50 protein-coding genes and 1 tRNA gene (1 of these 51 running past the window's edge) are annotated in these 56,768 nt (G+C 69.2%); 11 read left to right on the top strand and 40 right to left on the bottom strand.

Annotated elements, in window-relative coordinates:
* Both dxs and WCD84_RS08135 read left to right on the top strand, forming a co-directional pair.
* A protein-coding gene (gene dxs / locus WCD84_RS08140; RefSeq protein ID WP_343281036.1) for a 1-deoxy-D-xylulose-5-phosphate synthase crosses the window boundary here: on the top strand, positions 1-157 show its end. 1,760 nt of this gene lie to the left of the window's left edge; 157 of the gene's 1,917 nt are visible here — the last part of the coding sequence; its start codon lies beyond the left edge, outside the window; its stop codon occupies positions 155-157.
* Between the two features lie 70 nt (positions 158-227).
* Positions 228-1,331 (top strand): sensor domain-containing diguanylate cyclase, encoded by a 1,104-nt coding sequence (locus tag WCD84_RS08135; RefSeq protein WP_343281035.1) that lies wholly within the window; start codon positions 228-230, stop codon positions 1,329-1,331.
* Positions 1,332-1,345: 14 nt separating this feature from the next.
* Here WCD84_RS08135 and WCD84_RS08130 read toward each other — a convergent pair whose 3' ends face one another.
* The 21 genes from WCD84_RS08130 to WCD84_RS08030 all read right to left on the bottom strand — a co-directional run bounded on the left by WCD84_RS08130 (position 1,346) and on the right by WCD84_RS08030 (position 20,512).
* Positions 1,346-2,440, bottom strand: coding sequence for a TraB/GumN family protein (locus WCD84_RS08130; RefSeq protein WP_343278613.1), 1,095 nt, complete (start codon positions 2,438-2,440; stop codon positions 1,346-1,348).
* Between the two features lie 107 nt (positions 2,441-2,547).
* Positions 2,548-2,624, bottom strand: a tRNA-Pro gene (locus tag WCD84_RS08125).
* 66 nt (positions 2,625-2,690) lie between these two features.
* Positions 2,691-3,047, bottom strand: coding sequence for a MerR family transcriptional regulator (locus tag WCD84_RS08120; protein ID WP_343254937.1), 357 nt, complete (start codon positions 3,045-3,047; stop codon positions 2,691-2,693).
* Entirely contained in the window at positions 3,040-3,342 is a 303-nt protein-coding gene (locus WCD84_RS08115; protein ID WP_343254938.1) for an integration host factor subunit alpha, read from the bottom strand. The genes WCD84_RS08120 and WCD84_RS08115 overlap by 8 nt, the downstream gene beginning before the upstream one ends.
* A 13-nt stretch (positions 3,343-3,355) precedes the next feature.
* Positions 3,356-5,731, bottom strand: a complete 2,376-nt coding sequence (gene pheT, locus WCD84_RS08110; RefSeq protein ID WP_343281034.1) for a phenylalanine--tRNA ligase subunit beta — start codon at positions 5,729-5,731, stop codon at positions 3,356-3,358.
* Positions 5,732-5,780: 49 nt separating this feature from the next.
* Positions 5,781-6,836, bottom strand: coding sequence for a phenylalanine--tRNA ligase subunit alpha (pheS, locus tag WCD84_RS08105; RefSeq protein ID WP_343254940.1), 1,056 nt, complete (start codon positions 6,834-6,836; stop codon positions 5,781-5,783).
* A 144-nt stretch (positions 6,837-6,980) separates the two neighbouring features.
* Positions 6,981-7,340: a 50S ribosomal protein L20 gene (rplT, locus tag WCD84_RS08100; RefSeq protein WP_343254941.1), complete on the bottom strand. Its 360-nt coding sequence runs from the start codon at positions 7,338-7,340 to the stop codon at positions 6,981-6,983.
* 13 nt (positions 7,341-7,353) lie between these two features.
* The gene (rpmI, locus tag WCD84_RS08095; RefSeq protein WP_055249161.1) at positions 7,354-7,551 is read right to left on the bottom strand and encodes a 50S ribosomal protein L35; all 198 of its coding nucleotides are present in this window, start codon (positions 7,549-7,551) and stop codon (positions 7,354-7,356) included.
* Positions 7,552-7,792: 241 nt separating this feature from the next.
* On the bottom strand, positions 7,793-8,314 hold the full coding sequence (gene infC / locus WCD84_RS08090; protein ID WP_343254984.1) for a translation initiation factor IF-3: 522 nt from the start codon (positions 8,312-8,314) through the stop codon (positions 7,793-7,795).
* A gap of 93 nt (positions 8,315-8,407) precedes the next feature.
* The gene (thrS, locus tag WCD84_RS08085; protein ID WP_343281033.1) at positions 8,408-10,312 is read right to left on the bottom strand and encodes a threonine--tRNA ligase; all 1,905 of its coding nucleotides are present in this window, start codon (positions 10,310-10,312) and stop codon (positions 8,408-8,410) included.
* A gap of 228 nt (positions 10,313-10,540) precedes the next feature.
* Positions 10,541-11,548 (bottom strand): type IV secretion system protein, encoded by a 1,008-nt coding sequence (locus tag WCD84_RS08080; protein WP_343281032.1) that lies wholly within the window; start codon positions 11,546-11,548, stop codon positions 10,541-10,543.
* A 9-nt stretch (positions 11,549-11,557) separates the two neighbouring features.
* Positions 11,558-12,295 (bottom strand): hypothetical protein, encoded by a 738-nt coding sequence (locus WCD84_RS08075; protein WP_343281031.1) that lies wholly within the window; start codon positions 12,293-12,295, stop codon positions 11,558-11,560.
* A gap of 43 nt (positions 12,296-12,338) precedes the next feature.
* Entirely contained in the window at positions 12,339-14,765 is a 2,427-nt protein-coding gene (locus WCD84_RS08070; protein WP_343281030.1) for a VirB4 family type IV secretion/conjugal transfer ATPase, read from the bottom strand.
* Positions 14,762-15,067: a type IV secretion system protein VirB3 gene (locus tag WCD84_RS08065; protein ID WP_343281029.1), complete on the bottom strand. Its 306-nt coding sequence runs from the start codon at positions 15,065-15,067 to the stop codon at positions 14,762-14,764. Before WCD84_RS08065 ends, WCD84_RS08070 begins: the two co-directional genes overlap by 4 nt.
* Positions 15,060-15,446: a TrbC/VirB2 family protein gene (locus WCD84_RS08060; RefSeq protein ID WP_343281028.1), complete on the bottom strand. Its 387-nt coding sequence runs from the start codon at positions 15,444-15,446 to the stop codon at positions 15,060-15,062. The genes WCD84_RS08065 and WCD84_RS08060 overlap by 8 nt, the downstream gene beginning before the upstream one ends.
* 48 nt (positions 15,447-15,494) lie before the next feature.
* The gene (locus WCD84_RS08055; protein WP_343281049.1) at positions 15,495-16,235 is read right to left on the bottom strand and encodes a lytic transglycosylase domain-containing protein; all 741 of its coding nucleotides are present in this window, start codon (positions 16,233-16,235) and stop codon (positions 15,495-15,497) included.
* 8 nt (positions 16,236-16,243) lie between these two features.
* Positions 16,244-17,311: a P-type DNA transfer ATPase VirB11 gene (virB11, locus tag WCD84_RS08050; protein ID WP_449280085.1), complete on the bottom strand. Its 1,068-nt coding sequence runs from the start codon at positions 17,309-17,311 to the stop codon at positions 16,244-16,246.
* Positions 17,311-18,453: a TrbI/VirB10 family protein gene (locus tag WCD84_RS08045; protein WP_343281027.1), complete on the bottom strand. Its 1,143-nt coding sequence runs from the start codon at positions 18,451-18,453 to the stop codon at positions 17,311-17,313. Before WCD84_RS08045 ends, virB11 begins: the two co-directional genes overlap by 1 nt.
* Entirely contained in the window at positions 18,450-19,223 is a 774-nt protein-coding gene (locus tag WCD84_RS08040) for a TrbG/VirB9 family P-type conjugative transfer protein (protein WP_343281026.1), read from the bottom strand. The genes WCD84_RS08045 and WCD84_RS08040 overlap by 4 nt, the downstream gene beginning before the upstream one ends.
* Positions 19,220-20,062 carry a virB8 family protein gene (locus tag WCD84_RS08035; protein WP_343254951.1) on the bottom strand — a complete coding sequence of 281 codons (843 nt, stop codon included), beginning with the start codon at positions 20,060-20,062 and terminating at the stop codon, positions 19,220-19,222. Before WCD84_RS08035 ends, WCD84_RS08040 begins: the two co-directional genes overlap by 4 nt.
* A 45-nt stretch (positions 20,063-20,107) precedes the next feature.
* Positions 20,108-20,512, bottom strand: a complete 405-nt coding sequence (locus WCD84_RS08030; RefSeq protein WP_343281025.1) for a hypothetical protein — start codon at positions 20,510-20,512, stop codon at positions 20,108-20,110.
* 287 nt (positions 20,513-20,799) lie between these two features.
* Between WCD84_RS08030 and WCD84_RS08025 the strand changes: the two genes are divergently transcribed.
* The 3 genes from WCD84_RS08025 to WCD84_RS08015 all read left to right on the top strand — a co-directional run bounded on the left by WCD84_RS08025 (position 20,800) and on the right by WCD84_RS08015 (position 24,257).
* Positions 20,800-22,113, top strand: a complete 1,314-nt coding sequence (locus WCD84_RS08025; protein ID WP_343281024.1) for an alkaline phosphatase family protein — start codon at positions 20,800-20,802, stop codon at positions 22,111-22,113.
* Between the two features lie 90 nt (positions 22,114-22,203).
* Complete coding sequence (locus WCD84_RS08020) at positions 22,204-23,760, top strand: DNA-3-methyladenine glycosylase 2 family protein (protein WP_343281023.1); 1,557 nt, start codon at positions 22,204-22,206, stop codon at positions 23,758-23,760.
* Positions 23,757-24,257 carry a methylated-DNA--[protein]-cysteine S-methyltransferase gene (locus WCD84_RS08015; protein ID WP_343281048.1) on the top strand — a complete coding sequence of 167 codons (501 nt, stop codon included), beginning with the start codon at positions 23,757-23,759 and terminating at the stop codon, positions 24,255-24,257. Before WCD84_RS08020 ends, WCD84_RS08015 begins: the two co-directional genes overlap by 4 nt.
* 265 nt (positions 24,258-24,522) lie before the next feature.
* Here WCD84_RS08015 and WCD84_RS08010 read toward each other — a convergent pair whose 3' ends face one another.
* From WCD84_RS08010 to WCD84_RS07995, 4 genes are all read right to left on the bottom strand, one after another.
* Entirely contained in the window at positions 24,523-26,184 is a 1,662-nt protein-coding gene (locus tag WCD84_RS08010) for a serine hydrolase (protein ID WP_343281022.1), read from the bottom strand.
* 68 nt (positions 26,185-26,252) lie between these two features.
* A complete protein-coding gene (locus WCD84_RS08005; RefSeq protein WP_343254957.1) occupies positions 26,253-26,777 on the bottom strand; it encodes a hypothetical protein in 525 nt (174 codons plus the stop codon).
* Between the two features lie 65 nt (positions 26,778-26,842).
* Positions 26,843-27,313, bottom strand: coding sequence for an RNA polymerase sigma factor (locus WCD84_RS08000; protein WP_343254958.1), 471 nt, complete (start codon positions 27,311-27,313; stop codon positions 26,843-26,845).
* Between the two features lie 150 nt (positions 27,314-27,463).
* Positions 27,464-29,590 (bottom strand): N-acetylmuramoyl-L-alanine amidase, encoded by a 2,127-nt coding sequence (locus WCD84_RS07995; RefSeq protein ID WP_343281021.1) that lies wholly within the window; start codon positions 29,588-29,590, stop codon positions 27,464-27,466.
* Between the two features lie 221 nt (positions 29,591-29,811).
* Between WCD84_RS07995 and WCD84_RS07990 the strand changes: the two genes are divergently transcribed.
* Positions 29,812-30,732: a hypothetical protein gene (locus WCD84_RS07990; protein ID WP_343281020.1), complete on the top strand. Its 921-nt coding sequence runs from the start codon at positions 29,812-29,814 to the stop codon at positions 30,730-30,732.
* Positions 30,733-30,813: 81 nt separating this feature from the next.
* Here the strand turns inward: WCD84_RS07990 and WCD84_RS07985 are convergent, their stop codons facing one another.
* Positions 30,814-32,124 carry a formimidoylglutamate deiminase gene (locus tag WCD84_RS07985; protein ID WP_343281019.1) on the bottom strand — a complete coding sequence of 437 codons (1,311 nt, stop codon included), beginning with the start codon at positions 32,122-32,124 and terminating at the stop codon, positions 30,814-30,816.
* Positions 32,125-32,230: 106 nt separating this feature from the next.
* On the opposite strand from WCD84_RS07985, the gene hutI reads away from it, so the two are divergent.
* Both hutI and WCD84_RS07975 read left to right on the top strand, forming a co-directional pair.
* Positions 32,231-33,544, top strand: a complete 1,314-nt coding sequence (gene hutI, locus WCD84_RS07980) for an imidazolonepropionase (protein WP_343281047.1) — start codon at positions 32,231-32,233, stop codon at positions 33,542-33,544.
* Between the two features lie 212 nt (positions 33,545-33,756).
* A complete protein-coding gene (locus WCD84_RS07975) occupies positions 33,757-34,977 on the top strand; it encodes a dipeptidase (RefSeq protein WP_343281018.1) in 1,221 nt (406 codons plus the stop codon).
* A gap of 77 nt (positions 34,978-35,054) precedes the next feature.
* Here the strand turns inward: WCD84_RS07975 and WCD84_RS07970 are convergent, their stop codons facing one another.
* On the bottom strand, positions 35,055-35,246 hold the full coding sequence (locus WCD84_RS07970; RefSeq protein WP_343254964.1) for a 30S ribosomal protein THX: 192 nt from the start codon (positions 35,244-35,246) through the stop codon (positions 35,055-35,057).
* Positions 35,247-35,322: 76 nt separating this feature from the next.
* Entirely contained in the window at positions 35,323-35,727 is a 405-nt protein-coding gene (locus WCD84_RS07965) for a MerC domain-containing protein (RefSeq protein WP_343281017.1), read from the bottom strand.
* A 70-nt stretch (positions 35,728-35,797) separates the two neighbouring features.
* On the opposite strand from WCD84_RS07965, the gene WCD84_RS07960 reads away from it, so the two are divergent.
* Positions 35,798-38,041 carry a TonB-dependent receptor gene (locus WCD84_RS07960; RefSeq protein WP_343281016.1) on the top strand — a complete coding sequence of 748 codons (2,244 nt, stop codon included), beginning with the start codon at positions 35,798-35,800 and terminating at the stop codon, positions 38,039-38,041.
* 54 nt (positions 38,042-38,095) lie between these two features.
* On the opposite strand, the gene WCD84_RS07955 is transcribed toward WCD84_RS07960, so the two are convergent.
* Entirely contained in the window at positions 38,096-38,584 is a 489-nt protein-coding gene (locus tag WCD84_RS07955; protein ID WP_343254967.1) for a transcriptional repressor, read from the bottom strand.
* A gap of 249 nt (positions 38,585-38,833) precedes the next feature.
* Entirely contained in the window at positions 38,834-40,237 is a 1,404-nt protein-coding gene (gene gltX, locus WCD84_RS07950) for a glutamate--tRNA ligase (RefSeq protein WP_343281015.1), read from the bottom strand.
* A 160-nt stretch (positions 40,238-40,397) separates the two neighbouring features.
* Here gltX and lpxH point away from each other — a divergent pair, with 160 nt between their 5' ends.
* Positions 40,398-41,129, top strand: a complete 732-nt coding sequence (gene lpxH, locus WCD84_RS07945; protein WP_343281014.1) for a UDP-2,3-diacylglucosamine diphosphatase — start codon at positions 40,398-40,400, stop codon at positions 41,127-41,129.
* Between the two features lie 22 nt (positions 41,130-41,151).
* Here lpxH and WCD84_RS07940 read toward each other — a convergent pair whose 3' ends face one another.
* The 10 genes from WCD84_RS07940 to WCD84_RS07895 all read right to left on the bottom strand — a co-directional run bounded on the left by WCD84_RS07940 (position 41,152) and on the right by WCD84_RS07895 (position 55,553).
* The gene (locus WCD84_RS07940) at positions 41,152-43,221 is read right to left on the bottom strand and encodes a TonB-dependent receptor plug domain-containing protein (protein WP_343281013.1); all 2,070 of its coding nucleotides are present in this window, start codon (positions 43,219-43,221) and stop codon (positions 41,152-41,154) included.
* A gap of 310 nt (positions 43,222-43,531) precedes the next feature.
* Positions 43,532-45,082 carry a M23/M56 family metallopeptidase gene (locus WCD84_RS07935; RefSeq protein ID WP_343281012.1) on the bottom strand — a complete coding sequence of 517 codons (1,551 nt, stop codon included), beginning with the start codon at positions 45,080-45,082 and terminating at the stop codon, positions 43,532-43,534.
* The gene (locus WCD84_RS07930; RefSeq protein WP_343281011.1) at positions 45,079-45,456 is read right to left on the bottom strand and encodes a BlaI/MecI/CopY family transcriptional regulator; all 378 of its coding nucleotides are present in this window, start codon (positions 45,454-45,456) and stop codon (positions 45,079-45,081) included. Before WCD84_RS07930 ends, WCD84_RS07935 begins: the two co-directional genes overlap by 4 nt.
* Positions 45,457-45,670: 214 nt before the next feature.
* Positions 45,671-46,513: a ferritin-like domain-containing protein gene (locus WCD84_RS07925; protein ID WP_343281010.1), complete on the bottom strand. Its 843-nt coding sequence runs from the start codon at positions 46,511-46,513 to the stop codon at positions 45,671-45,673.
* Positions 46,514-46,515: 2 nt separating this feature from the next.
* Entirely contained in the window at positions 46,516-47,988 is a 1,473-nt protein-coding gene (gene purF / locus WCD84_RS07920; protein WP_343281009.1) for an amidophosphoribosyltransferase, read from the bottom strand.
* Positions 47,989-48,069: 81 nt separating this feature from the next.
* Positions 48,070-49,167 carry an SPOR domain-containing protein gene (locus WCD84_RS07915; protein WP_343281008.1) on the bottom strand — a complete coding sequence of 366 codons (1,098 nt, stop codon included), beginning with the start codon at positions 49,165-49,167 and terminating at the stop codon, positions 48,070-48,072.
* Between the two features lie 29 nt (positions 49,168-49,196).
* The gene (gene folC, locus WCD84_RS07910) at positions 49,197-50,498 is read right to left on the bottom strand and encodes a bifunctional tetrahydrofolate synthase/dihydrofolate synthase (protein WP_343281007.1); all 1,302 of its coding nucleotides are present in this window, start codon (positions 50,496-50,498) and stop codon (positions 49,197-49,199) included.
* Between the two features lie 3 nt (positions 50,499-50,501).
* The gene (locus tag WCD84_RS07905) at positions 50,502-51,146 is read right to left on the bottom strand and encodes a histidine phosphatase family protein (RefSeq protein ID WP_343281006.1); all 645 of its coding nucleotides are present in this window, start codon (positions 51,144-51,146) and stop codon (positions 50,502-50,504) included.
* Complete coding sequence (locus WCD84_RS07900; RefSeq protein WP_343281005.1) at positions 51,143-53,314, bottom strand: S46 family peptidase; 2,172 nt, start codon at positions 53,312-53,314, stop codon at positions 51,143-51,145. Before WCD84_RS07900 ends, WCD84_RS07905 begins: the two co-directional genes overlap by 4 nt.
* Positions 53,315-53,351: 37 nt before the next feature.
* Positions 53,352-55,553 (bottom strand): S46 family peptidase, encoded by a 2,202-nt coding sequence (locus tag WCD84_RS07895; protein ID WP_343281004.1) that lies wholly within the window; start codon positions 55,551-55,553, stop codon positions 53,352-53,354.
* Between the two features lie 160 nt (positions 55,554-55,713).
* On the opposite strand from WCD84_RS07895, the gene tdh reads away from it, so the two are divergent.
* Positions 55,714-56,745 carry an L-threonine 3-dehydrogenase gene (tdh, locus tag WCD84_RS07890; protein ID WP_343278674.1) on the top strand — a complete coding sequence of 344 codons (1,032 nt, stop codon included), beginning with the start codon at positions 55,714-55,716 and terminating at the stop codon, positions 56,743-56,745.
* Positions 56,746-56,768 lie beyond the last annotated feature (23 nt).

The following is a 56,768-nucleotide window of genomic DNA, read 5'->3' as shown; positions in this document are numbered from 1 at the left end:
CCTGGGCCTGCCGGATGCCTTCCAGCACCACGCCAGTCGCGATGACCTGCTGGCCGAAGCCGGCATCGACGCCGCGGGCATCCGCGCCGCGGTGCTGAAGCGCTGGCCGCAAATCGGCCAGGCCGAGGCCGGCGCCGCGCGCAGCGCCAACGGCTGAACGCAAGCTCCAAGGCCTATACTCCGGGCAGCAAGCGCGTCGAAGCGGGCGGTCGACCGGGGGAGGGCCAATGGTTACGGGACCAGCGAGCGGAGAGGTCGAGCGCGCATCGGTGTTCAGCTCGCCTCGCGCACGCGCGGCGCTGCCCAGGCGCGTCTACCGCTATCGCATGCTGGGCATGGGCCTGGGCGCCGTGGCGATGGCGATGGTGCTGTGGGAACTCCAGGCAGGACCCGCACGCTGGGGGCTGTGCGCGCTCACCGGCCTGGCCTGGCCGCACCTCGCCTATCTGCTGGCCAAGCGCAGCGCCGACCCCTTCGTGGCCGAGCAGCGCAACCTGCTGGTGGATTCCGCGATCGCCGCACTGTGGGTGCCGCTGATGCATTTCAACCTGCTGCCAAGCGTGCTGCTGGTTGCGCTGTCGGCGGCGGACAAGGTCAATTCCGACGTGCCCGGCATCTTCCGGCGCACACTGCCGATCTCCCTTGCCGCGCTGCTGCTGGGCGGCCTGGCGACCGGCTTCGCCTTCGAGCCGGCGTCCAGCACCGCGGTGATCCTCGCCTGCCTGCCCATGTTGTTGATCCACACCGGCATGGTCAGCCTCGGCCGGCAACACCTGGTGCGCAAGATCCTGCAGAAGAACCGGGAACTCGACGTGCTCGGTCGCGTCGACCGGGTCACCGGGCTGGCACTGCGCGGGCATTGGGAGCGCGACGCCGCGGCCGCGCTGCATGACGTCCACGCCCACGCCCGGCCCGCGGCCCTGCTGCTGATCGACGTCGACGGCTTCAAGCGCGTCAACGACGACAGCGGCCACGTCGCCGGCGATGCCCTGCTGCGCGCGGCCGGCGCCGCGCTGCGCACGCTGCTGCGCCCCGGCGACATCGCCGGCCGCTATGGCGGCGACGAATTCGCGGTGGTCTGCCCTGCGACCGGTCTGGACGAGGCCGCGCGGCTGGCAGAAACCTACCGCGCCGCCGTCGAACGCATCGCGCTGGCCGAAGCGCCCGGCCACGTGTATTCCGTGAGCATCGGCATCGCGCAGGCGCGCGCGAACCACTCGCGCATCGAGCACTGGATCGCCGCCGCCGATGCGGCGCTGTACGAGGCCAAGCGCGGCGGTCGCAACCGCTTGGTGCTGGCGCCCGGCGAGGCCGAGGACGCGAACGGCTGAGCCCGCCCGCGCCGCTACGGCGCTTCGATGACGTAGCCGCGCGCCGCGAGCTTCTCCAGCATGCCGTCGGCCTTGAGCAGGTAGTGCATCGGCAACATCGCAAAGCTCGAGTCGTGCTCGGCCAGCGCCCGGTCCACGTTGTCCAGCCAGGCCTCGCCGGCTCGCCGCGGCATGTCGGCGACGCCCAGCCGCTGCGCCAGCGCGCTGCCGGTCAGCGCCTCCTGACAGCTCACATAGTGGTTCTCGTAGGGCAGCGCACGCAGCCCATCGATGTCGCCGACAGCCCAGGCATTGGCGCGGGCGCGCATGTTGTCGAGATCGGTCTCGATCCGGTCCATGGTGCCGGCGAAGCACTCGCGGTCGGCAAGGTCACTCTCGTTCAACTCCTTGAGCACGGCCTTGGGATCCTGCACCGTCAGCTGCACCGTGGTCTCGACCAGCGGAACATCGCCGGCCTTGCGCGCCCTGCGGACCACCGGGGCCACAATGCCGCCCGTGCGCAGTCCCGACTTGTCCAGCGCCGCCTCGTACAGCGCCTGCGCCGCCAGCAGCGGGCGGCGCTTCTCGACGCCGCGGTCGCGGCCCATGTAGCGCGCCTTCAGCACCTGCCAGCGCGCGTACTCCGACGGCGACACCACTTCGCTGAGCGGCCGCTTGCCCGGGTTGTTGCGGGCGCGCAGCATCGCCGGCAGCAGCGCCATGCCACGGAAGAGGCCGACATCGGCATCGACCGCGATCGACGGCGCGCCGATGACCACCTGCGAGCCGGCAATGACGGCTTCGACCTTGCCGGAGCTCCACTCCATCCGCCGTGGCAGCGGCGACACCGTGCCCAGGATATGCAGCACGTGGTCACCGCTGCGAACCGTCCACATGCCCGGACCCGGCTGCGCGCCGGAGACGACCATGGTGTCGAGGTCGACGACGTCGTCGTCGGCGGCAGTCCCGGCCTGATCCACGCCCGCCGGGGTGGCGATGGGGTCCATCGCCTGCGGCGGCGCGATGCTGGTGACCGGCTCCCTGTCCTGGGCTTGCGCCCGTGCACCCACCGCGGCCATGGCGATGGACATCGCCAGGACGACCAGGATCCCTGTCTGCTTCCCACGCATGCCGCTCTCTCCCTGTTGGCGTTGACGCGGTTGGAACATGGCGCGCACGGAAGGTTCCCGGATCCGGAAAGCACGAAGCCCGCGCGAGGCGGGCTTCGTACTCGAGATGGTCGGGGTAGCCGGATTCGAACCGACGACCACTTGTCCCCCAGACAAGTGCGCTACCAGGCTGCGCTATACCCCGGTCGGAGAATTATAGCCGCCGCGGCGCCGCGATGGGAGCCGCCGGGCATCGAAACTTCGGATGTGCTCAGCGCCGCAGCAGCTGCAGCACGTCCTCCAGCTCCATCCGCACCTGGCGGATGATCTGGCTGCTGAGCGCGGACTCCTGCTTTGCATCGTCGCCCTCGAGCCGCAGGCGCGCGCCACCGATGGTGTAGCCCTGCTCGTACAGCAGGCCGCGGATCTGGCGGACCATCAGCACGTCGTGGCGCTGGTAGTAGCGGCGGTTGCCGCGGCGCTTGACCGGGCTGAGGCTGGGGAACTCCGTTTCCCAGTAGCGCAGCACGTGCGGCTTGACGTCGCAGAGCTCGCTGACCTCGCCGATGGTGAAGTAGCGCTTGGCCGGGATCGGCGGCAGTTCGCGATTGCTGCCCGGATCAAGCATGGCTGCCTCCAGCGTAGGCCTCGACCCGCTCCTTGAGCTTCTGGCCGGGGCGGAAGGTGACTACGGTGCGCGCGGAGATCGGGATCTCCTCGCCGGTCTTGGGGTTGCGGCCCGGGCGCTGGTTCTTGCGACGCAGGTCGAAGTTGCCGAAGCCCGAAAGCTTGACCTGGCGGCCGCCCTGCAGGGCTTCGCGCAGCGCGGTGAAGAAGGCATCGACGAATTCCTTCGCCTCGCGCTTGTTCAAACCCACTTCTTCGTAGAGCCGCTCAGCCATTTCAGCCTTCGTCAACGCCATGCCAGCCCCCTGGTCAATTCCTGATCCTTGCGCCGTGCGCCCCGGCAGCCGCAGCGGTCACCGAAGCCACCACCGCATCCACATCGCGGTCGGTCAGCGTGCGCGAATCATCCTGCAGAATCAAGCCCATGCCGACACTCCTGAATCCTGTTTCCACGCCCTTGCCGGCATAGACGTCGAACAGTTCCAGGCTACGCAGGAAGGGTCCCGCGGCGGCCACCGCGGTGGCCTGGAGCTCGCTCCAGGCGATGCCGTCGGCAACGATGAATGCAAGGTCGCGGCGCACCGAAGGGAACTTCGACAGCGCGCGCGCGCGCGGCAGCTCACGGACAAGCAGCGCGCCCAGATCGAGTTCAAACGCCACCGCCGGGTGGTCGAGGTCCAGCGCCTGCTGCAGGCGCGGATGCAGCTCGGCGATGACGCCGACCACCGCGCCATCGCGCAGCACTTCTGCCGCGCGTCCGGGATGGGCCCATGCCGGCGTTGCGGAACGGAACTCCAGCCGCGTGCCCGACAGCGTCGCCAACGCTTCCAGGTCGCCCTTGATGTCATGGAAGTCGACGCGGCGGGCGGGTACGCCCCACTGCTCGGCGGCGGCGTTGCCACTGGCGACCGCGGCGATGCGGGGGATCTCGCGCGGCGCCTCGCCGGCGGCGGTCGCGACGAACACCTTGCCCAGCTCGAACAGGCGCACGCGGTCCTGCTGGCGCGCGGCGTTCCGCGCCAAGGCATCCACCAGCCCGGGCAGCAGCCGCGGGCGCATCACTCCAAGCTCGGCGCTGAGTGGGTTGGCCAGCCTGACCAGTGGCTCATCGGCCTGCCAGCGCCCAAGCAGCGCGGCATCCACGAAGGCGTAGTTGATGGCTTCAAGGTAATCCCGGCCCGCGAGCAGCCGGCGCAGGTCGTGCTCAGGCACCCGGCCTTCCGACGCCGCCACCAGGCGCGTCGAGCCGCCGGGAAGCGTGGTCGGCACGGCATCGTAGCCGTGGATCCGTGCGAGTTCTTCGATCAGGTCTTCTTCGATCGCGAGGTCGAAGCGGCGGGTCGGAGCGGTGATCGTCCAGCCTTCGCCGGCGGCCGCCACGCCCAGCCCCAGCGCGCGCAGGATGCGCTCGACCTCGGCATCGGCGATGGCCACGCCCAGAACCCGCGCCAGGCGCGCACGGCGCAGCGTGATCGTGCCCGGACGCGGCAGCGCGTCGGCGATCACGGCTTCGCAGACCGGCCCTGGCACGCCACCGGCGATATCCAGGACCAGGCGCGTTGCGCGTTCGATCGCGGTGCGCGGCAGCTCCGGATCGACGCCGCGCTCGAAGCGGTGCCCGGCTTCGGTGTGCAGGCCAAGGCGCCGGCCACGGCCGATGATCGCGGCCGGCGCGAAGTGCGCGGCCTCGAGGAACACCGTGCGCGTGGCGTCGGTGACGCGGGTGTCGAATCCGCCCATCACGCCGGCCAGGCCCACGGGGCGGTCGGCGTCGGTGATCGCCAGGAAGCCGTCGTCGAGGGCGGCCTCGCGACCGTCGAGCAGGACCAGCGATTCGCCGGCGCGGGCGCGGCGAACGCCGACCGGACCCTTCAGCAGGGCACGGTCATAGGCGTGCATCGGCTGGCCCAGCTCCAGCATCACGTACTGGGTGATGTCGACCAGCAGCGATACCGGTCGGATGTCGCTGCGGCGCAGGCGTTCGGCCATCCACACCGGCGTGGCCCGGGTGGCGTCGATGCCTTCGATGACCCGGCCGAGGTAGCGCGGCGCATCGCCACCGGCTTCCAGCCTCAGCTCGACCGCAGCGTCGCTGGCGGCCGGCACCGCCGCGGCATCAAGCTCCACGACCGTGCCGCCACAGGCCGCGGCGACGTCATAGGCAATGCCGCGCACGCTGAAGCAATCGGCGCGGTTGGGCGTGAGCTTGAGTTCGAAACTGGCGTCAGGCAGACCCAGGAACCCGGCCAGCGGGGTGCCCACGGGGGCGTCGGCCGGAAGCTCGAGCAGGCCCGAGGCGTCGGCGTCCAGGCCCAGTTCCTTCGCCGAACACAGCATGCCGTTGGACTCCACGCCGCGAAGCTTCGCAGGCTTGATCAGCAGCTCGCCGACCTGTGTGCCCACGGTCGCCAGCGGCGCGACCAGGCCCACGCGCGCGTTGGGCGCGCCGCAGACGATCTGCAGCATGCCCACCGCGCCCGCATCGACCTGGCAGACCTGCAGGCGGTCGGCCTCGGGATGCTTTTCCGCCGACACGATGCGCGCGACCACGACACCCTGCAGCGCCTCGCCCAGCGGCGTGACGTCTTCGACCTCAAGGCCGATGGCTGTCAGGGTCTCGGCCAGCGCCTCGCGCGTGGCGTCGGTGGGGACATGCTGGCGGAGCCAGTTCTCGGAGAATTTCATCGAAGCACCCGGATGGCAGGGTCGTGGGCCTGAGGCGCGCCGCGCGCGCTCACGCGAACTGGCGCAGGAAGCGGAGGTCGTTGTCGAAGAAGCTGCGCAGGTCGTCGACGCCGTAGCGCAGCATCGCGAAGCGCTCCACGCCCATGCCGAAGGCGAAACCGGTGTAGCGCTCCGGATCGATGCCGACGTTGGCCAGCACCTTCGGATGCACCATGCCGCAGCCCAGCACCTCGAGCCAGCGCGTGCTGCCGTCAGCCTGGGTCCAGGCGATGTCGACCTCGGCCGAGGGCTCGGTGAAAGGGAAATAGCTGGGGCGGAAGCGCATCTCGAAGTCGCGCTCGAAGAACGCGCGCACGAATTCGGCCAGCGTGCCCTTGAGGTCGGCGAAGCTCGCGTGCTCGTCCACCAGCAGCCCCTCGCACTGATGGAACATCGGCGTGTGGGTCTGGTCGGAGTCACTGCGGTAGACCTTGCCCAGCGCGATCATGCGCAGCGGCGGCTGGCCGCCGCGGGCAAGCAGGTCCTGCATGTATCGCACCTGCACGCCCGAGGTGTGGGTGCGCAGCACGTGGCGCTCGCCGCTGCCGTCGCCAGCGCTGCCGTCATGGGCGCTGCCGTCATGGGCAGTGTAGAAGGTGTCGTGCATCGCCCGCGCCGGATGGTGCGGCGGGAAATTGAGGGCCTCGAAGTTGTGCCAGTCGTCCTCGATCTCGGGGCCGTCGGCAAGCTCGTAGCCCAGGCGGCCGAAGATGTCGGCAATGCGCTCCATGGTGCGGCTGACCGGGTGCAGGCCGCCGGTGGCGGCATCCCGGCCCGGCAGGGTCACGTCGATGGTCTCGTTGGCCAGGCGGGCGTCGAGCGCGGCGGCGTCGAGCGCGGACTTCCTCGCACCCAGGGCCGTGCCAAGGGCGTCACGGGCGCGGTTGATGGCCTCGCCTGCGGCCTTGCGCTGGTCGGCGGGCAGTCCGCCCAGCGACTTCAGCTGCGCGGTCACGCTGCCATTCTTGCCAAGCAGGGCCACGCGCAATGCCTCGACGGCATCCGGCGTGGCTGCGGCGGCGATATCGGCAAGCGCCTGCTCGCGGATCTGTTCGATCAGGATCATCGGGGCACCATCGAAAGCCAAAACGAAACATGGGGAAGGACTTGCGCCCTTCCCCACGTGGGAGCCGCTACAGCGGCGATGTCGTCATGCCCGGCTCGCCGCCGGAGCGGCCCCTGCAGCAGGGCGGGACGACGCCGGGCGGACTCAGGCTGCGAGCGCGCCCTTCGCCTTCTCGGCCAGCGCGGCAAAACCCGCCGCGTCGTGCACGGCGATGTCCGCCAGCACCTTGCGGTCGAGGGTGATGCCGGCCTTCAGCATGCCGTTCATGAAACGGCTGTAGCTCAGGCCATTGATGCGGGCCGCGGCGTTGATGCGGGTGATCCACAGCGAGCGGAAATTGCGCTTCTTCTGCTTGCGGCCGATGTAGGCGTACTGCAGGGCCTTGGTGACGGCCTGCTTGGCAACGCGGAACACCTTGCGGCGCGCGTTGTAGTAACCCTTGGCCTGCTTGAGGACCTTCTTGTGACGGCGGCGTGCCTGCACACCACGTTTGACTCGTGCCATTGTTCAGTCCTCCTCAGAGATACGGCAGCATGCGGTCGAGGCGACCGCTGTCGCACGCCGGGATATGGTTCGTCTGGCGGAGATTGCGCTTCCGCTTCGTCGCCTTCTTCGTGAGGATATGGCTGCGGTTGGCGTGGCCCGCCTTGTACTTGCCGGAAGCAGTCTTCCGGAAGCGCTTGGCCGCGCCCCGATGCGTCTTGATCTTGGGCATTGCGATGTCCTTGTTGGTAGCTCTTCTACTGGCCCGGGCGGTGGCTGGCGCCACGCTTTCCGTCCTGCCCTTGCCTGCTTGATGGCCCCGGGCGCCGAAGGCAGCCGAGGCGGGTCCAACCGGCCCACCCGCAATGCGGGCGAACCGAGCCGCGCATTATGCACGGAGGCGGGTCCATGTGGCAAATCACCTACCCCGCGACCACGGGGACGGGAAGGTCACGCGCCGACGGCGCGCGACATCACTTCTTCTTCGGCGCGATCATCATCACCATCTGCCGGCCCTCGAGGCGGGGCCTGGACTCGACGACGATGTCTTCACCCAGGTCGGCCTCGATGCGGGAGGCCATGCCGCGACCCAGCTCCTGGTGGCTCATCTCGCGGCCACGGAAGCGGATGTTGACCTTGATCTTGTCGCCTTCCTCGAGGAAGGCACGCATCTTGCGCAGCTTGATCTGGTAGTCGCCCTCGTCGGTCACCGGACGGAACTTGACTTCCTTGATCTCGACCTGGCGGGTCTTCTTCTTGGCTTCGTTCGCCTTTTTCTGCGCTTCGAACCTGAACTTGCCGAAGTCCATGATCTTGCAGACCGGCGGATCGGCGTTGGGCTGGATCTCGACGAGGTCCAGGCCCTCTTCAACGGCCATGGCGAGGGCTTCGTCGCGCGAAAGCACGCCGATCATCTCGCCATCCGAGCCGATCACGCGTACGCGGGGTACGCGGATGTCGAGGTTCCTGCGATTCTGCTTGTCCGGGGTACTGATATTGCGATCTCCGTGGGTGGCACTTCTGGCAAGGCCCCGTGCTCCGGGACCCACTGTGCCCGCCACATGGGCAGGCACCGGGCTACATGATACTCAGGGACCCTGCTCCGCGTGCATCCTGGCCGTGAAATCGGCCAGCGGCATCGAACCCAGGTCCTCCCCTGCACGCGTGCGGACGGCGACTGCGCCCTGTTCCTTTTCGCGGTCCCCCACCACGAGCAGGTACGGCACGCGCTGCAGCGTGTGCTCGCGGATCTTATAGCCGATCTTCTCGTTCCGCAAATCCGATTCCACCCGGACGCCTTGATCTGCAAGGGTTTTCCGGACCTCGTCGGCCCAGTCGCCCTGGGCGTCGGTAATGTTCATCACCACCGCCTGGACCGGGGCCAGCCAGGCCGGGAAGGCCCCGGCGTGGTTCTCGATCAGGATGCCGATGAAGCGCTCCATCGAGCCCACGATGGCGCGATGCAGCATGACCGGCGTGCGCTTCTGGCTGGCCTCGTCCACGTATTCGGCGCCAAGGCGGCCCGGCATCATGAAGTCGACCTGCATGGTGCCCAGCTGCCAGGTGCGGCCGATGGCGTCCTTCAGGTGGTACTCGATCTTCGGACCGTAGAAGGCACCCTCGCCCGGCAGCTCCTCCCACTCCACGCCTGCGGCAGAGAGTGCATTGCGCAGCGCGGCCTCGGCCTTGTCCCAGGTGGCGTCGTCGCCCAGGCGCGACTCGGGCCGCAGGGCCAGTTTCACCTGCACTTCCGTGAAGCCGAAGTCCCGGTAGACCTTCATCGCCTGGGCGTGGAAGTCGGTGACCTCGGACTCGATCTGCGATTCGGTGCAGAACACGTGGCCGTCGTCCTGGGTGAAGCCGCGCACGCGCAGGATGCCGTGCAGCGCGCCCGAGGGCTCGTTGCGGTGGCAGCTGCCGAACTCGCCGTAGCGGATCGGCAGGTCGCGGTAGCTGTGCAGGCCCTGGTTGAACACCTGCACGTGGCCGGGGCAGTTCATGGGCTTCAGCGCGTAGGTCCGCTTCTCGGACTCGGTGAAGAACATGTTTTCCTTGTAGTTGTCCCAGTGGCCGGACTTCTGCCACAGGCTCACGTCCAGGATCTGCGGGCAGCGCACCTCGCCGTAGCCGCTCGTGCGGTACACGCCGCGCATGTACTGCTCCACCACCTGCCACAGCGCCCAGCCCTTGGGATGCCAGAACACCAGGCCCGGGGCTTCTTCCTGCAGGTGGAACAGCTCCTGGGCCTTGCCGATGCGGCGGTGGTCGCGCTTCTCGGCCTCTTCGATGCGCAGGATGTAGGCCTTGAGCTGCTTCGCGTCGGCCCAGGCGGTGCCGTAGATGCGCTGCAGCTGCTCGTTCTTCGCGTCGCCGCGCCAGTACGCGCCGGAGGTGCGCAGCAGCTTGAAGGCCTTCAGGAAGCGCGTGTTCGGCACGTGCGGGCCGCGGCACATGTCGACGTATTCCTGGTGGTGGTACAGCCCCATGGCCGTGACCTCGGGCCCCATGTCGTCGATCAGGCGCAGCTTGTAGTCCTCGCCGCGGGCCTTGAAGGTGGCGACCACCTCCTCGCGCGGGGTCATGCGCTTGATCACGTCGTACTCGGTGTCGATCAGCTCGCGCATGCGGGCTTCGATCGCGACCATGTCTTCGGGGGTGAACGGCTGTTCGCGCCAGATGTCGTAGTAGAAGCCCTCGTCGATCACCGGGCCGATCACCATCTTGGCGTCCGGATAGAGCTGCTTTACCGCGTGCCCGACAAGGTGTGCGCTGGAGTGGCGGATGATCTCCAGGCCCTCGGCGTCCTTGGGGGTCAGGATCTGCAGGCTGGCGTCGTGGTCGATGAGGTCGGAGGCGTCGACCTGGCGACCGTCGACCTTGCCGGCGACGGTGGCCTTGGCCAGGCCCGGGCCGATGGACTCGGCGACCTGCATGACGGTGACGGGGGCGTCGAACTCGCGGCGGCTGCCGTCGGGGAGCGTGATCGTGATCATGTGGGCTGGCGTTCTGGTCTGGCGGGTGGCCCCGCGGGCATGAAAAAGGCGCCACGCGGGCGCCTTCCGGATCGGCCGCGGGCAAGGATCAGCAGTGGGCGATGGTAGTGCTCATGTCACACGCTCGGCCGGCGCGTTGGCGCGGGCCACCTGTCCGGAAACCGTGTCGCCCTCGATTCTAGCCCATTGCCGGCCGCGTGCGGCGCGCCCGCCGGCGCCGCGCACGGGTCAACCGCCCCGCCCTGCCACGCCGGGGGGAAGGCCCGAGCCCGGCGGTGGCGCCTGGCCGCCACCGGTCGCCACCCCAACCGCGTTGTAGGGCGAGAACTGGCCGAGCACGCCGTTGAAAAACATCGCCGCCATCGGCGGCGCGCTGACGATCAGCATGGTCAGGATCAGGCCCATGCCGCCCTGCTGCATGGCCATCGACGACATGCTTTCCTGAGTCCCTCCGCCGGGGACCAGGTCGGCGACCCAGAACGCGAGGCCGACCGCGATCAGCATGTCCATCGCCAGGGTCACCATCACCGTCAGCAGCGCCAGCGAGAACAGGGTCCCCAGACCGTGGTACAGCCATTTGCTGAACAGCTGGCGGGTTGCGCGGAACAGCAGGCAGAGGATGAAGATGGGCCCCAGTCCGACGAACAGCGCGATCGCCACCTTGTTGAGCAGCAGCATGCTCGAGGCGATGATCGCCGGCCCGCCGAGGCCCACCCCGGTGAACCACATCGCCCGCGACTTGCGCTGCTCGGTGAGCAGGTCGCCACCCTCGTCGATTGAGTCGATGACCTGAAGCGCGACCTGCATGATGGCCAGGGTGCGGTCGATGTCCTCATAGGGGCCGCCGTCGTCGCGGCCGGTCACGACTTCGGCCACCACCTCGCCAAGTCCATCGGTCAGGATGCGATAGGTCGAGCCCGAGCCGGCGGCGGCACCGGTGGCGATGCCGATCACCAGCACCGCCTTCAGCGCATCGCCGACCAGCGCCATCATCGGCTCGCGCGACAGCCCGGTGGCGATCCGGTAGCCCTGCACCAGGATCCACAGCGTGAGCAGGCTGAGCGCCGCGGTCCCGGCCACGGTCACCACGCGCCCCAGCAGGTTGCCCGCGAACTCGCTGATCTCGTCATCGAGGAAGCTGTTGATCTCGCGGAAGAACATCATGTTCGGCAGAGACTGGGCCTGCGCCCAGTCCATGGCCATCATCGCGAGTGCCGCTGCGCCGTCGATCGCCATGGGATGCTCCTAGCGGTCGCGCTCGCGCGCGGCCCGCAGGGCGACCTTCAGCGCGAGCCCCGCGACCACGGTCCCCGGCCCCGAGTCCGAGAGCGCCTCGTTGGCCACCCGCACGTGGTTCTCCCGCAGCGCGCGCAGCGCAGTGTCGTAGGCGGACATCAGCCTCTCTCCGCTTTGCACGTCGTTCTGGAGCTGGCCCTGTATGGACAGGATCCGGTTGGTGTTGGAAGCAAGCTTTCCTTCCTCCTCCGGGCGGATCCCGTCGCGCTCGGCGTAGGCAGCGCGGAGTTCACCGTCGCGCTCCTCGACGTCTTCAAGCATGGCCACCAGGGCGTTGAAGCGCCGGTTTTCCGTGCGCACGATCGAGATGCAGTACGCGCGCTGTTCGGATCCCTTGCTGTGGCGCGCCGGGTTGGCACCACAGCGCTCGACCAGGCCGGCATCGTCATCGCGCGCCTGGAAGTTTTCCCGGTGGCCCGTGGTGCCGGAGTATGCGTCGCCGGTCACCAGGGCCTGTTCGTATTGCTTGTCCAGCGTCCGCAACTGCTCCGCCTGCTTCTGCAGGTCATCGACTGTCTGCTGGTACTGCGCCACCCAGCCGAGTGCCGTCTTCACCGTGTGCGGCACGTCCACCACCGCCCACTGCGCGGCCGCCGGCCCGGTTGAAAGCAGGCCGGCCAGAAGCAGCGCCCCCGCCCTGGCCCATCTGCGCCGCATCCGCGGCCCTGCGACTTCCCTGTCGTCCATGTCCCACTCCTTGGGTTGAAAGCATGTATCGATTCCTGCCGGGTCAGCCGCTGCGCCTGCCCTTGCGCCGCGCCTGGAACCCGGCAAGCCATTGCTCCGGGCGCAGCGCGTCCTCCCGCACGCCAAGCGCAGCGGCGTTGTCCCCGATCACCGTGTGCATGACCTCGATGTTGTCGGTCGACGCCGAGATCACCGCCAGCACGTCATCCAGCCCATCGAGATCGAGCCGGCACACCGCCGAAGCATGGCCCTGCTTGACCAGGAAGCACCGGGAGCGCTCGTCCAGCGAAACCACGACCCGGTACTCGGCGTCGGTCAGCTTGAGGCCGTCGACATAGTCCTTGCGGCTGGCATTCGGGTTTGGCAGCAGGACCAGGGTTGCGGTCTGCTCGACCAGGGCGGCGGCGATATCGCTCGCCAGTGCGTCTTCCGGGCTCTGGGTGGCAAAGATACCCAGGCCGTTCTGCTTGCGGATGGTCTTCTGCTTGTTGCGCGCGAAGTCCTTGAGCGCGCCGCCGCCCTCCAGGATCTTCCAGAATTCGTCCATCACGTAAACCAGGCGCCGACCATCGATGATTCCTTCCAGCCGGTGCAACAGGTAGCGGACCACGGGCATCCGGACCTCCGGATTCTCGAGGATGTCGGTGTAGTCGAAGCCGATGATGTTCGCGCGTGAAAGATCGACGGTATCCACGGGATTGTCGAAGACCCAGCCCAGGCTGTTGCCCGCCGTCCACTTGCGCAGGCGCGCATAGAGCCCGTCGTCGCCCATGTTCGGCAGGCTTTTCTGCAGGTTCGCCATGCTGCGCAGCTGCATGGGCGTGTCGAGGATGCCTTCCACTGCCCGGAACACGTCTTCGTCCTCGCGTGCGGTGTAGGCGTGCTTCCCCGCGAGCATCTTCACCAGTTCCCCCAGGAACTGCACGTTGGCTTCGGTGCGCTCGCACTGGAGCGGGTTGAAGCCGGTGGGGCGGCCGTTCTCGAGCGCAAGGTAGTTGCCACCGCAGGCACGCACGAAGATCTCGGCACCGCGGTCCTTGTCGAAGAAGAACACGGTCGGGGCAGGATCGAGCTTCTGTGTCTGGCTCAGCAGGAAGTTGACCAGCGCCGTTTTTCCGGTGCCCGACTTTCCGATCACAAGCGTGTTGCCCAGCGCCTTTTCGCCGAAGGAATCCTCGACGGGATGGGTGGCGTGGAAGTTGAAATGGTAGGGCTGCCCGTTGCTCGCCTGCAGCGTGGTGACGCAGTCGCCCCACGGGTTGCGATGCTGCTTGCCGGCGGCGAAATTGTGCAGTGGCGACAAGCCGAGGAAGTTGAGCGAGCTGACGTTCGCCAGCCGCGTCCGGTAGCGCCAGTTGCCCGGCAGCTGGGCATAGAACGCCGAGGCCACGGCGAGATCCTCCTTGGCAGACACGAAGCCGGCATTCGACAGCTCGGCGCGGGCGTCGGCCAGGTGCCGCGACAGCAGCGCCTGGTTCTCGGCGTGAACCGCAAGCGAGAAGTGGTACTCGCCCAGTACGAAGTTGCCGGAGGCAAGCTCGTCCATCGCCTGGTCGAGCTCGACGATCTGGCTGACGGCCCTGTCACCCGACGAAACCATCATGCCCTTGGTGCGGTCGAGTATGCGCAGCGCGTCCTGCCGCCCCATCGGACTGAAGGACTGCGTGAGTACGTACTCGAATCCCAGGTACTTCAGGCCGTTGAGGATCCCCGGCCAGGTGGCATCGGTGTATTCCTTGATGTTGAGGATGGCACCGTAGTGGTGCTTTCCCGATGGCGTCGCCACCACGAAGTCGCCGGTCCGGGCCGAGAACGTGACGCGACTGACCGGAAGGTAGTCGGCGATGGGTGCCGACAGCACCGGCACCGGCTCGGACACGCGGTTGAGTACATAGGCATACAACTCCAACAGGCGCGAAAAGGCGACGCCGTTGTCGCCCTCGTAGATGCACAGGCGCTCGGGCGAATAGTCCTTGAGCACGGCCTCGACGCTGCCCGCCAGTTCATGGACGCGATCGACGGCCTGTTGCTCGGCGGCGGCAAGCCGGCGCGGGTCGGCCGAGCGCTCGACCAGCCGCCGTCCGGCCACGACGGGGCGATAGAGCATGGTCAGGTAGAGGTCGTTCTGCAGCGATTCCTTTTCCGAGAGCGAGGCGAAATAGGCATCCGAGAGCGCCTGGTTGAACATGCCTGCAAAGCGTCCGCCGCCATCGATGCGCTTGCGCCTGCGGATGTCGTGGGTCCAGAACGCGACGTTCGCGAAGTCGGGTGCCCGCAGCGTCTGCAGCATCCGGTTGAACGTGGCGTGCCGATGTTCGAGGTCCCACTCCTCGCGGCCCACGAACGGCAGCCCGCCCAGCCTCCAGGCCAGCAGGTAGTCACCGCCCGTGGTCTTGACCACGTCCGCGGCAACGTGGCTGGAAAGCGGCACGAACCCGCCCACCGCCGCGTCAGCCGCGACCGCGCTCACCGCGAGCCCCCCTGTGCGCGCCCGGGCAGCGGCGCAAACGACCAGTCGCCGCCGCGGAGCGCGCGGTTGCGTACCTTGGCACGGAGCTGCCATCGCAAGCCGAGAAGGCGGAAGACCATCTCGTCCCGACGTGCCATCTGGCGCATGGCAAGGATCACCAGCGGCATCGTCACCAGCAGGAGCAGGTTGATGTACACGGCCAGCAGGAGGCATGTGCCGGCACCCACGAAGAACGGGACGTAGGGCACGCCCAGGAACATCGCAGGTCGCGTGCAGCCGCGGAAAAGCGCGTCCTTACGCATGGAACACCGGCAGCGCCGTGCCCAGCATCGCCGTGCACTCCCCCGCTTCCGGCCCGAGCAGCATCCGCGCAATCTGCGCCGCCGCACCGATCAACAGCCCGCCGACGAGGATCGGGGCCACGTCGGAAATGCGTTTGTGCGCGAACGCGATCTGGTAGCCGGCGAAAATGATCGCGATCGTGACCACGGCGATCGACGCCATGTTCAACAGCCCGTTGACGTTGTCGAAGAAGCCGCAGACCTTGGCGTCGGCGCCACCGAAGCCCTGTGCCAGCGCGACGGCCGGGGCAATGGCCAGGAGGGCGACCGCCTTCGGGCCCGCGGTGCGAACGCGTGCGGCGTGGCGGAGAAAGCGAATGCTGTGGGTACGTGCGTCCATGGTGCGTCCTTGCGTTGGGTTGATTGGGTGCGCGGCATCCGGCCGCGCCTAGAACACGAAAGCGGAATCTTCGCTGCGAGCCGCCGGCCCGGCTGCGGGAGGTGGCCCGCGCGGCTCGGATACCTGTGGCACGAACGGCGACCCCGTCGTGGTGGCGGACCCGGCTGCGTCCACCGCCATCCCCGACAACGGTGCATCGACCGCGCCAGCTCCACCCAGGCGGCCAGGCACGGGCGACGCGGCCGCCGGCGCCGCCGATGCGGATCGCCGGGCACCGAGGTCGGCGGCTGGGCGTGCCGGCCCGGGTGTTCCGCCATTGACCAGCACCGGAATCGCCGCCAGCGCGTCGACGACCGTGTCCAGGCCCGCCGCGGCCATCGAGCGGCGCACTTTCTGGACGTAGCCGTCGCGGAAGCCGCGGGTGAAATTGCCCGAGTAGTAGCAGCTGAACGCCTTGTCCCAGTCACCGCCGGAACGCGCATGGCAATCGGCGAGAATGCGTGCGCCGGCTGCCAGGTTGGGACACGTGGCGAAGGCTTCCTCGTAGGTCACGAGCCCTTGCGCGGCGAGGTTGTGGCGATTGACCTGTGCGAGCCCCACCGAAAAGTTGTAGCCGTCACGCTCGAGCCGGGCGACGGTGGCGAGCGCTTCATGCAGGCTGCGCGGCTGGCGCGCCAGGCGTGCACCAACCACGCCGATGGCATATGGATTGAAGGATGATTCCACGTGCACCACGTGCTCCATCACCTGCAAAGGCACCGCCAGCTCCTGGCAGGCCATGAGCTCCAGGCCCGGGATCATGCCGACGGCTCCGACGCAGCGGCGATGGCGCTGGCACCACCGAACTCGATTCCGCTGATGTGCCGCCGTCCACCGCCGGCACTGATATGGACCACGATGTCGATGGTCATGGCCAGGAGCCTGCGGATGGTCGCGAATTCAAGGCCGGATCCTTCTTCGGACGCCTTGACCATCAACGCCAGCTGGTCCCAGGTCTGCGAGGTGCTGCCTGCATGGCAGCTGGTGATCGAGCCCGGATGGCCGGAGGCGCAGTTGCGGACGAAGTAGAAGGCTTCGTCGCCACGGAGCTCGGCGAGGATGATCCGGTCCGGCTTCATCCGCAGGCAGGCCTCCATGCAGGACTTGGCGCTGACCTTGGCCGAGCCCTGGCCACCTTTGGAATACAGCAGGTGGACGACGTTGGGCTGGCTGATGAACAGCTCGCGCGCATCCTCGATCGTCACCAGGCGCTCGCTTGCCGGGATGTGTTCCACCAGCGCCTTCATGAAGGTCGTCTTGCCGCTTCCGGTGGCACCCGAAACAACCATGTTGCGCCGCAGCTGCACCGCACGCCGGAAGAACTCGGCGTGGCGCCCCTCTGCACGGAGGGCCTTGAGTTCGCGATCTGCGTCATCTCCGCGGCGTTCGACGCCGAGGGCGGCGAAAAACCCCTCGGCCTCATAGTCGTCCAGGCGACGCACCCCGCGCGATGGCAGCCTGATCGTGATCGACACCGTGCCGGCTTCACAGGCCGGCGGAATGACGAACTGCGCCCGCTGCCCGGTCGGGAAGGTGAGCGAAACCACCGGCTCGGCGTCGGTGATCCGCTGCCCGGTATTGCTTCCGTTGACCACTGCATTGCAGAACTGCCGCGCGCGCTCGAAGCTCAGTCCGGGGACCTCTTCCCGGCGCCAGCCGTCACGCGTCTCCAACCAGACCTCGCCCGGGCGATTGATGCAGATTTCGGTGACGTCGGGCGAATCCATGTGCTCAAGGATCCCGAGCACCTGGTACTGGTAGTCCAGGAAGTCCTGCCCCACCGGCAATGAATGGCCCTGATCCATCATGCTCGCGGCCCCGGGCATCACAGCTGCGCCACCACCGCGGAAAAATCCACGTCGCGGGCCACATAGACATTCAGCAGGGTGCCGTGCTGGATGGTGACCGTCGGCGGGCGACGCGCATCCAAGGCCTGGTTCGCCAGTCGTTCAAGGGTCCTCGCGGTCGCGCTTTCATACGGCGACTGCACGACCACCCCACCCTCACCAATCATCGCCGCCGCCGGGCCCTCCTCCGCCGCCGCGTATTTGAAGGCGTCGCTGATCAGGCTGACCAGCAAGGCGGAGCCGATCCGCGAGCCCCAGTGGGCGCTGTAATGGCCCGGATGCCCTGCCCCGCCAAGGCCGTCCACGCCCGGGCTGGCCATGCTGATGTCGATGCCTGTTGGCGTGGTGATGCGGTCCCAGACCACGGCCACGCGCGGGCCGCGCGGCTCGGAATCGTAGCGACCCAGCACCTTGGAGCCCTTCGGCAGCAGCAGCCGGCGTCCGTTGATCGAATACACCGGCTCGGTGACGATGCAGGACGTATAGCCGGGCACATCGGTGACGATCCGTGTTTCCAGCACGCAGCGGATGTAGGTGCCACGGACCAGCAGGGATTCCGGACGCGTGATCGGCCGCGCCGCCGTCGTGGCCTGCGTGGCGACGCTTGACGGCGCGGCCTCGGTTCCCGGAAGCCCCGCGAGCATGGCCTGCATATAGGGATCAGTCGACGACGGAGCCTCGCCACCGGCGCTGCGTCGATCCACAAGGTCCGATGCGCGCGCGGGCAGCGGCAGGGAGAAATCGCGAGCCGGTGAACGCAGCGGCACGGCGGCGGGCAGCACCGGCAACGGCTCTGCAACCGGTGCAGACGACAGGTCCGGCACGGAGTGCACGGGCGGGGCGGCAATCCGCGGCAATTCGGGGATGACCACGGCCTGCTCGCGCGGCACCGGCACAGCATCGTCTCCACCGCCCAGCGCGCGCATCATCCCGAACATCGCCAGCACCAGCAGCACGACGATCGCCGCCAGGAAGCCCAGCGCCTTGCGATTGAGCCGCTGCATGTCCTCGGCGCGCAGCACCGGCGCCGCGGCATCGAGGTCGGGCGCGGCCTGCCGCGCCGCGTAGTGGCCCTGGCCCTCGCCATGGCCCTGGTCATGGCCCGCTCCCGCTCCACTCATCGCCCGTTCCTCCTCAGCCCGACCACGTCACGGCCGTGTCGCACGACCAGGTACGGATAGGTGCCGTGCACCACCAGCACGTCGCCCTCGACGGTGGTGTTGACCACGAAGTCTTCGCCGTCGCGCTGCCTGCGCGCGAAGACCGCCGGAAAATTGCCCGTCGGCAGCGCCGCCTGTGTCCCCATGCGCAGATAGGTGAAACGACCATCGTCGTACACGTTCATCGGCACCAACCATGGTGATGCGCGCCGCGCTGAAACGTCATAGTCGAAGTGGTAGCTGTGCGCCTTGTCGAGCACGGCGTTCTGGCCGAGGTCCGCGACCTCTTCCTTCGGCGGCGCGAAGCTGGCATCGGCGGGATAGCTGAAGGCGATCCTGTACTGCACGCCGGCCCGCCGGGCCTGTTCCAGCGAGGTCCAGTCGCTGGCCACCACCTTCAGTTCGAAGATGTAGGAATGCGACTGCGTGCGCACCAGCATATTGGTGTCGACATCGGCGCCACGCGGCCGCAGGTAGAACACGTTCCCGCGACGGGTGAGGTCCCAGCCGGTGCTGAAGCCGGTGCTGAAGTCGAGAATGTCCTCGGCCGGGTCCAGTTCAAGCTGGGTGGTGATGCCCAGCGCCGTGCGCACCGGATAGACGCCGTCGGGCACATACTCGTAAACCTCGATCTGCGGGGTGCCCTCGACCGGCCGGGCGTTGGCCACCGGCGTCAACGCGAATCCGGCGGCAAGAACGATCCAGACGGCGAGGCTGCTCATGCTGCTCATGGCGCTGCTTCCTGCAAATCCGTGCCTTCATTGAAAGCGTCCGCGTCGGTGCCGGGCTGCCGGGCGTCCGCGACGATCGCGTCCTCGTAATGCGCCGGCTCCGACTCGGCCGGCGGCAGGGGCGCGTAGTCGTTGTCCGCGCGATAGCTGGTGACCTGGAATCCGAGCGGGTTTTCGAGCCGATCCGGCTCCTCAAGCTTCAGCGCAAGGTTGTAGGAGAAGCCGAGCGTCGCGATGCGGCTGTCGAGCGGTCGCGTCGCGCCACTGGACTTGTCATAGACGCTGCGCTGGAAACGCACGGTGGCGCCGTTCGGGCTGCCATCGGGGCCGTCGATGAGCTGGATGCTCAGGATCCGCACCCGGATCGCACGACTCCGTCCGTACGTGTTGAACGGACTGCGCGGATTGTTGGCCGCATGCAGCGATGCGTACTCGCGACCCACCTCAGGCGCGGACATGCCGTGCACCGCGCGCCAGTCACGCAGGTTCATCATCGCCACGTCGTAGGACTCGCGCAGGCCGACGAAGCTGGCAACGTTGGCGCGGGCAATCGCCTCGCTGGCAGTGAGGCTGCGATGGCGGAAATCGGCGTCGAGCCTGGCCACCGTGGCGTTGCCGCTGTAGGCGTCAGCCATGACAAGGAACGGCACGCGCTCCTTGAGCGGCATGACGCGGAAATAGCCCGCGGCAAGCAGCAGGGCCGTGGCCGCCGCGGCGCTCGCCACCCACCACGCCCGGCGTTCACTGCGGCGTGCGAGATCGGCGATGCTGGTTTCGTAGTTGACCGCGCGGACGACCGTCTCCATGGTCGCCGGCCCCGGCCGCTTCTTGTCGAACATTCTGCAATCCATGCAAAGTCGGTGAGGGTGCTGCGAGGAGTCGGCTCAACGTCCTCCGCTTCGTTCGGTGACCACGACCCGGCTGCCTTCAACGCGCAGAACGACGCCCTGGCCATCGAACGCGGCGCCGAGCTGCGCTACCGCATCGGCAAGCGAGCGGGCGCGTATCTCCTGCACCGGCTGGTACAGGGTGAAGTCGGAAGGGTGGCGGTAGTCGAGTTCGCTGCCGCTGTCGCGCGCCCAGCGTACGAGCAGGTTGCGCAGCGTGCCGTCCATGGGCGATGCCTGGAACAGATAGGCGCTGTGCAGCGGAATCGCCTCGGTGCTGTCTGCGTACGTGTTGACCGGTGTCCATCGACCGGCAAAGTCACGCGCATCGCGCCCCGCGCAGGCAGTGGCCATGAACGCCAGTGCGGCGACCGCGACGCATGAAAGACTGCGATACCGCATGTCCATGCCACCCTCCCTGGCCGTACTTCGGACATATAGAATGAAAGAGGCCGGAACGATCCTTGTCCTCGGCCGTGGAACTCCTTTGGATGCCGCCTTGTTGCGTAGCGGCCGCCGCGGCACTGCTCCCCGCGCGCCATGGCTGAACGCTACCTGCCTGCATGTCGCGGTTCAATAGCATTTGCCAATGGATATGTGACCGCGTCCAGAGAACAGAAAACTCCGAGTGCGTTTTAAGGATTCCGGTCGCGATTACCAGCGTCATCCTTGCGCCGTATCATTCGCGGATGCCATTACATATCCGACCTGCGGCGCAGCTCGCCGCCACCCTCGCCACCCTGTTCATGCTCGGTGCCTGCAGCAGTCCCGGCGTGCCCACCGTGACGGCCACGCCAGCTGACGCCAATGCCAGAACCGGCACGGCCATCGGCGCGAGCGCCAACCCACTGCTGCTCATCTCCATCGACGGCCTGCACCCCGACCGCATCAACGCCACCGACTCGCCCAACATCGCCCGCCTCGCCGCCGGCGGCGTGCAGGCGCGCTGGATGACCCCGTCCTACCCCACGCTCACCTTCCCCAACCACTACACCATCGCCACCGGTCTGCGCCCGAACCGCCACGGCATCGTCCACAACTCGATGTCCGACGAGGCGCTGGGCACGTTCCGCCTGTCCGATCGCGATGCAGTCAGCACCAGCGCATGGTGGGGCGGCGAGCCGATCTGGGTCGGCGCCGAGAAAGCCGGGCTGGCCACCGCCACCATGTTCTGGCCAGGGACCGAGGCCGAGATCGCCGGCGTGCGCCCCACGCGCTGGAACGTCTACGACGGCAACGTGCCCGCCAGCCAGCGCGCGGCCACCGTTGCCGGCTGGCTGCTGGAACCGGCAGCCACGCGCCCGGCGCTGGCCACGCTCTATTTCGAGGCGGTCGACAGCCAGGCCCACGGCCACGGGCCGGACTCGGATGAGGCGCGCGACGCGCTTGCCGGCATCGACGTCGCCATCGGCGAGCTGCTGACCGCGCTCGAGCGCGGCGGCCGGCTGCAGCACACGAATATCGTGCTGGTGTCCGACCACGGCATGGCGCCGGTGCCAACCGGCAACGCAGTGGCGGTGGAAGACATGGTCAGCCCGGAACAGGCCCGGCTGCCCAGCATCGGCCAGGTGGTGACGGTGCAGCCCAACCCCGGCCACGAGGCCGCGGTGGAAGCGCGCCTGCTCGGCCGCAAGGACCGGTACGAATGCTGGCGCCGCGACGAGCTGCCGGCGCGCTGGCACTACGGCACGCATCCGCGCATCCCGGCCATCGTCTGCCAGATGGACGAGGGCTGGGACGCGCTGCCGCAGCGCATCCTCGACCGGCGCACGGGCGCACCGGCCGGCGTGCGCGGCTCGCACGGCTACGATCCGGCGCTGCCGTCGATGCGTGCGGTGTTCATCGCGTCCGGCCCCGCGTTCCGCAGCGGCGCGGTGATCGAACCGATCGACAACGTCGATGTCTATCCGCTGCTGGTGCGACTGCTGGGCATTCCCGCGGCCGACCATGACGGCGATCCGGCGGCGCTGCTGCCGGCGCTGGAGGGCGATCCCGCGCACTGAGCCGAGCCTGTCGGGAGCGTCCCGGAGGCCTTCCGCCCTGATGTCCGAAAGCGGCGAGTCTGGCCGCGGCCGCGGTGCTAGCCTGCGTCCATGGCCACCTCCCCGCTCCCCGACGCCGCGGTCTGCGACCAGGCCCGACGCAGTCGCGATCCGCGCTTCGACGGCCTGTTTTTCACCGGCGTCCACAGCACGCGGATCTACTGCCGCCCTGTGTGCCCGGCGCCGTTCGCGAAGCGGGTGACCTATTACGCCAGCGCGGCGGCTGCCGAGGGCGCGGGCTTCCGCCCGTGCCTGCGCTGCCGTCCGGAACTGTCGCCGTCGGATGGTGCCTGGCGGCGCGGTGACGCGGCGGTCGCGCGCGCGCTGGTGCTGATCGATCAGGGCGCACTGGCCGATGCGCCGCTGTCGGCGCTGGCCGGGCGCATCGGCATGGGCGAGCGCCAGCTGCGTCGCCTGTTCGTGGAGCGCGTCGGCGCGCCGCCGGTCGCCGTGCACGGCACGCGGCGCCTGCTGTTTGCCAGGCAGCTGCTGACCGAGTCCGCGCTGCCCGTCACCGAGGTCGCGCTTGCGGCCGGCTTCGGCAGCCTCCGGCGCTTCAACACCAGCTTCAAGGATGCGTATCGGATGGCGCCGCGCGACCTGCGCCGGCAGCCGGGTGCGGCACGCCAGGCACCGGGCGAGGCGCTGGTGCTTCGCCTGGGCTACCGCCCGCCCTACGATTTCGCGGCGATGCTGGCGTTCCTGCGCGGTCGCGCGCTGCCGGGCGTGGAGTCGGTGGGCGATGCGCACTACGCACGCGTGATCGCCGGCATGGATGGCGCGCCTCACGGGTGGCTGCGGGTCTCGGCTTGGCCCGGTGACGCGCATGCGCTGCGGCTGGAACTGCACGCAGCGCAGGCGGCGCGCCTGCTCGACATCGTGCAGCGGCTGCGGCGCATGTTCGACCTGGATGCCGATCCGCAGGTGATTGCCGCCACGTTGTCAGTGGACGACCGGCTGCGACCCCTGCTGCACGCGCGTCCCGGCCTGCGCCTGCCCAGCGGCTGGGACGGCTTCGAGGTCGCGGTGCGCGCGGTGCTTGGTCAGCAGGTCAGCGTGGCCGCGGCGCGCACCCTGGCCACGCGCCTGGTGCAGCGTTTCGGCGAGGTGCTGCCGGAACCGTTCGACGAAGGCCTCGACCATCTGTTCCCGACGCCCGACGCGCTTGCCGAGGCCGACCTCGGCAGCATCGGACTCACCCGAGCGCGCGCGGAAACGGTGCGCGGCGTGGCGCGGGCGCTGCTCGATGGCCGGATCGACCTCCACCCGGAGCGCACGCTTGATGAGTTCGCCGCGCGCTGGCTGGCGCTTCCCGGCATTGGTCCGTGGACGGCGCAGTACATCGCGATGCGCGCGCTCGGCCACCCGGACGCATTCCCGGCCGAAGACCTGGTGCTGCAGAAGGCGCTGCCTACGGACGGCTCGCGACTCACGGCCAAGGCATCGGGTGCACGCGCCGAGGCCTGGCGGCCGTGGCGCGCGTATGCCGTGATCCATCTGTGGAAGGACGCGATGGAGCGCGCCGGCACCGCACTCCCCACGATACGGGTGTGCGCCACAACGCCACGCGTTCGCGCGCGACCCGCAACCGACGAGGCAAGCCCATGACCATCATCTTCCTGCAGACGGACACGCCCATCGGCGTGCTGACTTTGGCTGCCGATAACGACGGGCTGCGCCGCATCGACTTCCCGCCACCGCATGGCCCTCTACCGGGCAACGGCTGGCAGAAAGGCAGCAACGACGTACTGATCCAAGCGCAGCGGCAGCTTGGCGAGTACTTCGCGGGCAAGCGCATGCACTTCGACCTGCCGCTGTCGCCGCACGGCACCGACTTCCAGCGCGCGGTCTGGACCACGCTTGCGGAGATTCCGTACGGCGGGACCTGGAGCTATCGCGATCTCGCGCACAGGATCGGCAGGCCAACCGCGACCCGCGCAGTCGGCGCCGCCAACGGCCGCAACCCGTTGCCGATCGTGCTGCCCTGCCACCGCGTGATCGGCGCGGATGGATCGCTGACCGGCTTCGGCGGCGGCCTGCCGACCAAGCAATTCCTGCTGAAGCTGGAGGGCGCGCTGCCGGCCGGCTACGACCTGTTTGGCTGAGAAGTCTTTGGCACAAGCCCCGATCGGCAATCGTGTGCGGGAAGCCACACCGCGACCCGTAGCCAGCCAGTGTGGGAGCAGCCATGGCCATGATTGGCAGCCGGTGTGGGGGATCAGCCATGGCCATGATTGGCAGCCAGCCAATGTGGGAGCGGCTATAGCCGCGATTGGCGATATCGCGGCCATGGCCGCTCCCACAGGCTCTTTCAGGTCTTGCCTGGCACCGGTCTTGCCTGGCACCGGTCTTGCCTGGCACCGGGCGCGCTCAGTTCCGCTTGCCGGGAAGCACCTGTCCGCCCTGGTGCAGCTCGAGCGATTCCACGCTGCCGTCGGCGCCGCGCTTGAACACGATCTCGACGCCGAACGCTGGCGCTTCAAACGTGTCCTTGCCTCGCGCCTGGAGCGGGAATTCGCCCTGCCCCGTGGCCTGGGCATGCAGCGTGCCGTCGCGCCCACGCACCGTCAGGACGAAGTTCGGCATCAGGGGGTATTCGCCGGCATAAGCCGCCAGGTCCCCGGCGGAAGGCGCGGGCTGCTGCGCGACCTTGCCGCCTTCGCCAGCCTCGTCGAGACGCGTCGCCGGAATCGCGCCGCCGCCCTGCATCCAGGTGAACGCGTAATCGCCATCCGCCTTCTTCTGCGGCCGCAGCACGGCGTCCACCACGGTCGGGAAGAAATCCCCGGCGCTGTCGTGGAACAGTTCGAACTCACCCTGGCCCTCGGCCTGGCCGAACAGCTTGCCGTCGCGCTGGCGCAGGCTCATCTTCATCATGCCCTGCAGCTGGTACTCGCCGACGAGCCCGTCGAGCAGCGCCTGCGACGGGGCCACCAGCACGCGCGGCTCGCCCAGCGGGAACGACGCGTCGACCAGATGCAGGCCGAGGCTGCCCAGGCCGCCGATGGCATTCCAGTTGGTGTCGGACAGGATGACGACGCCGCGCTGCCGGGTCTTGTCCAACGACACGAACGACGAGAAGCCTCCGGTTCCGCCCTCGTGCGCCAGCACGCTGCGGTCGGCCACGGGCATGATCATCCAGTTCATCGCCATGGGCGGCTGTTGGTTGATTTGCGTTTGTGCGAGTTCGATCGCGGCTTCCAATGGCGTCCCGGCGGGGTCGAGATTGGCCTGCACATAGCGGACCATGTCATCCAGCGTGGCGCGTACGCCGCCGACGCCGGCAAGGTCTACCGGAAAAGTCCAGGCCGCGGCCGGCAGGCCGTTCGGAGTGTGCCCGCCCGCGGCGCGCACGCCCTCGGGCCGCTTTGCGATGTAGGCCGTATCCATGCCCAGCGGTGCGGACAGCTTCTGCCCGAGCAGGGTTTCGAAGTCGCTGCCCGCGCGGCGCGCCACCGCATAGGACAGCACCATCGAGGCGAAGTTGGAGTACTCGAACTGCGTGCCGGGCGCCCGCGCCAACGTCACGTCACCAAGCGAGGCGAGGAGGTCATCCACCGTGAGCGCGGCGTACGGATCGGCGGGATTGGTGACCGCCATCCGTGCAGGCAGCGCCGGCAGCCCGCTGGTGTGCGTGACCACGTGGCGCAGCAGGATCGGCGCACCTTCGAACTGCGGCAGCTTCGTGCCTTCCGGCAGGTAGCCAGCCAGCGGATCGTCCAGCGAGGCCTTGCCCTGCACGATCTGGTCCGCCAATAGCGTGGACGTCATGGTCTTGGTGACCGAACCGATCTCGAACGCGCTGTCGGGACCGATGCGCGCGACGGCCGTCGGGTCGGCACAGCGGAACGCGCGCGCGATGTCAGCCTTGTCGATCACCGCCACCGCCATGCAGGCGCCGGTGCGGTCACCGGCCAGCCGCTGGTCGACGAGCGTCGCAAGCGCGGCGTCGTCCATGGCATGAACGCTGCCGCTCACGGCCAGCGCGAGTCCGGCAAGCACCGGAAAGAAGGAAACAGGACGGGTTGGCATGGAGCTCTCCTTGGCATGGGTGGTGTTCACGGGCTTGGACGGTGTTCCTGGAATGACGCTGTCCGTTGTCATGCGTCGCTCCCCGCCAGGTCGTCGATCTGGCGTTGCAGCGCATCGGCGTGGGCACGGAACTGCGTCCGCGCCACGCGGTGGTTGATCCAGGCCAGGGCCGCGTACAGCACCAGCATCACCGCAAGATAGCGAAGCGCGCCGGCGGTCGCACCGTCTCGCGCCAGGGTCAGCCCGGCCAGCCCGATCGCTGGAGGAGTCAGGTACCAGAGCCAGACCTGCTCGAGCATCCGTGCCTGCGCCAGCGTCGCGTCGCGCTGCCGCTGCAGGTAGGCCAGCAGGGGAACATCGTGGTCGGGCTCCGGTGCCAGCCGCCTGGAGCGGCGCAGCCGGAACGGCAGCGCCACGCCCCAAACCGAGATCAGCAGCGCGAAGCCGGCCTGCAGCCACTCGCCGTCAACGAGCGCCGCCAGCGTGATCAGGGCGAAGAAGACGGCGACGAGCACCGCTGCAATCGTCTCGATCAGGTCGCGCCGGCGCACCTTCTTCCACAGCGTCTGGTCGCGCGTTTGAAGCTCGTCCATGGGCAACAGCTGCACAGTCGGCGTGTCGCCACGCCACGCGTTCCTCATCTTGTCCCAGTCCATGCTCAGTCCTCCAGGAAGCGCTGTTCGAACAGTTGGCGCAGACGCGTCATGCGCACCGCCACCGCGTTGACGCTGAGGCCCAGCACATCGGCGACCTGCTCCCGCGGCACCCCTTCCAGGTCAAGCAGGATGACGCTGCGCTGCAGCGGGTCGAGCATCGCGAGGAACTCGTCGAGCACATCCATGGGATCGACCGCGTGGCCGGCGTCGCCCTGCTCGGGCACGTCGTCCAGCGAACGGTGGTCGCGGCGCGGCTTGCGCACGTGGCTCAGCGCGGTGTTCAGCGCCACCCGGTAAAGCCAGGTGGAACGCTGTGCGCGGCCGTCGAAGCTCGCGAAGCTGCGCCAGAGCTGGAGCTGCATCTCCTGCAGCAGGTCCTGCCAGTCCTCGGGACCGGCATAGCGCCGCGCCAGGCGCACCAGCGCCCCGCGGTTGTCCTGGACCATGGCGGTGAACGCCTTTTCGATTTCCATCCCGCAAAGAAGCCTGCTGCCTGGGTCTTGAAGTATTGGTCGCAGCGGCCGACGGAAATTTTCATCGGTCGCGCAGCGCGACCGGAACATGGTGCACGTGGAAGGCGGCCGGCACGCGAATGCCGGCCGCCGCGGATCACGCGATCGGGCTCACTCCGCCCAGACCCCGCGCTCCGGCGTCCAGTACAGCGTCTTGCGCTCGAACTGCTGCTTGCGGCCGTTGCTGCCGTGCGCCTGCTCGTCGGTCTTCGGATAGCCGAGCGCCGCTTCGCGCCCGTTGTTCTCGAAGTGCGCCAGGATCGCACCGTGCACCGCGTGCGCGCCGGTGGCCGGCGTCCACAGGAACAGGCCGTCCTCGAAGTACTGGAACTTTCCGCGCTGGCCCGACACCGGCGACACGGCGGCGTCGAGCTCGTCGGTCATCGCGAAGCCCCAGCGGGTTTCCGAACCCGTGGCCCGGTAGTGCTCCAGGATCTTGCCGTTGACTGCGAACGCACCGGTGCGCGAATGCCACAGGATCATGCCGTTCTTGAACTGCTGGTAGCGCCCGCCCGCCTGCGCCGCCGCTTCGGCGAACTCGGGCACGCCCAGGTGGCTGCGCACGCCGCCCATGGCGTAGTACTTCCTGCCTATCTCGCCATGGGGCAGGACGTCGCAGCGCGGCAGGTCGTAGCCGTCGTTGTCGCGCGCTTCGTCGTTGCCCCAGCGCGAAAGGTAGTAGGCCGACACGTACTGCCCCGCCGGCCCCACGTCGAGGTCGGTCTTGAGCCACCAGCGGTTGAACGTCGCGCCGCTGCGGATCTCGCGACCCCAGGCCTTGCAGTACACGTAATTGGTCCCGGCGTGCAGGCTGCCGCTCTGCGAGCCACCGGTCGGCGACGGGAAGCCGGGTGCGCTGGCATAGGTGTCAACCCAGTAGGTCGGCGCCGTGGCCGGCGGTGGCGCGCCGTTGTTGATCAGGTTGTAGAAGCTTGCCCAGGGGAAGTAGCGGCCCGGGTCGTAGCGGTTCTGGTTGCTGGTCAGCATGCCGTGGCCCTTGATGCGAACGCTGTCCGGAACCACGCGCCAGTAGTCGTAGCCGGGACCCTGCCATGCGGACGCGCAGTTGACCGGCTGGCGCGCGCAGATGCTCCGGGTCAGGCGCGCCGAGGCGTTGATCATCGCCGACGTCCAGTTGCCGGCGTCACCGGCGCGCCCATCGTGTTCGATGCCGATGGTGTAGTGGTTGTGATACGCCGCGTGCCATGCCTGGTGGTGCTCGCGCACCATCTGCGTAACCTGGCCATCGGACCTGCGGATCACGTAGTGCGCCGACACGTTCGATGCCGGGTTCTTGAACCAGGAGATTCCGCCGGCGTAGCTGCCCTCGATCGTATGCATGATCACCGCGGAGCGGCCGTTGCCGGCCGTGCTGTAGTTGCTGGAGTGCGCGGGGTTCCAGAGCGCCTCGCCGAAGTCCATGGCGATGCCGACGTCAAATGCCTGCGCTTCCACGCGCCCCGCTGCACGCGCCGGGCGCTCCTCCACCAGCTCATCCGTGGCACTGATGGTGTCGCTGCCGTAGTCCAGCCTGAGTGCCGGGGCGCCGAGCAGCCGAAGGCGATCGGCGGCAAAGGCAAGTTCCATTTCGATGGGCATGGCGGCGATGCGGATGCCCTTCTCGTCCACTCCGCGTGCCAACGTCTGCAGCACCTCGTAGGCGAAGCTCTGTCGCGCAAAGCCGTGGATGTTGCCGTCGCCGCTGCCATAGCCGGCGTAGCGTGCGAGCGCACCGGCCATGGCTTCCACGCCGCCGTCGCCCCGGCGGGTGCCGCCATCCTTCTCCAGCGCGCGGTCCAACAGCGCCGCGGCGGCGAGGATATTGGTCTCCGGATCCATCAGCACCAGGCGTTCGCTGACGCCAAGGAGCTTCGCGCCCTCCGCCACCTGGTTATCGAACCCACCGCCGCGATAGAGGCCCATCACGCCGTACGAGGCCGGCATGTGGTGATGCCCGGCCTTGCCGTGGGCGTCGGGTTCAACGTGGACCCAGCGGGTCTCGACATAGGCGATCGCCTCCAGCACGCCGCGCGGAATGGCGGGGTAGCGTTCGTGCGCGCGCTGGAAATAAGTCGGGTAATCCGCCCGCTGCCGCGCGAGCGTCGCCATCGCCGACTGGCGCTCGACTTCAGTCGCCTCAACCGCCTCCGCCAGGCCGTGCTGGTCCATTGCGGCGACTGGTGCCGCCAGCGCGACCAGCAGCATCGCTGCGGCCGACAACATCACGTGCTTCCTCATCTGACTCTCCCGTCCGGTCATGTGGTCCATCCCCTGGCCAACAGCTGGCCACATCGGTTCCGGCGGCGGCAGTTGGGGCCAGCCCCATGCGGCGGCAGCACTGTCCTGGAATGTGACCGTGGTCATCGGCACCTGCAGTCAGCCCCAGGTTGTCGACGCATGGACCCGGGACGAGACTCGGCGCATCCCGCATTCCTGCTCGCCGTGGAGGTTCGTCCGACATGTTCCAGCCCATCATCAACAACGCGCTGCACGCGGCCGATCTCTTTTTCCGCCAGGTCCACGAAGCCCTGAACCCGGACACGGGGAGCGTTCCGGGACGCGACGGCGGCTTCGACCAGGCCGTGGGCGGCACCGGGATGGACCAGGCGTTCGACAGTTCGATGGCGGGCGTCGCGGAGGCCGTCTACCTGCGCCAGGACGCGGACGGCTGGCAGCGGATGGGCGACGGCGAACTGGCCGCCGCCGGGATCGATCCCGGCCTCCAGTACAGCAACGGCATGGAGGCCGGCATCTACACCGATGGCGTCGGCAACTACGTGGTGGCCTATGCCGGCAACGATACCGGCGGCGTGGAAGACGTGGGCACGGTGATCGCGCAGTCGGCGGGCTTCCAGACCCGCCAGTACGACACCGCGGTCACGCTCGCGCACCAGGCCGAGAACGCCTTCGGCGGCGACAACGTGGTCTACACCGGGCACTCGCTGGGCGGCGGCCTCGCATCCATGGCCGCGGCGGCCACCGGCAGCACGGCGGTCACGTTCAACGCGCAGGGCATCCACGACAACACGCTGCGCCAGAATGGTCTTGACCCCGGGGCCATCCGCCATGGCGCGGAAAGCGGCCAGATGCGCCACTACAGCATCGACGGCGACTGGGCGACCGGCGTGCAGCGCCAGGTCCCCGTCCTCGACATGCTGCCCGATCCGCTGGGCACCCACATCCAGTTCAACGATCCGGCGGGCCTGCTGAACATCGGCAGCAACCACTACATCGGGCCGGTGAAGGCGGCGATCGAACAGGGTGCCTCTTACCGCATCGAGACCACCGATCCGCTGGAGCGTGCACTGCAGGACGTCTATTCGGCGGTGACCTCGGTCATCGCGAACGCGTGGCGGATGGTTGCGCCACCCATCATCTGAAGCCCTCGATGACCGCACAGCCGCGTCGCATGGAAGCGCCGTACTGACGCCGGACCAGAGCTGCCCGCTGCGGCAGCTCGCCTACCTTCCCGAGAGCTTCGCCAGCGCAGTCCGATAGTGCGCAAGAACGGCAGCGCCGTCCGCATGGCGGCCGTCGGCCACCACACGCCGGCCGGCGATGTGCACGTCCCTGACGCAAGGCCGGTTTCCGCTGAAGAGCCAGCGATCGGCGACGTCACCGGCGGTCGCTGCGGCAAGCAGCGGCGCCTCCGCATCAAGCACCAGGGTGTCACCGCCGGCGTCAAAGCCGGTGGCGTTCTTCGCGCTCGCGTACGCGCCGTGCAGCAGGGTCTCGCCGACGCTGGTCGATGCATCGCCCACGGCGATGTTGCGGCGCCGCTTCACCAGCCGCTGGCCATATTCCAGCCAGCGCAGCTCCTCCACCGGCGATACCGAGATATGCGAGTCCGAGCCGATGCCCCAGGCGCCGCCGGCGTCGAGATAATCGCGCAGGCGGAACAGGCCGTCGCCGAGGTTGGCCTCGGTGGTCGGGCAGATGGCGACGGTGGCGCCGCTCTTCGCAATGGCCGCGACTTCCCAGTCGTTGAGGTGGGTGGCATGCACCAGCGTCCAGCACGCATCGACATCGGCGTTCTGCAGGAGCCATTCCACCGGGCGCAGGTCGCGGATGGCGAGGCAGTCCTGCACCTCGCCCACCTGCTCGGCGATGTGGATATGGATGCGGGCATCGGCGGGCAGCGCCGCCAGCACCGCGCGCATCGCGTCCGGCGGCACCGCGCGCAGGCTGTGCAGGGCGCAGCCGACGCGCAGCAGGTCGTCGCTTTGCGCATGCAGCGTCTCGAACAGGCGCAGGTAGCCGTCCACGTCGTGGCCGAAGCGCTTCTGGCGCTCGCCCAGCGCGCGGCCGTCGAAGCCGCCGGTCATGTACAGCACGGGCAGCAGGGTCAGGCGGATGCCGGTGTCGCGCGCGGCGGCGATCAACGCCTGCGACATTGCCGCCGGATCGGCGTAGGGCCGACCGTCGGGCGCATGGTGCAGGTAGTGGAATTCGCAGACGCTGCCATAGCCGGCTTCCAGCATCTCGACGTAGAGCTGGCTTGCGACCGCGTACAGCGAATCGGGATCGAAGCGCGCGGCCATGCGGTACATGGTCTCGCGCCAGGTCCAAAAGGAGTCCTCGGGATGCGTCTGCCGTTCGGCGAGCCCGGCCATGGCGCGCTGGAAGGCGTGCGAATGCAGGTTGGCGATCACCGGCAGCTGCCAGCCGCCCGCTACCTGGCGAGCGACGGCGGCATGCGGGGCATCGGATGCGTCGGGTGCGGCGCCTGCATCGCGCGCATCGGGCGCTCCGGGTACTGGGTTCGCAGACATGTCGGCACGCTCCGGCGGCAGGGTGCGATAGGCTACCGCGTCGACGCGATCCGAGGTCCTGACATGCCGTGCACTGCAGCCACCACCCCAGCCAGGGCGCATGCCGATGGCCGCTGAGCGCTGGGACGGCCTGCTGGTCAACGCGCGCCTGGCCACGCTTGACGGGGATTCGCACCGCGATGGCGCGCCCGGCGCACCCGATGCAGGCGACGCCCCCGACGGTCGCTCATCAAACGGCCGCACGCACGAGAATGGTGCCGGTGCTTACGGCATGGTCGAAAACGGCGCACTGGGCTGGCGCGACGGCCGGATCGTGTTTGCCGGCGCGGCCGATGCATTGCCCGGCCGTCCGGACGAGCTTGCCGACGTCGTGATCGACGGCGGAGGCGACCTGGTCACTCCCGGCCTGGTCGATTGCCACACCCACATCGTGTTCGCCGGCGATCGCGCCGCCGAGTTCGAGCAGCGCCTGACGGGCGCCAGCTATGAAGACATCGCGCGCGCCGGCGGCGGCATCGTCTCCAGCGTGCGCGCCACCCGTGCCGCCGACGCGCAGGCGCTGCTGGCGCAAACCCTGCCGCGCGCCCGCGCCCTGGTCGCCGATGGCGTGACCACGCTGGAAGTGAAGTCCGGCTACGGCCTGGACTTCGACAACGAGCGCAAGATGCTGCGCACCGCGCGCGAGCTCGGCGATGCGCTGGGCATCGGCGTGCGCACCACCTTCCTCGGCGCACACGCGCTGCCACCCGAGTACGCCGGTGACCCCGACGGCTACATCGACGCCGTCTGCGGCTGGCTGCCGCGGCTGCATGCCGAAGGCCTGGTCGATGCCGTGGACGCCTTCTGCGAGCGCATCGGCTTCAGCAACGCGCAGACCCGCCGCGTATTCGACGCCGCGCGCGCGCTCGACCTGCCGGTGAAATTGCATGCCGACCAGCTCAGCGATGGCGAAGGCGCGGCGCTGGTGGCGGAATTCGGCGGCCTGTCCGCCGACCACGTCGAACACACCTCCGATGCAGGCGTGCGCGCGATGGCGGCCGCCGGCACCGTGGCGGTGCTGCTGCCGGGCGCCTTCCACGTGCTGCGCGAGACCATCCTGCCGCCGATCGACGCCTTCCGCGCGCACGGCGTGCCGATGGCGGTGGCCACCGACTGCAATCCCGGGACCTCGCCGCTGCTGTCGCTGCGCCAGGCCATGCAGCTGGCCTGCACCCATTTCCGCCTGACCCCTGCCGAAGCACTGCGCGGCGCGACAGTGCACGCCGCGCGCGCGCTCGGACTCGACGACCGCGGCATGCTGTGCGCCGGCATGCGGGCGGACTTCGTGCGCTGGCGCGTGCGCGAGCCGGCGGCGCTGTGCTACTGGCTGGGCGGGGAGCTTGCTGTCTCCGTCCATTCCGGCGGCCGCAGGGTGGCCTGATCAAGGAACCACGAAACGTGTTGCCGGCAGGAAAGGCGTCGCGGCTATAGCCGCTCCCACAACTGCCGCTACGAAATGGCGTTACGAAATTCCGTCGCGGCCATAGCCGCTCCCACAACTGCCGTTATGAAATGCCGCCCACGGATGACGCACGCCCATGTGGGAGCGGCTACAGCCGCGAAAGACCCTTCCGCCCGACAAGGAGCCTCCCGATGCCTCAAAGCCCACGCCGCCATGCACTCGCACTGACACTCGCACTGGCCTTGGCCCTGCCCGCCGCCGCGCTGGCCCAGGCCACCGACGCCGCGCGCGCCCTGGCCGCCGACGCGATCATCGTCGATACCCATATCGATGCGCCCGGAGTGCTGGTCTCCAGCTGGGCCGACCTCGGCGAGGCCGCGCCCGACCGCGAGTTCGACTACCCGCGCGCGCGCGAAGGCGGCCTGGACGTCGCCTTCATGTCGATCTACACCTCCGCGCGCCAGGACGAGTCCGGCAGCGCCTGGCAGGCGGCCAACATCCAGATCGACGCGATGGAGGCCCTGGTCCAGCGCCACCCGGAACGCTTCGCCCTGCTGACCTCCCCGGGCGACGTCGAGCGCCTGCGCACCGGCGGCCGCGTGCTGCTGCCGCTGGGACTCGAGAACGGCGGGCCTATCGGCGACGACCTTGCCCGGCTCGCCTTCTTCCGCGACCGCGGCGTCAGCTACATCACCCTGGCGCACAGCGGCAACAACCGCATCTCCGACTCCTCCTACACGGTGGAAAAGCGCTGGAACGGCCTGAGCCCCTTCGGCCGCGAAGTGGTGCGGGAGATGAACCGGCTGGGGATCATGGTCGACGTTTCGCACCTGTCCGACGACGCCGTGCGCCAATCGATCGAGCTCAGCAGCGTGCCGGTGATCGCCAGCCATTCCGCGCTGCGCCACTTCACCCCGGACTTCGAGCGCAACCTCAGCGACGAACTGGCCAAGGCCATCGCGGCGAAGGGCGGCGTCGTGCAGATTCCGTTCGGCACCGCGTTCGTCAACCCGACCGCCGCGGCCAATACCCGCGACTGGTTCCGCGAGTCGCTCGCGTTCGATCGTCGCAGCGCCGCGGGCGTGGCCGCCGGCGAGCCGGCGCTGGACCGCAAGGCCTTCGAAGCGCAGTGGGAACTGGACCATCCCAAGGTGGAGGCCCCGATCAGCGACGTGCTGGACCAAATCGACTACGCGGTCAAGCTGATCGGCGTCGACCACGTCGGCATCGGCTCCGACTTCGACGGCGTCGACGGCGAGCTGCCCGAAGGCCTGCGCACCGTGGCCGACTTCCCCAACTTCATCGCCGGGCTGCAGGCGCGCGGGCATTCGGACGAGGACATCCGCAAGATCCTGGGCGGCAACCTGCTGCGGGTCTGGGCGGTGATCGAGGCGGGCGCCGGCACGCCCTGACCCGCGGCGGCGTCCGGCCCCAAACGACGAAGCCCCGCATCTGGCGGGGCTTCGTACGTCAACGCTGGCGCGGGACTTCAGTCCTTGGCCACGGTCTTCTTGGCCACGACCTTCTTTGCCGGAGCCTTGGCCACGGTCTTGGCGCCGGCCTTCTTCGCAACCGGTGCGGCGGCAGCGCCGGTCGCCTTCGCGGTCACGTGGCTGCGGGCGTTGCCGTAGCTGGAGTTGTAGCGCTTGCCCTTGGCCGTCTTGCGGTCGCCCTTGCCCATCTGTCGCTCCTGGAGTTCGTTCGGTGGGGCGCGCCTTTGCACGCCACAGGGCGCGCATCCTAGCACGCGCGCCGGTTCAGGGCGTCGCGCGGGCCGCCGCGGCAGCGTGGGTGAGGCGCAGGTTCAGCAGGTGCGCGCCGGCGATCATCAGGCCGCCGAGGGTCATCACCGCCGCGTGCACCACGCCGTGGTCATGCAGCGGGCTGAACGCCCCCAGCCAGACCAGCGCCAGGCCCGGCAGCAGCAGCGCCCAGGCCCGGAACGCGCGGTGGCGGCGGAAGCCGATGGCCAGCGTGGTGGCGCCCAGCAGCGTGGCGAACACCGTGACCGCCTGGTCGATGTCCACCCAGCCGCCCACCGACAGCCCGAACGTGGGCAGCACGGCCAGCGCCAGCGGCAGCAGCGCGCAGTGCAGCGCACACAGGAACGCCGCCGCGAAACCGACCCGGTCGGCTCGATTGAGGTTGCATGAAGTGGCCATGACGTTGGTTGGGGTGGCGTCGGAATTGAAACAGTATAACATTTCAATCGACATCACCACACCGGCCCCCATGAACACCAGACGACGCGTTTCCCGCGCCCTCCCGCGCCCCGCCGCATTCGCCAGCCTCGCCACGCTCGCGAGCGCGATCCTGCTGGCCCTGGCCGTCCCTGCATCGGCCCAGGAAGCCGCCCCCGACGACGCCGGCCACGAGCACGGCGTGACCGACCTCGACACGCTCAGGGTCCGCGCCAATCCCATCGCCCGCACCGCCGACGACCTCGCCAGGCCCGTAGCCGTCCTTGCCGGCGAGCGCCTTGACGATGCAAAAGCCAACTCCATCGGCGAAACGGTCGCGCGCCTGCCCGGCGTCCAGTCCTCCTTCTTCGGCGCCGGCGTCGGCCGCCCGATCATCCGCGGCATGGAAGGCGCGCGCGTCCAGGTGCTCAGCGACGGCCTTGCCGCCGGCGACGTGTCGACCGTCAGCGTCGACCATGCGGTGAGCATCGAACCCTTCCTCGCCAACCAGATCGAAGTACTGAAAGGTCCGGCCAGCCTGCTTTACGGCAACGGCGCCATCGGCGGCGCGGTCAACGTGGTCGATGGCCGCATCCCGGAAGCCGCCACGTCGCGGCCGCTCGAGGGCCGCGCCGAGCTGCGCGCCGGCAGCGTCAACGACGAGCGCACCGGCATGCTCCGCCTGGACGGCACCGCGGCCTCGGGACGGCTGGTGTTCCATATCGACGCGCTGCATCGCGAGACCGGTGACGTCGACATTCCCGGCTACGCCGAAAGCGCGGCCCTGCGCGTAGAGCATGAGCACAACGACCATGATGACCACGACGACGACGCGCGCGGCACGCTGCCCAACAGCTTCGTGCGCACGGACAGCGGCGCCCTGGGCCTGTCCTGGGTCGGCGACCGCGGTTTCATCGGCGTCGGCCAGAGCCTGTTCAACACGCGCTACGGCGTACCCGGCCATATCCATGCCGGGGACGAGCAGCAGGACGAGCATGGCCACGGGCACGGCGGAGATGGGGATCGCGACCACGACGCCGAAGGCCATGGCGGCGTCCACATCGAGATGGACCAGCGCCGCACCGAGCTCCGCGGCGGACTCGACGACATCGGCCCCTTCCAAAGCCTGCGCGCGCGGATCGCACACACCGACTACACCCACACCGAATACGAGGGCGACGAGGTCGGCACCGTGTTCGACAACGAAACCATCGAGGGCCGGCTTGAGCTCGCGCACCGGCCGCTCGGCGGCTGGGAAGGCGCCTTCGGCCTGCAGTGGTCGCAGCGCGACTTCGCCGCGGCGGGCGCCGAAGCCTTCGTGCCCGATTCCGAATCGCGTGACGCCGGCCTGTTCTGGATCGGCGAACGCGACTTCGGCCCGGCCAGCCTCGAACTCGGACTGCGCCACGACCGCAACGGCATCGACATCGCCGCAGACGCTGGGCCGTCGCGGGACTTCAGCACCACCAGCCTGTCGCTGGCGTCGCGCTGGGACCTGAGGCCGGACGTGCACCTGTCCTTCGGCCTCGACCGCGCGCAGCGCTCGCCCACCGCCGAGGAGCTGCATTCCAGCGGCATCCACGTGGCGACGCAGAGCCACGAATTCGGCGATCCGGGGCTTGACGTCGAAACCGCCAACCGCGCGGAGGCCGGCCTGCACTGGCACCGCGGCCCGCTGCGCGTGGGCGTGGCGATCTACCACGTGCGCTACGACGACTTCATCTACCTGGCCGATACCGGGATCGTCGACGGTGGCGTGCCGGTGCGGGCCTGGACCCAGGCCGACGCGCGCTTCAGCGGCGGTGAGCTGGACGCGGAATGGACCTTCGTCGACAACGACAGCGGCGCATGGACCGTGGGCGCATTTGCCGACGTGGTGCGCGGACGGCTTGCCGGGCAAGGGACGCGCACGATCGATGTGTCCGTGCCCCACGGTGACCACGCGCACGACTACGCGGCCGAGCTGGCGCTCGACGGCAACCTGCCCCGGATCGCGCCCGCGCGCATCGGCGCCGACCTGCGCTGGACCAGCAACCATTGGCGCGCCGGCATCGGCGCGGTGCGCTACGCGCGGCAGGACGACGTGGCCGGATTCGAGCACGCAACGCCAGGGCACACGCTGGTGCACGCGAACCTGGCCTGGCACATGGACACCGCCAGCGGCAACGCGGTCGAGCTGTTCGTGAACGGCAACAACCTGCTCGACAGGGAGGCGCGCGTGCACACCTCGTTCCTCAAGGACCTGGCGCCGATGGCCGGCCGTGGCGCGAGCGCCGGCGTGCGCGTGCTGTTCTAGCAGCCGGGCCGGCCCGCGGCGTCGCCTGCGATCGCGCGGCGGCGCCCCGGCGGCCTACTCCTTACCGACGCATTCGGCGCAGGTGCCGTGCACTTCGAGCGTCTGCGCACGCGGACGGAAGCCGAGCCCGCGCGCGCGTTCGTCCAGCGCCGCCACGATCTGGCTGTCTTCGAGCTCGACCGCCGAATGGCAGCTGTCGCAGATCAGGAACGGCACCGAGTGCTGCGCGGTGCTCGGATGGTGGCAGGCAACGAAGGCGTTGACCGACTGCAGCTTGTGGATGAAGCCGTTGGCGAGCAGGAAGTCGAGCGCGCGGTACACCGTGGGCGGCCCGGCGGCCCCGGGCCCGTTGCCCTCGCGAACGCGATCAAGCAGGTCGTAGGCCTTGATCGGCTGTTCGGTCTCCGCGATCAGGCCGAGCACGTGGGCGCGGATCGGCGTCAGCCGCAGGCCGCGCTCGCGGCAGGCGCGCTCGACCGCGGACACGAAGGCCGGGGCGTCGTGGACGTGGTGCTTGGGATCGGTGCAGGCGTGGGCGGGCATGCCGTGATGATGGTGCCGAACGTGCGGTGACTCAAGCCGGCACGGCCACTGCCATCAGCAGGCGTGGGAGCCGCTATAGCGGCGATTGCTCCGCGGTTGGCCCGCAAGGACACCGGTGCCCATCGCGGCCATGGCCGCTCCCACGGGAGAACGGCGGGCGGGAAAGTACCGCGCTTGCCTTTGTGGGAGCCGCTATAGCGGCGAAGGGTTTCCGCAGCCCATCGCGGCCATGGCCGCTCCCACAAGGGGTCAGCAGGCGGGAATGCGCGCGATCGCGGCGTTGATGCGCTCCAGGGCTTCATCGCGCCCGGCCAGGTAGACCGTGTGCGCGATGTCCGGGCTCACCTGAGTGCCGGTGATCGCCACCCGCAGCGGCTGCGCGACCTTGCCCATGCCCAGCCCCAGCGTTTCCGCGGTGCCCTGCAGGGCTTCGGCAATGGCCTCGACCGTCCAGGCCGGCAGCGCATCCAGGCGATGGCGCGCTTCGGCCAGCGGCGCCTTCGCCTCGGGCTTCAGGTGCTTGGCCACGGCCTTGTCGTCGTAATCGGTGAGCGGCCGGTACCAGACGGCGGCGCGTTCAGCCATGTCCTTCAGCGTCTGCACGCGGTCGCGCAGGGCGAGTACGACGTCGGCCGGGGCGGGGCCGGCGGCGAGGTCGTAGCCGGCCTCGCGCAGCTGCCACTCGAGGTGCTTCGCGACGTCCGCCGGCGCGTCCTCCTTCAGGTACTGCTGGTTCAGCCAGCCCAGCTTCGCCATGTCCAGGCGCGCGGCCTTGGCATTGACGCCCTTGAGGTCGAACAGCGACTTCATCTCATCGATCGAGAAGATCTCCTGGTCGCCGTGCGACCAGCCCAGGCGCACCAGGTAGTTGAGCAGCGCGTGCGGCAGGTAGCCGGCGTCGCGGTACTGCATGACGTCCGCCGCGCCGGTGCGCTTGGAGAGCTTGGCGCCCTGCTCGTCGAGGATCATCGGCAGGTGCGAGAACGCCGGCACCTCGGCGCCCAGCGCGCGGTAGATGTTGATCTGCCGCGGGGTGTTGTTGACGTGGTCATCGCCGCGGACGACGTCGGTGATACCCATGTCGAGGTCGTCGACGACCACGGCGAAGTTGTAGGTCGGGTAGCCGTCGGGGCGGAAGATGACGAGGTCGTCGAGCTCGGCGTTGGCGATCTCGATGCGGCCCTTGACCTTGTCGTCCCAGGCCACGGTACCGTCGAGCGGGTTCTTCAGGCGGATGACGCGATTCGGGTCGTCGCGGTAGGGCGCGCCCTGCTCGCGGTAGGCGCCGTTGTAGCGGGGCTTGGTACCGGCGGCCATGGCGGCCTCGCGCATGGCGTCGAGTTCGGCCTTCGACTCGTAGGCGTAGTAGGCCTGCCCGGCCGCGACCAGCTGTTCGGCGACCTCGCGATAGCGCTCGACGCGCGCGGTCTGGTAGATCGGGCCCTCGTCGTAGTCGAGGCCGAGCCACTCCATGGCCTCGAGGATGGCGTCGATCGCGGCCTGGGTGCTGCGCTCGCGGTCGGTGTCCTCGATGCGCAGGATGAAGCTGCCGCCGCGGCGGCGCGCCTCCAGCCAGCAGTACAGGGCGGTGCGGGCGCCGCCGATGTGCAGGTAGCCGGTGGGACTGGGGGCGAAGCGGGTGCGGCAGGTCATGGCGTCTGGGACTGGCTCGGGTGACCGGTGATTTTAGCCCTTCGCCGGCATCGGAACTGCCCTGGGAGCGGGCATGGCGCGATCGCCGCTCCAGCGCCTAGCGTAAAGCGCGGTTGTGGAAGCACCCATGGCCGCGATGCCGTGCATTTACACTCCAGGCATGACGACGCTCTTCATTTCCGATCTGCACCTCGATCCGGAACGGCCGGACATCACCCGCCTGTTCGGCGAACTCCTCGCCGGCGAGGCACGCAGGGCCGACGCGCTCTATATCCTCGGCGACCTGTTCGAGGCCTGGGTCGGCGATGACGACCCGTCGGAGACCGGCACCTTCGTGGCGGAGCGGCTGGCGGCGCTGTCGGCCGCCGGGGTACCGGTGTACTTCATGCACGGCAACCGCGACTTCCTCCTCGGCGCGGACTACGCGCAGCGGGCCGGCATGGCACTGCTGGACGATCCGACCGTGGTCGACCTGTACGGACGGCGCGCGCTACTCATGCATGGCGACACCCTGTGCACCGACGACGTGGCCTACCAGCAGTTCCGGGCGCAGACCCGGGATCCCGCGTGGCAGCGGCAATTCCTGGCGCAGCCACTGGCGGCACGGCAGGCGTTCGCGCAGCAGGCGCGCGCGGCCAGCCAGGCGCGGCAGGGCGAACTGCGCGACGCCGGCAAGATGGAAACGATCACCGACGTGGCGCCCGCTGCGACCGAAGCAGCGCTCCGTGCGCACGGCGTGGATCTGCTGATCCACGGACATACCCATCGCCCGGCGGTGCATGCGCTTGATGTCGATGGGCATGCATGCACGTGGGTGGTTCTGGGCGACTGGTACGAGCAGGGATCGGTGTTGCGCGTGGACGCGACAGGACTCCGGTTGTCGAGCCTGTAAAGCCGCGCATCCCCGACTCGCCTCAGAACGCAACTTCAAGATTGGCGCGGATGCTGATGTGCGTCGGCTGCAGGCGCTCGATCCGCTGCCTGCCGCTGGCATCGAAGTACTTCGTATCGCCGGCGATGTCCTGTTGCAGCACGTTGGCCACGCCAAGCCGCAGCCGGGCCTTGTCCCACAGGCTGCCCAGCACATAGGCATCGAGTTCGCGTCGCGCCGACTCACCTTCGATCTGATGGATGCCGGTTCGCGTCGAACCCCCACTGCGATAGCTGTAGCTGGCGCCCACCGACCAGGCAGGGCTGATCCGGTAATCGGCGGCAAGGGTGGAACTCAGGCGCGGCTGTTTGGCGATGCGATTGTCCGGTCCCGGCAGGTCGTCGATCCGCGACCAGTTGCGGGTCAGGTTGAAGCGAAACTCCAGCCCTGATGCGTCCACAGCCTGCAGGAGCGAAAACCTGGTATCGAGTTCGAAGCCCCATGCGGTTGCGTTGCCGCCATTGATCGGCATGGCGACCCAACGGTCACCGACCAGACGTGTCTCCGTGCGGATGACATCCTCGATGGTCCGGACATAGCCGCCAAGGCTGAACGTGGCACCGCCTTCCGGAAACGCCTCGTAGGCCAAGTCCACGCCGGTGGCCAGCTCGGGCTTCAGCAGCGGGTTGCCCATCGTGTCGGGGTCGAGTTCGCGGTTGTTGGTGGAGGTGTACGGCCTTGGTACCAGCAGGCGGAGTTCCGGGGAGCGATAGGTACGGCTCAGCCCCAGACGGACCTGGTTCTTCGAATCCGGCAGTCGCCACCGCGACTGCAGCACGGGCGAAAGCATGGCGGACCGGCTGCGGATCGGCGCGAAGTCGCTGCCGTCGCTGCGGGTTTCGATCTGCTCCCAGCGCGCGCCAAGGTAAAGGGACCAGGCGGGCGTCACCGTCCATTCGTCCTGTGCATAAACCGCGGCGCGTCGGATCCGGGCATCGAACGACAAGTCGCTGAGGCTTGCCGGGAAGCCATCGAAGGCCAGCAGGCGCTGCACGCGCGCTTCGCGCCGCCGATCCAGGCTGCCCTCCCAACCCGCCTCGAACATATGCGCTCCGCTACCTGGCCAGGTGTACTTCCCGAAGGAGGCGAAGTTCCGAACGCGCAACCATCCATCGGTGGCATCGTCCAGGTTCTGCGTGCCGTAGGCGCCATATCCCTGTTCGCGGAAGCGGTAGTCCTCGCGGTTGCCGCCCAGCCCCAGCTTGCTGGTGAGTTTTCCGCCGCTGTCGAACTCACGCGCCCAGCTGAGATCAGTCCGGAGCTGGACCACGTCGATGCCGGTGGACTGGCGGTACCGCACGTGCCGCAGTTCCGGGCCGGACTCCGTCTGCCATCGGATATCGCCATGCCTGTTGTAATTGCTGGCCTCCAGGAACGTTTGCCAGCCGAGCGTGTCCCCGTTCTCCAGGACGGCGTTGAAATGGGGAGACAGCGAAAGCACGTCGCGGAAGCCCTCGACGCGCAGGTCCGTGCTGCGATGCAGGTCCTGCGCACCGTCAGGACGGAAGCCGGTTTCGATACCGTCTTGCTCCGCCAGGAATGTGCGTCGCGACAGGGCAGCGTTCACCGTGTAGCCACGGAACTCTCCACGACGCGACCGGCTCCAGTTGAATGCGGGCGCGGACCGGCCATTGGATTCCGCCAGGCTGATCTTGAGTTCGTCCGAGTCCTTGTTTGCGGCCTTGGCCAGCACGATGTTGATCGTCCCGGCGATGGCTTCGGCGCGCATGTCGGCGGTGGCCGTGCGCAGAATTTCTACCCGCTCGACCATGTCCGGGGACAGCGAGCCCGGATCGAATCCCACTGGGGCCGCCTGCCCGTCGACCAGGATCTGCGTGTATCCGTTGCCCATTCCGCGCAGGGTGATGCTGCCCGTGCTCCCGGGCGCAGCCGTGGTCACGGTCACCCCCGGCAGGCGTTTGATCGCATCAGCAAGCGTGGCGTCGCCGTGCCGCACCAGTTCATCCTTGCCGAAGACCAGGCGGGAAGCCGTGTCGTCCCGACGCGGATCGTGGCGTTCGCCCCGGACCTGCACCTGCTGCAGGTCGGTCACGCCTTCGGGCGCAGGTGCCTGCAGTGGTGCGTCAGTCGATGGCTCCGGTGCGGGATCGGTGGCAACGGCCGCCGCGCCAGCCTGGAAGCAGGCCAGCAACAGCGCAGCAGCAAGTCCCAGGCGCAGGCAGCTGCAAGACGAAGACGATGCGGAGCGGGCTTTCGTCTGCAGGAGCGGATTTTTCATGTTTCACCAGGCAAGCACCGTCCCTCCCGTGAGCCGGGAAACGCGGCAAGTGATGGATGTGGGGGAGCCAGCCGGGGATACGCCGACCGGGTCTGCAGTGCAGCCGTGCTGCGTGCCTATCCGCTCATCGCAGCAAGGGCTCCGGATCGATGCGCTGCCCGTTCAACAGCAACTCCATGTGCAGGTGCGGCCCTGTCACCTTGCCGGTGGTACCGGCGCGGCCGATCTGCGTACCGGCCGCGACCCGTTGCCCGACCTGGACGTCGAAGCCGTCGAGATGCGCATGCAGTGACTGCCAGCCACCGCCGTGATCGAGCACGACCACCGTCCCGTAGTTGGGGCCATCCGGATAATTCGTGGTTGCCGCCGCCACGGTCGCAGCCGCAGGTGCGTAGACGGGAGTCCCACGCGCTGCGGCGAAGTCGATGCCCCTGTGCGGGCGCGTGTAGGGTCCGCCTTCGGCGCCGTAGCGGCTGCTGATCCTGGGCGCGGTCACCGGAAAACTGAAATCGATGGCGGGCCTGACAGTCACGTCGGCGGTGACTTCCGGAGCCGCCGCTTCACTGCGCAGAGGCGCCACGATCGACACGACGGCTGCCGGTGGGCCGCCAGCAGCTTCGTCGATGCCGGCCTGGCCGCGGCCAGGCGTGACCGTGCCGATCTGCACTGCAGCCACCGCGCTGCCGGCCGCCAGCGCCAACGCAAGCAGCGCGATGCGCCATGGCAGGGCCAGGCGTCGCCGCGCATCCCCCTGCACCATGTGGCGGACCCTCAGCCTGTGGCTGCCGGGGTCATGGCGCGAGAACGCCGCGACCGGGGAGGGCATCTGCGATCGTGCCGACAGGCGCAGGGCTTCCAGATAGGCCCGCGCATAGACATGCCGGGCTTCCGGCTCCATTCCCGTTGCCGCGGCGTCGCAGCACAGTTCCGCGGCGACCTGGACGCGACGTTCGATCAGCCCCAGGAAGGGATTGAACCAGAGCGCCACGCCCACCAGGCGCATCAGCGCCGCGCGCTGCGGGTCGTGCCGGGCCAGGTGGCTTGCCTCGTGGCGCAACACCATCTGCAGCTGGCGATCTTCCAGGCGAGCCGCCAGGGCAGTCGGGATGATGATCGCCTGCCGCGGCCAGCAGACCGCGAAGGGACTGACCTGCTGCGTGGTCGCACGAATCTCGATCCCAAGGCGCTGGAGGCGCTGCCGCTCCATTGCAGCCAGCGGTCCCGGCAAGGCAGCCGGAACAACCGGGGACGAGGCCTGGACGATGCGGCGGACGAAAAGCATGCCCTTCCCCCAGCGCAAGGCCGCCAGCCCGGCACCGGCCAGATACAGCATCAGCAGCAGTGGTTCCAGCCAGGCCTTGGCGCCAAGCGGCTCCGCTGCGTCCTGCCACGGCGTTTCAAGGCCGTTCGACCACCCGCCCAGCTCGGCGACCGATGGCAGCGGCAGCGGCGTCGGTAGCGGCCAACTTGCACCTGCCGAGGCGAAGCCATGGAAAGCGACCGCCAGCAGCGTCGGCAGGATCGCGAAGGCCCAGACGACGAGCCAGTAGCTGCGCGCCGCGTGCGAGATGCGCAGGGCGCGATGCAGGGCAAGCCCCAGCGACCAGGCCAGCGCTCCGGCAAACAGGCAGGCGCCGGCGTGAAACCACCAGAGATCCAGCACGGAGACGCTCATGCCTGCCCATCCTGGTCGGAATCACGCAGCAGCGCCCCCAGCTCGTCGACCTCGTCCTCGCTGAGCAGGCGACTGTCGGCAAACGCCTGTGCCGGCAGCGGCCCCTCGATCTCCAGCACTCGCCGCGCGAAGTCCATGCTCAATGCCGCCAGCGTCGAAACCTTGCCGACGGCCGCGCGGTAGACGTTCAAACCGTGCGAATCGAACTCCTCGACCAGACCCTTTTCAACCATCCGCTCCAGCGTCTTGCGGGTGGAGGAGTAGGACCAGCCGAGGATGGGCGTCACATGGTTGTGCACTTCGCGGGCGCTGCAGGCAGCGTGTCGCCACAGGCACTTGAGCAGCTCAAGCTCGGTATTCGAGGGATGGATCATCGAAGCTGTGTCCGCGGCATGTCGTGAGTCGCAAACATACGACAACTGTCGCATGTATGACAAGCCTCGTCCCATGAAGCGCCACGGGCAGTCCCGCTCCAACCCGCCACAGCGATGGCAGCACCGGGTGCGTGGGGTACGCAGCCGACATAAAGAGCAGCTTGCTGCTCAGTCGGCGGAGTACCCCACGCACCCGGTGCCCGCCGCCAAATCCTCAGCCCGAAATCTGCACCAGCGCCGCCAACTCGTCCTCGCTGAACCCCGCCGCGCTGCGCGCCTCGACGTTGAACGGCCCATGCAGCACCGCGCGCGCGTATTCGGCCAGCAATTCCCGGAAACGAGGCTCCGGGTCGATGCCCTCGCGTTCGCAGCACCAGCGGAACCAGTGGCTGCCGGCGGCGACGTGGGCGACTTCCTCGCGCAGGATCACTTCGAGGATGCCGACGGTGGCGTCGTCGCCGAGCGCGCGCAGTTTCACGATCATCCCCGGCGTCACGTCCAGCCCACGCGCTTCCAGCACGCGCGGCACCAGCGCCATGCGCGCGAGCACGTCGTCCGCGGTCTTCTCGGCCATCTCCCACAGGCCGTTGTGGGCGTCGAAGTCGCCGTAGTCGCGACCCATGGCCTGCAGCCGGTCGCGCAGCATGGTGAAGTGCCGGGCCTCGTCGTCGGCCACCATTACCCAGTCGGCGTAGTACTGCGCCGGCATGCCGCGGAAGCGGTAGACCGCGTCCCAGCCCAGGTCGATGGCGTTGAACTCGATGTGGGCGATGGCGTGGATAAAGGCCGCGCGGCCTTCGTCGCTGCCGAAGCCGCGTCGCGGCAGCTCGCGCGGATGTACCAGGCGCGGACGCAGCGGCCGGCCGGGCATGCGGATCGGATCCGGCCCGGACGCGTTGGCATCGGTCCCGCCTCCGGTGCCGGATCCGCCGTCGGCGTCGATAACAAGCTCGCCGCGCCGGAACGCCGCGGCCGCGGCATGGGTGGCCGCGACCTTGTCCTCGGGTGACGCCGCGGCAAGACAGTCGCGCGCGGCGTCGAACAACGACCTCGCCATGATCAGGCGCCGACGCGGCGCTTCTTCTTCGCCTCGTCGGACCTGAGCGTGCGCAGGCCTTCCAGGTAGCCCGGCTCGATGCCGGTCACGTACTCGCCGCTGAAACACGAGCTGTCGAACTTCCTGCCGGGGAACTTGTGCCCGGCCACCGCGGCCTCGAGGTCGGCCAGGTCCTGGTAGACCAGCCAGTCGCAGCCCAGCACCGCTTCGATCTCCTTCTCGCTGCGACCGTTGGCCACCAACTCATCGACCGATGGCATGTCGATGCCATAGACGTTCGGATATCGCACCGGCGGCGCGGCCGACGCCAGGTAGACCTTGCGCGCGCCGGCGTCGCGCGCCATCTGCACGATCTGCTTCGAGGTGGTGCCGCGCACGATGGAATCGTCGACCAGCAGCACCACGCGGTTGCGGAACTCCAGCGGAATCGGGTTGAGCTTGCGCTTCACCGATTTCACGCGCTCGCCCTGCCCCGGCATGATGAAGGTGCGGCCGACGTAGCGGTTCTTGACGAAGCCCTCGCGATACTTCACCCCGAGCGCGTTGGCGATCTCCATCGCCGAATCGCGCGAGGTGTCCGGGATCGGGATCACCACGTCGATGTCGTGGTTGGGCCGCTCGCGCAGGATCTTCTCGCCCAGCGTCACGCCCATGCGCATCCGAGCCTTGTGCACCGAGATGTTCTCGATCATCGAGTCCGGGCGCGCGAAATAGACGTACTCGAAGATGCACGGCGCGTGCTCGCCCGCCTCCACGCACTGGCGCGCGTGCAGCTCGCCGTTCGCGGTGATGACGATGCCTTCGCCCGGCTCGACGTCGCGCACGCGCTCGAAGCCGAGGATGTCCAGCGCCACCGATTCCGAAGCGACCGCGTATTCGGTGCCACCTTCGGCCTCGCGCCTGCCGAGCACCAGCGGCCGGATGCCGTTGGGATCGCGGAATGCGACCAGCCCCAGGCCCAGCACCAGGGCGACGCCGGCATAGCCGCCGCGCGCGCGCCGGTGCAGGCCCTCGACCGCTTTCAGCGCCGCTTCGGGCGTGAGCGCGCGCTCGCGGTCCAGCTCGTGCGCGAACACATTGAGCAGCACCTCGGAGTCGGACTCGGTGTTGACGTTGCGGCGGTCGGTCTCGAACACCTCGCGGCGCAGCGCATCGGTGTTGATCAGGTTGCCGTTGTGGGCGAGCGCGATGCCGTAGGGCGAATTGACGTAGAACGGCTGTGCTTCGTCATGGCCCTCGCTGCCGGCGGTGGGATAGCGGCAGTGGCCGATGCCGACGCGGCCCTGGAGCAGCGCCATCGACGCATCGTCGAACACATCGCGCACCAGGCCGTTGCCCTTGTGCACGCGCAGCCGCGTGCCGTAGCCCGTGGCGATGCCGGCGGCGTCCTGCCCGCGGTGCTGCAACACCGTCAGGCCGTCGTACAGCGCGGGCGCGACTTCAGTGGTTCCGACGATGCCGACAATGCCGCACATGGGGATGGGTCCTGCGAGTATCTGGAGTGGAAAGGCGGGTTTCGGCAAGACGGCGCTGGCAGCGCCGCTTCGGGAGCGTGGCTATGGATGCGAGCGCACGAGACCGTCGATGTTGAAGCTCGATTTCACGCGTGCCTTGAGCTGCTCGGCTTCGGCGCGCGTGACCACCGGACCGGCCTTGACCCGGGTCAGCGTGCCCTTGTCGGTCTGCACGGTGTCGGTGAAGGCGCCGATGCCCGCGGCGCGCAGCCGGTCGCGCAGCGCGTTGGCTTCGCTGGCATTGCCGTAGGCGCCAAGCTGGACTGCGAAACCGGTGCCGGCCGCAGCCGTTGAGGCAGGGGTGGGAGCCGCAGCCGGGGGTGCGGCCGCTGAAGCCGCCGGCCTCGATGCCGCCGCGCTGCTGCCGGACGCTGCCGGCGCTGCCGCGTCCAGCGCGACCACCGCGGCCGTGGCGCGCGAGCCGATGCTGCCGGCGCGCACGCGCGCGGACTCCGCATCGGCGCGCGAAGCGTAGGGACCGATGCGCACCCGCCAGGCGTCGCGATCGCCAACGCGGGTTTCTTCCACGTAGGCCGGAAGGTTGGACTGGCGCAGGCGGTTGACGACGGCGCCTGCATCGGCGCGCGAGCCGTAGGCGCCGAAGTTCACCGCGTAGTCGCCGCCGGCGGTGGCCGCGGGCAGGCGCGCGGGAGCCGCCGCAGGTTCGGGCTTCGGAGGTTCGGGCCTCGCCGGCGCGGGAGCTTCGGGTTCGGGCCCGGTCGCCGCGACCGGGCGCTGTGGCGCGAGAGGCTCGGGCTCCGCGGCGGGGCGCTCCTGCACCGGCAGCGGGGCCTCCGCATCGGCCGCGTCGCCGTCCGCCAGCGGGACCACGTCGACGTCGGACGCGAGGTCGGCTGCGTCCTCCGGGCGCGCGTCGCCTTGCGGCACTGCGGTGGCGGTGTCCACGGTTGCCAGGCTGCCGTCACCGGCCAGCAGGCCGGCGCTGGTCGTGGCATTGGGCACCACCAGCGGCAGGTCGCGGGTGACGTAGTCGCCCGAGGGCGCGTCGGGGACGTGCAGTGAAAGATCGGACACGCCGCTGTCGGGGGCGGGACCCTGCACCAGCATCGGCAGGAAGATCACGGCCAGCGCAATCAGTACCGCGGCGCCGATCAGGCGCTGTTTCAGTCCGGAGTCCATGGAGGCTCGAGGCAACGGGGGCCGCTGAATTATACGGCCCCGCCCGGCTCCACTTCTGAATCCCCGGCAGCGAGCCACGCGAGCGCCGCGCCGGCGACGTGGAAGGAGCCGAAGGCGATCACGCGTTCGCCCGGATGGGCCTGTGCCAGTGCCGCCGACAGCGCCGCGGCGGGGTCGGCGTGGCGCTGCGCGGTTCCGGCCGCGGTGCCGGCCAGGGCGTCGGCCAGGGCATCGGCATCACGGCCGCGGCCGCCGGCGCCGGCAATGCCGGCGAGATGCCAGGCGTCCACGCAGGGCGCGATCGCGGCGACCACGCCGACGGCGTCCTTGTCGGCCAGCGCGCCGTACACGGCCACGGTGCGCATCGCCGGCGCCTCCTGCAGCCACTCGGCCAGCGCGCGTGCCGCCTGCGGGTTGTGGCCGACATCCACCAGCACCTCGACCCCATCGCGCTCAAAGCGTTGCAGGCGCCCGGGCACCCGTGCGGCGGCCAAGCCCCGCGCCCAGGCGGCGTCGTCGATCTCCACGTCCAGCGCGCGCAGCGCTGCGATCGCGGCGGCGGCATTGCGCAGCTGCGCCGGCGCGGCCATGCCCGGCAGCGGCAGAACCAGTTCGAACCCGGGCTCGCGCCACCACCAGCCGTCGCCGGCGTCATCGCGGCCGAAGCGGTAATCGCTGCCGGCACGGATCGCGGAGGCGCCGATGGCATAGGCGTGGCCGAGCACGCTCGACGGCGGATCGTCCTCGCCCAGCACCAGCGGCGTCCACGCCCGCGCGATGCCGACCTTCTCGGTGCCGATGGCCTCGCGGTCGGCACCGAGCCAGTCCTGGTGGTCGAGGTCGACGGTGGTGACCACCGCGACGTCGGGATCGACCAGATTCACGGCGTCCAGGCGCCCGCCCAGACCGACCTCGAGCACGGCGAGATCGAGTCCCGCACGTTCGAACAGCCACAGCGCGGCGAGCGTGCCGTATTCGAAATACGTCAGCGTGGTCGCGCCGCGCGCGGCTTCGACCGCCTCGAACGCCGCCACCAGGCCGGCATCGTCCGCGTCTTCGCCGTCGATGCGCACGCGCTCGTTGTAGGCCAGCAGATGCGGCGAGGTGTAGGCGCCCACGCGCAGCCCGGAGGCAGCGGCAATCGCCTCGATGAAGGCCACCGTCGAGCCCTTGCCGTTGCTGCCGGCAACGGTTGCCACGAGGCGCGCCGGCCGGCCGAGACCCATGCGTGCGGCCACGTCGCGCACGCGATCGAGGCCGAGGTCGACCTCGCGCGGATGCCGGCCCTCGATGTCACGGAGCCAGTCCTGCAGGCTGCGCGTTGCGGCCATGGTTCAGAGCGCCCGGTGCACCGCTTCGCCGAACAGCAGGGTGTGGTGCGCGCAGTCGTTCATGCGCACCACGTCCAGGTGCCCGACATCGGGCCCCTCCAGCAGGTTCAGGGTGGCCGGCGCCTGGCGGAAGGTCCACAGCCGGAACAGCGGCAGGCCGAGCACCCGGCACAGCAGCACGCGGTTCACGGCATCGTGCGAGACCACCAGCAGCGTGTCCTCGGGGCCCAGGCCTTCACAGGCCTTCGCGAACGCCGGCCAGGCGCGCTCAAGGACCTGCTTCAGCGATTCGCCGCCGGGCATCTGCACCTTGTCCGGCGCATCGCGCCAGGCAGCCAGGCGCTCGGGGTCGGATTCGCGGATCTCGCTGGCCAGCTTGCCTTCCCACGTGCCGTGGGCGATTTCCATCAGCCCCGCGTCGACCTCGAGCATGTCCGCGCGCGCCTCGCCCAGCGCCAGCCGCGCCGTGTCGTACGCGCGCGACAGCGGCGAGGCCACGGCGCGGTCGATGCGCACGTCGTGCAGGCGCTCGCCCAGGCGCAGCGCCTGCTTGGCGCCGGTATCCGAGAGCGGGATGTCCTCCTGCCCCTGGTAGCGGCCGGCGCGGTTCCACTCGGTCTCGCCGTGGCGCGCGAGCAGGATCCTCAACGCTTCGGCTCCAGCCCCAGTTCGGCCAGCACGCGCGGCGCCGGATAGACCTCCTGCATGATCCAGCGCATGTAGCGCTGGTCGACCGAGATCATGCGCGTCATCACCGGGTCGAACACCCAGTTCGACGCCACGGATTCCCAGTTGCCGTCGAAGGCGAGGCCGACCAGCTTGCCGTGGGCATCGAGCACCGGCGAGCCGGAGTTGCCGCCGGTGATGTCGAGGTCGGCGAGGAAGTTGACCGGCACCGACTTCAGGCGGCGATCGGCAAGCCCGCCGTAGCGCTTCCCGGCAACCGCATCGAGCAGCGCCTTGGGCGCGTCGAACGGATCGACACCGGTGTCCTTGGCCGGGATCTCTTCAAGCACGGTGAACGGCTTCTGCGGCGTGCCGTCGAGCTTGGTGTAGGGCTTGACGTTGCCGAAGGTGATGCGCAGCGAGGAGTTGGCGTCCGGATAGACGAACTCGCCCTTGCTGGCCTTGTAGTCGGCCACCGCCTGCAGGTAGACCGGGCGCGCCAGCAGCGCGTCGCCGGCACGCGCCTTGCGCTCGGCTTCCTGCGCCAGCAGCGTGGGCATGATCGCCACCGCGTAGCGGATCGCGGGATCCTTGCTGGACTCGTAGGCCTCGCGGTCGGCCTTCAGCCACTTCAGGCGGGTCTCGGTGCTGTCGGCAAGCTCGCTGCGCCCGAGGCGATCGAGCACGCCGTCGATCGCCTTGTCGCCGCTGCCGCCCAGCCAGGCGTCCACGGCCTCGAGGCGCTGGGCCTGCGGCAGCTTGACGTACTCGGCCAGCCAGTACTGCTGCAGGCCGCGGTCCATCTCCGGCACGTAGCGGCGCTCCATCTGGCGCACGGCGCCCTCGATCGTGGGCAGGTCGCGCTCCTGGTAGCCCTGCTCGCGGTCGGCGTCGGGCTTCTCGCGCTCGATCGCCAGGCGGTAGCCGCGGATCGCGGTCGACAGCACGCCGGTGCCGTTGAACTGGCCGAACACCAGGTCGCGCTCGCGGGTGGCGCGGCTGGCCTCGTTGAGCTCGAGGATGCGCGCGTAGGCGTCGAGCACGGCCTGGCCGGACTCGCCCTGCTCCCGCGCCCAGGCCAGCACCTCGGCCTCCTGCTGCTCCTTGGTGGCCATCGCCTTGGTGCGCTCGAAGCCGGCGAGCTGGCTGTCGTAGTTCTTGTAGACGTTCTCCCAGCCGCGCATGGTGCTGGCGTACTTCACTTCGATGTCCGGATTGGCCTCGCCGGCCGCGGCGACCATCTTCTGCAGCGCCTTGTAGTGGCGGACCACGGTCGGGTACTGCCAGTCCTGGGTGTCCTTGAACTCGCTGGCCAGCGCGTAGCGCGCGGTGCGGCCGGGATAGCCGGCGACCATCACGAAGTCGCCCTCGCCCAGCGGCTTGTCGGCGAACTCGAGCCAGCGCTTGGGCTGGTAGGGCACGTTGTCCTCGGCGAACGCCGCCGGCTTGCCGTCCTTGCCGACGTAGGCGCGGTAGAAGGCGAAGTCGCCGGTGTGGCGCGGCCACATCCAGTTGTCGGTTTCGCCGCCGTAGGCGCCGACGCTGCCCTGCGGCGCGTAGACCAGGCGCACGTCGCTGATCTCGAGGTTCTTGAACAGGCGGTAGGTGTTGCCCCCGGCAAAGCTGTACAGGCGGCAGCGGTAGCCTTCGTCGGCCTCGCAGCCGGCGACCAGCGACTTCTCGATCGCGTCGAGCGCATTGGTGCGGCCGATCGCATCGGGCGCCGCGGACACGGCGGCCTGCACCTTGGCGGTCACGTCCTCGATCGACTCCAGCGCGAAGATGCGCGAGTTCGGTCCGGCGCTGATCTCGTCGCCGATCGCCGCGGCGTAGAAGCCGTCGCGCATGAGGTTGTTCTCGGGCGTGGAATTGAGCTGGATCGCGCCGTAGGCGCAGTGGTGGTTGGTCGCCACCAGGCCCTGTGGCGAAACGAAGCTCGCGGTGCAGCCGCCCAGCGAGACGACGGCGCCGAGCGGGTCACCGGTCAGGTCGGCAAGCTGTTCGGGCTTGAGCTTGAGCCCGGCCTTCTTCAGCGGCTTGGCGATCTCGGGGAGCTGCTGCGGCACCCACATGCCTTCGCCGGAGTGGGCGGGACTGGCGGCAGCGGCCGCGAAGGCCGCGACGGCGGCGGCGAGAAGGGTCTTGCCCATAGGTTCGGTGTCCTGGACGGGTTGGATGGTTCGGAGTTTAACGGCCGCCGGCGGCGGCGGGAGCCTGCCGGTCGGCCGCGTCGAGCGGCAGGCCCATCTCGCGCAGCAGCTGCGGCGCGGGATAGACGCGGGCCATGATCCAGCGCATGTAGCGGGCGTCGACGTGGATCGCACGCTTGTAACGCGGGTCGAACTTCCAGCTGGCGCTGACCGCTTCCCAGTTGCTGTCGAAGTTCAGCCCGATCAGGCGGCCGCGGGCGTCCATCACCGGCGAGCCGGAGTTGCCGCCGGTGGTGTCGAGGTTGGTGAGCAGGTTCACGGTCTGGGTGCCGAGGCCGGGATCGACGGTGGCGCCGAAGTCGCGGCGGGCGATGGCATCGAGCAGCGGCTGCGGCGCGTCGAAGGGCGCCACGCCGGTGTGCTTCTCGACGATGCCTTCGACCGTGGTCAGCGGCGACCAGCTGACCGCATCGCGCGGCTGCAGGCCCTGGATGCGGCCGTGGCTCACGCGCAGGGTGGAGTTGGCATCCGGGTAGACCGCCCTGCCCTCGCTGCGGGCGTGGCCGATCATGCCGCGCATATAGGCCGGGCGCAGGCGCAGCAGCTCGCCGGCACGGGCCTTGGCCTCGTCCTCGAAGCGCAGGTCGGCCTGCTGCAGGGTCGCGGCGGCCTGCATGAGCGGATCGGTGGCGGCCTGGACCTCGGCCGGGGCGGCGGCGAACAGGCGCAGGCGCTCGGCTTCGTCGGCCAGGGCGGCACCGGTGTACAGGCGCTCCAGGCGCGACGCGATCGTCGCTGCGTCGGTGCCGAAGACGGCATCGACCTCGGGCACGCGCTGCTCCGCCGGGAGCGCAGCATGACGGCCCAGCAGCTCGGCCAGGATCGCGCGCTCCACCGCCGGCGCGTAGCGGCGCTGGGCCTGGCGCAGGGCGGCCTCGATCCGGGCTTCGTCGCGCAGCTGGTAGCCGCTTTCGCGCTCGGCGTCGGGCTTGCCGCGCTCCAGCGCCAGGCGCTGCAGCCGCATCGCGCCGCCCAGCAGCTGGGTCTGGGCCTGCATCAGGCCGAACAGCTGGTTGCGCTCGCGCGTGGCCCGGGCGGAGGCGATCACCGCGGCGGCGGCTTCGATGTCGGCCCGGGTCGCGGCGGCATCGGGCTGGCCGGACAGCCACTTCGCCATCGCCGCCTCCTCCGCGCGGCGGCCGGCGACGGCATCGCTGCGGCGCAGGCCGTCGAGCTCGCCCCGGGCCCGCTTGAGCGTGTTCTTGAGGCTCGCGACCTGTGCGGCATAACGCACTTCGGCATCGGCGTCGCCCGCGCTGCCGCGCTCGACCGCATCCAGCAGAGCGGTCATCAGCTCCACGCGCGAAGGCAGCTGCCACTCGACCTGGTCGGCGAACTCGGCCGCGGTGCGGTGGCGGAAGGTGCGGCCGGGATAGCCCGCCAGCATCGCGAAGTCGCCTTCGGCCAGCGGCTCGGTCGACACCGTCAGCCATGCCGCGGGCTTGAACGGCACGTTGTCCGGGGAATACGCCGCGGGCTTGCCGTCCGGCCCCACATAGGCGCGGTAGAAGGTGAAGTCGCCGCTGTGGCGCGGCCACATGAAGTTGTCGATCTCGTCGCCGTAGCTGCCGATCGCGTCCGGCGGCGCGTAGGCCAGGCGCACGTCGCGGATTTCGAGCTGGCGCACCAGATCGAAGTCGGTGCCGTAGTACATGTCGACCACGCTGCAGCGGTAGCCGGGTTCCTCGGCCTCGCACTCGGCCACGGCCGCCTTGGAGGCGGCCTCGACCGCGTCGTGGTACGCGCGGCCGGTCCTGCCGCGGGCATCGGCCAGGATGCGGTCGGTGATGCGCTCGAAGCGGTCGGTCACCAGCACCCGCGCACCCGGGCCCGCAGACAGTTCGCCGGCCATCGTCGCCGCATTGAAGCCGTTGGCGATGAGGTTGTTTTCCGGCGTCGAATTCAGCTGGATCGCGCCGTGGGCGCAGTGATGGTTGGTGACCACCAGGCCATGAGGCGAGACGAAGCTCGCCGTGCAGCCGCCAAGCGAAACCACGGCGCTCATCGGCGGCTTCGACAGGTCGGACAGGTCCTTCGGGTCTCCCTGGAAGCCGGACGCGCGCATCGCCGATTCGATCTCGGGCAGCTGGGAGGGCAGCCACATGCCTTCGTCGGCAAGGACGGCGGCGGGCAGCAGCAGGGCGGCGGCGAGGGCCGTGGCGATGGAGCTCGGGCGCATGGGATTACCGGTGGTCTGGACAGCCCCCGACCATAGGCCGCGGCGGCGGCCGGGTGCAAATGTCAGCGGTCATGCCCCAGGTGGCGCGCCGTGGCGGCGGTACAATGGGTGTTTCGACCATCCGACCGGCCCAACCATGTCGCAGTCCCAGCAGTCCACCATTCCCGCCACCATGAAGGCACTGGTCAAGCGCGAGCTTGCCCGCGGCATCTGGATGGAGGAAGTCCCGGTCCCCGAGCCCGGCCCCAACGAGGTCCTGATCCGCCTCGAGAAGACCGCGATCTGCGGCACCGACCTGCACATCTACCTGTGGGACGAGTGGGCGCAGCGCACCATCCCGCAGGGCCTGACCATCGGCCACGAATTCGTGGGCCGCGTGGTGAAGCTGGGCCCGGGCGCGACCGGCTACGACATCGGCCAGCGCGTTTCGGCCGAAGGCCACATCGTCTGCGGCCAATGCCGCAACTGCCGTGCCGGCCGCCAGCACCTGTGCCCGAACACGGTCGGCATCGGCGTCAACCGCAACGGCGCCTTCGCCGAGTACATCGTCATGCCGGCTTCGAACCTGTGGCCGATCCCGGACGCGATTCCGTCGGAGCTGGCCGCGTTCTTCGACCCCTACGGCAACGCCGCGCACTGTGCGCTGGAGTTCGACGTGGTCGGCGAGGACGTGCTGATCACCGGCGCCGGCCCGATCGGCGTGATGGCCGCGGGCATCTGCCGTCACATCGGTGCCCGCAACATCGTGGTCACCGACGTCAACGACTTCCGCCTGAAGCTGGCCGCGGACATGGGCGCCACGCGGGTGGTCAACGTCAGCAAGACCTCGGTGAAGGAGGTCATGGCCGAGCTCAACATGGACGGCTTCGACGTCGGCCTGGAAATGAGCGGCAACCCGACCGCGTTCAACGACATGCTCGACTGCATGTACCACGGCGGCAAGGTCGCCCTGCTCGGCCTGCTGCCCAAGGGCGCCGGCATCGACTGGGACCGGGTGATCTTCAAGGGCCTGGTGCTGCACGGCATCTACGGCCGCCGCATGTACGAGACCTGGTACAAGATGACCCAGCTGGTGCTGGCGGGCTTTCCGCTGGAGAAGGTGCTGAGCCACCAGCTGCCGGCGGACGAATTCCAGAAGGGCTTCGACCTGATGGAAAGCGGCAAGTCGGGCAAGGTGGTGCTGAGCTGGTAGCTGGTCCGCGCGAAGGCAGGTGG

The sequence above is a fragment of the Luteimonas changyuni genome, from assembly GCF_039548395.1.
Taxonomy (GTDB): domain Bacteria; phylum Pseudomonadota; class Gammaproteobacteria; order Xanthomonadales; family Xanthomonadaceae; genus Luteimonas.
This window is presented reverse-complemented; position numbering and strand designations above follow the sequence as displayed.

Excerpts from the sequence above, each read along its gene's own strand:
- WCD84_RS07900 (WP_343281005.1), bottom strand. The coding sequence starts at position 53,314 with ATGGGCAAGACCCTTCTCGCCGCCGCCGTCGCGGCCTTCGCGGCCGCT.
- WCD84_RS07915 (WP_343281008.1), bottom strand. The coding sequence starts at position 49,167 with ATGGACTCCGGACTGAAACAGCGCCTGATCGGCGCCGCGGTACTGATT.
- pheT (WP_343281034.1), bottom strand. The coding sequence starts at position 5,731 with ATGAAATTCTCCGAGAACTGGCTCCGCCAGCATGTCCCCACCGACGCC.
- WCD84_RS08115 (WP_343254938.1), bottom strand. The coding sequence starts at position 3,342 with ATGGCGTTGACGAAGGCTGAAATGGCTGAGCGGCTCTACGAAGAAGTG.
- hutI (WP_343281047.1), top strand. The coding sequence starts at position 32,231 with ATGGCCGCTGAGCGCTGGGACGGCCTGCTGGTCAACGCGCGCCTGGCC.
- WCD84_RS07985 (WP_343281019.1), bottom strand. The coding sequence starts at position 32,124 with ATGTCTGCGAACCCAGTACCCGGAGCGCCCGATGCGCGCGATGCAGGC.
- WCD84_RS07960 (WP_343281016.1), top strand. The coding sequence starts at position 35,798 with ATGAACACCAGACGACGCGTTTCCCGCGCCCTCCCGCGCCCCGCCGCA.
- gltX (WP_343281015.1), bottom strand. The coding sequence starts at position 40,237 with ATGACCTGCCGCACCCGCTTCGCCCCCAGTCCCACCGGCTACCTGCAC.
- WCD84_RS07935 (WP_343281012.1), bottom strand. The coding sequence starts at position 45,082 with ATGAGCGTCTCCGTGCTGGATCTCTGGTGGTTTCACGCCGGCGCCTGC.
- folC (WP_343281007.1), bottom strand. The coding sequence starts at position 50,498 with ATGGCCGCAACGCGCAGCCTGCAGGACTGGCTCCGTGACATCGAGGGC.
- purF (WP_343281009.1), bottom strand. The coding sequence starts at position 47,988 with ATGTGCGGCATTGTCGGCATCGTCGGAACCACTGAAGTCGCGCCCGCG.
- WCD84_RS07955 (WP_343254967.1), bottom strand. The coding sequence starts at position 38,584 with ATGCCCGCCCACGCCTGCACCGATCCCAAGCACCACGTCCACGACGCC.
- WCD84_RS08005 (WP_343254957.1), bottom strand. The coding sequence starts at position 26,777 with ATGGACGAGCTTCAAACGCGCGACCAGACGCTGTGGAAGAAGGTGCGC.
- WCD84_RS08065 (WP_343281029.1), bottom strand. The coding sequence starts at position 15,067 with ATGCGTAAGGACGCGCTTTTCCGCGGCTGCACGCGACCTGCGATGTTC.
- WCD84_RS08000 (WP_343254958.1), bottom strand. The coding sequence starts at position 27,313 with ATGGAAATCGAAAAGGCGTTCACCGCCATGGTCCAGGACAACCGCGGG.
- WCD84_RS08060 (WP_343281028.1), bottom strand. The coding sequence starts at position 15,446 with ATGGACGCACGTACCCACAGCATTCGCTTTCTCCGCCACGCCGCACGC.
- WCD84_RS07925 (WP_343281010.1), bottom strand. The coding sequence starts at position 46,513 with ATGGCGAGGTCGTTGTTCGACGCCGCGCGCGACTGTCTTGCCGCGGCG.
- WCD84_RS08040 (WP_343281026.1), bottom strand. The coding sequence starts at position 19,223 with ATGAGCAGCATGAGCAGCCTCGCCGTCTGGATCGTTCTTGCCGCCGGA.
- WCD84_RS08075 (WP_343281031.1), bottom strand. The coding sequence starts at position 12,295 with ATGGACGACAGGGAAGTCGCAGGGCCGCGGATGCGGCGCAGATGGGCC.
- WCD84_RS08035 (WP_343254951.1), bottom strand. The coding sequence starts at position 20,062 with ATGTTCGACAAGAAGCGGCCGGGGCCGGCGACCATGGAGACGGTCGTC.
- WCD84_RS08030 (WP_343281025.1), bottom strand. The coding sequence starts at position 20,512 with ATGCGGTATCGCAGTCTTTCATGCGTCGCGGTCGCCGCACTGGCGTTC.
- WCD84_RS08015 (WP_343281048.1), top strand. The coding sequence starts at position 23,757 with ATGACCATCATCTTCCTGCAGACGGACACGCCCATCGGCGTGCTGACT.
- WCD84_RS08080 (WP_343281032.1), bottom strand. The coding sequence starts at position 11,548 with ATGGCGATCGACGGCGCAGCGGCACTCGCGATGATGGCCATGGACTGG.
- lpxH (WP_343281014.1), top strand. The coding sequence starts at position 40,398 with ATGACGACGCTCTTCATTTCCGATCTGCACCTCGATCCGGAACGGCCG.
- WCD84_RS07930 (WP_343281011.1), bottom strand. The coding sequence starts at position 45,456 with ATGATCCATCCCTCGAATACCGAGCTTGAGCTGCTCAAGTGCCTGTGG.
- WCD84_RS07965 (WP_343281017.1), bottom strand. The coding sequence starts at position 35,727 with ATGGCCACTTCATGCAACCTCAATCGAGCCGACCGGGTCGGTTTCGCG.
- WCD84_RS08135 (WP_343281035.1), top strand. The coding sequence starts at position 228 with ATGGTTACGGGACCAGCGAGCGGAGAGGTCGAGCGCGCATCGGTGTTC.
- WCD84_RS07975 (WP_343281018.1), top strand. The coding sequence starts at position 33,757 with ATGCCTCAAAGCCCACGCCGCCATGCACTCGCACTGACACTCGCACTG.
- WCD84_RS08130 (WP_343278613.1), bottom strand. The coding sequence starts at position 2,440 with ATGCGTGGGAAGCAGACAGGGATCCTGGTCGTCCTGGCGATGTCCATC.
- WCD84_RS08020 (WP_343281023.1), top strand. The coding sequence starts at position 22,204 with ATGGCCACCTCCCCGCTCCCCGACGCCGCGGTCTGCGACCAGGCCCGA.
- rpmI (WP_055249161.1), bottom strand. The coding sequence starts at position 7,551 with ATGCCCAAGATCAAGACGCATCGGGGCGCGGCCAAGCGCTTCCGGAAG.
- thrS (WP_343281033.1), bottom strand. The coding sequence starts at position 10,312 with ATGATCACGATCACGCTCCCCGACGGCAGCCGCCGCGAGTTCGACGCC.
- WCD84_RS08045 (WP_343281027.1), bottom strand. The coding sequence starts at position 18,453 with ATGAGTGGAGCGGGAGCGGGCCATGACCAGGGCCATGGCGAGGGCCAG.
- WCD84_RS07995 (WP_343281021.1), bottom strand. The coding sequence starts at position 29,590 with ATGAGGAAGCACGTGATGTTGTCGGCCGCAGCGATGCTGCTGGTCGCG.
- WCD84_RS07990 (WP_343281020.1), top strand. The coding sequence starts at position 29,812 with ATGTTCCAGCCCATCATCAACAACGCGCTGCACGCGGCCGATCTCTTT.
- WCD84_RS08120 (WP_343254937.1), bottom strand. The coding sequence starts at position 3,047 with ATGCTTGATCCGGGCAGCAATCGCGAACTGCCGCCGATCCCGGCCAAG.
- WCD84_RS08010 (WP_343281022.1), bottom strand. The coding sequence starts at position 26,184 with ATGCCAACCCGTCCTGTTTCCTTCTTTCCGGTGCTTGCCGGACTCGCG.
- WCD84_RS08025 (WP_343281024.1), top strand. The coding sequence starts at position 20,800 with ATGCCATTACATATCCGACCTGCGGCGCAGCTCGCCGCCACCCTCGCC.
- rplT (WP_343254941.1), bottom strand. The coding sequence starts at position 7,340 with ATGGCACGAGTCAAACGTGGTGTGCAGGCACGCCGCCGTCACAAGAAG.
- WCD84_RS07895 (WP_343281004.1), bottom strand. The coding sequence starts at position 55,553 with ATGCGCCCGAGCTCCATCGCCACGGCCCTCGCCGCCGCCCTGCTGCTG.
- WCD84_RS07970 (WP_343254964.1), bottom strand. The coding sequence starts at position 35,246 with ATGGGCAAGGGCGACCGCAAGACGGCCAAGGGCAAGCGCTACAACTCC.
- pheS (WP_343254940.1), bottom strand. The coding sequence starts at position 6,836 with ATGATCCTGATCGAACAGATCCGCGAGCAGGCGCTTGCCGATATCGCC.
- virB11 (WP_449280085.1), bottom strand. The coding sequence starts at position 17,311 with ATGCCCGGGGCCGCGAGCATGATGGATCAGGGCCATTCATTGCCGGTG.